At 62.5% G+C, this 55,565-nt stretch carries 52 protein-coding genes (1 of these 52 only partly in view); 29 read left to right on the top strand and 23 right to left on the bottom strand.

Features of this window, described 5'->3' with window-relative positions; translation table 11 throughout:
• On the bottom strand, nt 1-646 hold the start of the coding sequence (locus tag ACIOAU_RS14360; RefSeq protein ID WP_401182751.1) for a hypothetical protein. 671 nt of this gene lie to the left of the window's left edge; 646 of the gene's 1,317 nt are visible here — the first part of the coding sequence; the start codon lies at nt 644-646; its stop codon lies beyond the left edge, outside the window.
• A 200-nt stretch (nt 647-846) separates the two neighbouring features.
• Here ACIOAU_RS14360 and ACIOAU_RS14355 point away from each other — a divergent pair, with 200 nt between their 5' ends.
• Nucleotides 847-2,049, top strand: a complete 1,203-nt coding sequence (locus ACIOAU_RS14355; RefSeq protein ID WP_150572425.1) for a sugar transporter — start codon at nt 847-849, stop codon at nt 2,047-2,049.
• 8 nt (nt 2,050-2,057) lie between these two features.
• Here ACIOAU_RS14355 and ACIOAU_RS14350 read toward each other — a convergent pair whose 3' ends face one another.
• Nucleotides 2,058-2,642: a LysE family translocator gene (locus tag ACIOAU_RS14350; RefSeq protein ID WP_101319955.1), complete on the bottom strand. Its 585-nt coding sequence runs from the start codon at nt 2,640-2,642 to the stop codon at nt 2,058-2,060.
• A gap of 50 nt (nt 2,643-2,692) precedes the next feature.
• Nucleotides 2,693-3,523, bottom strand: a complete 831-nt coding sequence (locus ACIOAU_RS14345; protein WP_101319953.1) for an AraC family transcriptional regulator — start codon at nt 3,521-3,523, stop codon at nt 2,693-2,695.
• 191 nt (nt 3,524-3,714) lie between these two features.
• On the opposite strand from ACIOAU_RS14345, the gene nfsB reads away from it, so the two are divergent.
• Nucleotides 3,715-4,365: an oxygen-insensitive NAD(P)H nitroreductase gene (gene nfsB, locus ACIOAU_RS14340; protein ID WP_101319950.1), complete on the top strand. Its 651-nt coding sequence runs from the start codon at nt 3,715-3,717 to the stop codon at nt 4,363-4,365.
• On the opposite strand, the gene ACIOAU_RS14335 is transcribed toward nfsB, so the two are convergent.
• The gene (locus tag ACIOAU_RS14335) at nt 4,352-5,287 is read right to left on the bottom strand and encodes a LysR family transcriptional regulator (protein WP_401182746.1); all 936 of its coding nucleotides are present in this window, start codon (nt 5,285-5,287) and stop codon (nt 4,352-4,354) included. The two genes, nfsB and ACIOAU_RS14335, sit on opposite strands and share 14 nt — an antisense overlap.
• Nucleotides 5,288-5,400: 113 nt before the next feature.
• On the opposite strand from ACIOAU_RS14335, the gene ACIOAU_RS14330 reads away from it, so the two are divergent.
• Entirely contained in the window at nt 5,401-6,600 is a 1,200-nt protein-coding gene (locus ACIOAU_RS14330; protein WP_101319945.1) for an MFS transporter, read from the top strand.
• A gap of 15 nt (nt 6,601-6,615) precedes the next feature.
• On the opposite strand, the gene ACIOAU_RS14325 is transcribed toward ACIOAU_RS14330, so the two are convergent.
• Complete coding sequence (locus ACIOAU_RS14325; RefSeq protein ID WP_401182742.1) at nt 6,616-7,770, bottom strand: cysteine desulfurase family protein; 1,155 nt, start codon at nt 7,768-7,770, stop codon at nt 6,616-6,618.
• A 132-nt stretch (nt 7,771-7,902) separates the two neighbouring features.
• Nucleotides 7,903-8,829 carry a LysR family transcriptional regulator gene (locus ACIOAU_RS14320; RefSeq protein ID WP_401182739.1) on the bottom strand — a complete coding sequence of 309 codons (927 nt, stop codon included), beginning with the start codon at nt 8,827-8,829 and terminating at the stop codon, nt 7,903-7,905.
• 139 nt (nt 8,830-8,968) lie between these two features.
• Between ACIOAU_RS14320 and ACIOAU_RS14315 the strand changes: the two genes are divergently transcribed.
• Entirely contained in the window at nt 8,969-10,198 is a 1,230-nt protein-coding gene (locus ACIOAU_RS14315; RefSeq protein ID WP_101319938.1) for an acyl-CoA dehydrogenase, read from the top strand.
• A 39-nt stretch (nt 10,199-10,237) separates the two neighbouring features.
• Here ACIOAU_RS14315 and ACIOAU_RS14310 read toward each other — a convergent pair whose 3' ends face one another.
• Both ACIOAU_RS14310 and ACIOAU_RS14305 read right to left on the bottom strand, forming a co-directional pair.
• A complete protein-coding gene (locus ACIOAU_RS14310) occupies nt 10,238-11,329 on the bottom strand; it encodes a TerC family protein (RefSeq protein WP_401182736.1) in 1,092 nt (363 codons plus the stop codon).
• 164 nt (nt 11,330-11,493) lie between these two features.
• The gene (locus ACIOAU_RS14305) at nt 11,494-12,801 is read right to left on the bottom strand and encodes a substrate-binding domain-containing protein (RefSeq protein ID WP_401182733.1); all 1,308 of its coding nucleotides are present in this window, start codon (nt 12,799-12,801) and stop codon (nt 11,494-11,496) included.
• A 193-nt stretch (nt 12,802-12,994) separates the two neighbouring features.
• Between ACIOAU_RS14305 and ACIOAU_RS14300 the strand changes: the two genes are divergently transcribed.
• The 4 genes from ACIOAU_RS14300 to ACIOAU_RS14285 all read left to right on the top strand — a co-directional run bounded on the left by ACIOAU_RS14300 (nt 12,995) and on the right by ACIOAU_RS14285 (nt 15,056).
• Nucleotides 12,995-13,879, top strand: a complete 885-nt coding sequence (locus ACIOAU_RS14300) for an EamA family transporter (RefSeq protein WP_101319933.1) — start codon at nt 12,995-12,997, stop codon at nt 13,877-13,879.
• A 53-nt stretch (nt 13,880-13,932) separates the two neighbouring features.
• Nucleotides 13,933-14,253 carry a YbjQ family protein gene (locus ACIOAU_RS14295; RefSeq protein ID WP_101319930.1) on the top strand — a complete coding sequence of 107 codons (321 nt, stop codon included), beginning with the start codon at nt 13,933-13,935 and terminating at the stop codon, nt 14,251-14,253.
• A gap of 138 nt (nt 14,254-14,391) precedes the next feature.
• On the top strand, nt 14,392-14,580 hold the full coding sequence (locus tag ACIOAU_RS14290; RefSeq protein ID WP_101319928.1) for a hypothetical protein: 189 nt from the start codon (nt 14,392-14,394) through the stop codon (nt 14,578-14,580).
• A gap of 182 nt (nt 14,581-14,762) precedes the next feature.
• The gene (locus ACIOAU_RS14285; RefSeq protein ID WP_101319926.1) at nt 14,763-15,056 is read left to right on the top strand and encodes a hypothetical protein; all 294 of its coding nucleotides are present in this window, start codon (nt 14,763-14,765) and stop codon (nt 15,054-15,056) included.
• 47 nt (nt 15,057-15,103) lie between these two features.
• On the opposite strand, the gene ACIOAU_RS14280 is transcribed toward ACIOAU_RS14285, so the two are convergent.
• Both ACIOAU_RS14280 and ampC read right to left on the bottom strand, forming a co-directional pair.
• Nucleotides 15,104-15,433, bottom strand: a complete 330-nt coding sequence (locus tag ACIOAU_RS14280; protein ID WP_101319924.1) for a hypothetical protein — start codon at nt 15,431-15,433, stop codon at nt 15,104-15,106.
• Nucleotides 15,434-15,729: 296 nt separating this feature from the next.
• On the bottom strand, nt 15,730-16,869 hold the full coding sequence (ampC, locus tag ACIOAU_RS14275) for a class C beta-lactamase (RefSeq protein ID WP_101319922.1): 1,140 nt from the start codon (nt 16,867-16,869) through the stop codon (nt 15,730-15,732).
• Nucleotides 16,870-16,992: 123 nt separating this feature from the next.
• On the opposite strand from ampC, the gene ACIOAU_RS14270 reads away from it, so the two are divergent.
• Nucleotides 16,993-17,991 carry a bile acid:sodium symporter family protein gene (locus ACIOAU_RS14270; RefSeq protein ID WP_401182728.1) on the top strand — a complete coding sequence of 333 codons (999 nt, stop codon included), beginning with the start codon at nt 16,993-16,995 and terminating at the stop codon, nt 17,989-17,991.
• A gap of 34 nt (nt 17,992-18,025) precedes the next feature.
• On the opposite strand, the gene yghU is transcribed toward ACIOAU_RS14270, so the two are convergent.
• Nucleotides 18,026-18,865, bottom strand: coding sequence for a glutathione-dependent disulfide-bond oxidoreductase (gene yghU, locus ACIOAU_RS14265; RefSeq protein WP_401182725.1), 840 nt, complete (start codon nt 18,863-18,865; stop codon nt 18,026-18,028).
• Between the two features lie 261 nt (nt 18,866-19,126).
• Here yghU and ACIOAU_RS14260 point away from each other — a divergent pair, with 261 nt between their 5' ends.
• The 6 genes from ACIOAU_RS14260 to ACIOAU_RS14235 are packed head-to-tail and all read left to right on the top strand — an operon-like array spanning nt 19,127 to nt 24,559.
• Nucleotides 19,127-19,978: an STAS domain-containing protein gene (locus ACIOAU_RS14260; protein ID WP_150572415.1), complete on the top strand. Its 852-nt coding sequence runs from the start codon at nt 19,127-19,129 to the stop codon at nt 19,976-19,978.
• 3 nt (nt 19,979-19,981) lie between these two features.
• On the top strand, nt 19,982-20,344 hold the full coding sequence (locus ACIOAU_RS14255; RefSeq protein WP_101319914.1) for an STAS domain-containing protein: 363 nt from the start codon (nt 19,982-19,984) through the stop codon (nt 20,342-20,344).
• Complete coding sequence (locus ACIOAU_RS14250; protein ID WP_188036106.1) at nt 20,341-20,745, top strand: anti-sigma regulatory factor; 405 nt, start codon at nt 20,341-20,343, stop codon at nt 20,743-20,745. The genes ACIOAU_RS14255 and ACIOAU_RS14250 overlap by 4 nt, the downstream gene beginning before the upstream one ends.
• The gene (locus ACIOAU_RS14245) at nt 20,736-21,752 is read left to right on the top strand and encodes an ATP-binding protein (RefSeq protein ID WP_401182720.1); all 1,017 of its coding nucleotides are present in this window, start codon (nt 20,736-20,738) and stop codon (nt 21,750-21,752) included. Before ACIOAU_RS14250 ends, ACIOAU_RS14245 begins: the two co-directional genes overlap by 10 nt.
• A complete protein-coding gene (locus tag ACIOAU_RS14240) occupies nt 21,745-22,617 on the top strand; it encodes a sensor histidine kinase KdpD (RefSeq protein WP_150572414.1) in 873 nt (290 codons plus the stop codon). The genes ACIOAU_RS14245 and ACIOAU_RS14240 overlap by 8 nt, the downstream gene beginning before the upstream one ends.
• Nucleotides 22,607-24,559 carry a response regulator gene (locus ACIOAU_RS14235; RefSeq protein WP_401182717.1) on the top strand — a complete coding sequence of 651 codons (1,953 nt, stop codon included), beginning with the start codon at nt 22,607-22,609 and terminating at the stop codon, nt 24,557-24,559. Before ACIOAU_RS14240 ends, ACIOAU_RS14235 begins: the two co-directional genes overlap by 11 nt.
• Before the next feature lie 33 nt (nt 24,560-24,592).
• Here ACIOAU_RS14235 and ACIOAU_RS14230 read toward each other — a convergent pair whose 3' ends face one another.
• The 4 genes from ACIOAU_RS14230 to ACIOAU_RS14215 all read right to left on the bottom strand — a co-directional run bounded on the left by ACIOAU_RS14230 (nt 24,593) and on the right by ACIOAU_RS14215 (nt 30,817).
• Nucleotides 24,593-25,696 (bottom strand): sigma-54-dependent Fis family transcriptional regulator, encoded by a 1,104-nt coding sequence (locus tag ACIOAU_RS14230; protein ID WP_101319906.1) that lies wholly within the window; start codon nt 25,694-25,696, stop codon nt 24,593-24,595.
• A gap of 10 nt (nt 25,697-25,706) precedes the next feature.
• Entirely contained in the window at nt 25,707-26,924 is a 1,218-nt protein-coding gene (locus ACIOAU_RS14225) for an acyl-CoA dehydrogenase family protein (RefSeq protein ID WP_401182714.1), read from the bottom strand.
• 225 nt (nt 26,925-27,149) lie between these two features.
• Nucleotides 27,150-29,036: a penicillin-binding protein 2 gene (gene mrdA / locus ACIOAU_RS14220; RefSeq protein WP_101319902.1), complete on the bottom strand. Its 1,887-nt coding sequence runs from the start codon at nt 29,034-29,036 to the stop codon at nt 27,150-27,152.
• Between the two features lie 284 nt (nt 29,037-29,320).
• Complete coding sequence (locus tag ACIOAU_RS14215; RefSeq protein WP_401182711.1) at nt 29,321-30,817, bottom strand: PLP-dependent aminotransferase family protein; 1,497 nt, start codon at nt 30,815-30,817, stop codon at nt 29,321-29,323.
• Between the two features lie 92 nt (nt 30,818-30,909).
• On the opposite strand from ACIOAU_RS14215, the gene ACIOAU_RS14210 reads away from it, so the two are divergent.
• A complete protein-coding gene (locus tag ACIOAU_RS14210) occupies nt 30,910-32,139 on the top strand; it encodes a benzoate/H(+) symporter BenE family transporter (protein WP_401182708.1) in 1,230 nt (409 codons plus the stop codon).
• 49 nt (nt 32,140-32,188) lie between these two features.
• On the opposite strand, the gene ACIOAU_RS14205 is transcribed toward ACIOAU_RS14210, so the two are convergent.
• Together ACIOAU_RS14205 and ACIOAU_RS14200 are read right to left on the bottom strand one after the other, a co-directional pair.
• Nucleotides 32,189-33,556: an APC family permease gene (locus tag ACIOAU_RS14205; protein WP_401182705.1), complete on the bottom strand. Its 1,368-nt coding sequence runs from the start codon at nt 33,554-33,556 to the stop codon at nt 32,189-32,191.
• Between the two features lie 153 nt (nt 33,557-33,709).
• The gene (locus tag ACIOAU_RS14200; RefSeq protein ID WP_401182702.1) at nt 33,710-35,092 is read right to left on the bottom strand and encodes an aspartate aminotransferase family protein; all 1,383 of its coding nucleotides are present in this window, start codon (nt 35,090-35,092) and stop codon (nt 33,710-33,712) included.
• A gap of 241 nt (nt 35,093-35,333) precedes the next feature.
• On the opposite strand from ACIOAU_RS14200, the gene ACIOAU_RS14195 reads away from it, so the two are divergent.
• Entirely contained in the window at nt 35,334-36,824 is a 1,491-nt protein-coding gene (locus ACIOAU_RS14195; RefSeq protein ID WP_401182699.1) for an aldehyde dehydrogenase, read from the top strand.
• 33 nt (nt 36,825-36,857) lie between these two features.
• Complete coding sequence (locus ACIOAU_RS14190) at nt 36,858-37,709, top strand: response regulator transcription factor (protein WP_401182696.1); 852 nt, start codon at nt 36,858-36,860, stop codon at nt 37,707-37,709.
• A 9-nt stretch (nt 37,710-37,718) separates the two neighbouring features.
• Here ACIOAU_RS14190 and ACIOAU_RS14185 read toward each other — a convergent pair whose 3' ends face one another.
• The 3 genes from ACIOAU_RS14185 to ACIOAU_RS14175 are packed head-to-tail and all read right to left on the bottom strand — an operon-like array spanning nt 37,719 to nt 40,766.
• Nucleotides 37,719-38,210 carry a DUF1543 domain-containing protein gene (locus ACIOAU_RS14185; RefSeq protein ID WP_181089205.1) on the bottom strand — a complete coding sequence of 164 codons (492 nt, stop codon included), beginning with the start codon at nt 38,208-38,210 and terminating at the stop codon, nt 37,719-37,721.
• A gap of 44 nt (nt 38,211-38,254) precedes the next feature.
• On the bottom strand, nt 38,255-39,508 hold the full coding sequence (locus ACIOAU_RS14180; RefSeq protein ID WP_188036097.1) for an arsenic transporter: 1,254 nt from the start codon (nt 39,506-39,508) through the stop codon (nt 38,255-38,257).
• A 7-nt stretch (nt 39,509-39,515) separates the two neighbouring features.
• Nucleotides 39,516-40,766 (bottom strand): MFS transporter, encoded by a 1,251-nt coding sequence (locus tag ACIOAU_RS14175; protein ID WP_181107498.1) that lies wholly within the window; start codon nt 40,764-40,766, stop codon nt 39,516-39,518.
• A gap of 383 nt (nt 40,767-41,149) precedes the next feature.
• On the opposite strand from ACIOAU_RS14175, the gene pstS reads away from it, so the two are divergent.
• The 11 genes from pstS to ACIOAU_RS14120 all read left to right on the top strand — a co-directional run bounded on the left by pstS (nt 41,150) and on the right by ACIOAU_RS14120 (nt 51,906).
• Complete coding sequence (pstS, locus tag ACIOAU_RS14170) at nt 41,150-42,181, top strand: phosphate ABC transporter substrate-binding protein PstS (RefSeq protein ID WP_150569102.1); 1,032 nt, start codon at nt 41,150-41,152, stop codon at nt 42,179-42,181.
• A 67-nt stretch (nt 42,182-42,248) separates the two neighbouring features.
• On the top strand, nt 42,249-43,214 hold the full coding sequence (gene pstC / locus ACIOAU_RS14165; protein ID WP_101319855.1) for a phosphate ABC transporter permease subunit PstC: 966 nt from the start codon (nt 42,249-42,251) through the stop codon (nt 43,212-43,214).
• Complete coding sequence (gene pstA / locus ACIOAU_RS14160; RefSeq protein ID WP_101319853.1) at nt 43,214-44,107, top strand: phosphate ABC transporter permease PstA; 894 nt, start codon at nt 43,214-43,216, stop codon at nt 44,105-44,107. The genes pstC and pstA overlap by 1 nt, the downstream gene beginning before the upstream one ends.
• A gap of 74 nt (nt 44,108-44,181) precedes the next feature.
• Nucleotides 44,182-44,943: a phosphate ABC transporter ATP-binding protein PstB gene (gene pstB / locus ACIOAU_RS14155; protein ID WP_217862385.1), complete on the top strand. Its 762-nt coding sequence runs from the start codon at nt 44,182-44,184 to the stop codon at nt 44,941-44,943.
• Between the two features lie 54 nt (nt 44,944-44,997).
• Nucleotides 44,998-45,699, top strand: coding sequence for a hypothetical protein (locus tag ACIOAU_RS14150; protein WP_101319849.1), 702 nt, complete (start codon nt 44,998-45,000; stop codon nt 45,697-45,699).
• The gene (locus ACIOAU_RS14145; protein WP_312386511.1) at nt 45,696-46,337 is read left to right on the top strand and encodes a hypothetical protein; all 642 of its coding nucleotides are present in this window, start codon (nt 45,696-45,698) and stop codon (nt 46,335-46,337) included. The genes ACIOAU_RS14150 and ACIOAU_RS14145 overlap by 4 nt, the downstream gene beginning before the upstream one ends.
• A 112-nt stretch (nt 46,338-46,449) precedes the next feature.
• The gene (locus ACIOAU_RS14140; RefSeq protein ID WP_181089283.1) at nt 46,450-46,623 is read left to right on the top strand and encodes a hypothetical protein; all 174 of its coding nucleotides are present in this window, start codon (nt 46,450-46,452) and stop codon (nt 46,621-46,623) included.
• A gap of 57 nt (nt 46,624-46,680) precedes the next feature.
• Nucleotides 46,681-47,778, top strand: coding sequence for a catalase family protein (locus ACIOAU_RS14135; RefSeq protein WP_401182688.1), 1,098 nt, complete (start codon nt 46,681-46,683; stop codon nt 47,776-47,778).
• A 174-nt stretch (nt 47,779-47,952) separates the two neighbouring features.
• On the top strand, nt 47,953-48,462 hold the full coding sequence (locus ACIOAU_RS14130) for a sigma-70 family RNA polymerase sigma factor (RefSeq protein ID WP_181107512.1): 510 nt from the start codon (nt 47,953-47,955) through the stop codon (nt 48,460-48,462).
• Nucleotides 48,462-49,409 (top strand): FecR domain-containing protein, encoded by a 948-nt coding sequence (locus ACIOAU_RS14125; protein ID WP_401182685.1) that lies wholly within the window; start codon nt 48,462-48,464, stop codon nt 49,407-49,409. Before ACIOAU_RS14130 ends, ACIOAU_RS14125 begins: the two co-directional genes overlap by 1 nt.
• 85 nt (nt 49,410-49,494) lie before the next feature.
• The gene (locus ACIOAU_RS14120; RefSeq protein WP_401182682.1) at nt 49,495-51,906 is read left to right on the top strand and encodes a TonB-dependent siderophore receptor; all 2,412 of its coding nucleotides are present in this window, start codon (nt 49,495-49,497) and stop codon (nt 51,904-51,906) included.
• A gap of 94 nt (nt 51,907-52,000) precedes the next feature.
• Here ACIOAU_RS14120 and ACIOAU_RS14115 read toward each other — a convergent pair whose 3' ends face one another.
• The 3 genes from ACIOAU_RS14115 to ACIOAU_RS14105 form a co-directional block, all read right to left on the bottom strand.
• On the bottom strand, nt 52,001-52,360 hold the full coding sequence (locus ACIOAU_RS14115; protein ID WP_101319833.1) for a cupin domain-containing protein: 360 nt from the start codon (nt 52,358-52,360) through the stop codon (nt 52,001-52,003).
• A complete protein-coding gene (locus ACIOAU_RS14110; RefSeq protein ID WP_312386496.1) occupies nt 52,357-52,950 on the bottom strand; it encodes a GNAT family N-acetyltransferase in 594 nt (197 codons plus the stop codon). The genes ACIOAU_RS14115 and ACIOAU_RS14110 overlap by 4 nt, the downstream gene beginning before the upstream one ends.
• Nucleotides 52,951-53,207: 257 nt before the next feature.
• A complete protein-coding gene (locus tag ACIOAU_RS14105; RefSeq protein ID WP_401183342.1) occupies nt 53,208-55,331 on the bottom strand; it encodes a TonB-dependent siderophore receptor in 2,124 nt (707 codons plus the stop codon).
• Nucleotides 55,332-55,565 lie beyond the last annotated feature (234 nt).

The raw sequence follows: 55,565 nt of genomic DNA, 5'->3' as shown, positions 1-55,565 counted from the left end.
GTTCGCCGGTGAGCACAAATATCCCTTCGCCGCTGACCAGCAATACCCGCTGCCCATCCGGGAAGGGGATCAGCGCGCTCGGTGTGGGCGGCAAATCGAACGGTTCGAACGGATAGCCTCTGGGCAAACCTTCAAGGCCATGAGGCCAGGCCATCCGCGCCACCTGCGGGCCACCCCAGCCGTCAGTGACGCGGATACCCTCGGCGTTGGCCAGGGCGAAATAACGCCGCTGCGGGCAGCGGCCAAAGTGCTCGACGCCGATCACCGGGGTCACCGTGCGCCCATCGATGCGTACCACCTGGCCTTTTTCGTGAGGCATGCCAATCCGTGCCAGCAGGCTGCCGTCATCGAGCATGAGCACGCTGGCGATGCCTTGGCCGTGCTGCTCCAGCAGCGGTACCAGCGGCAGGTGGGCGGGCGGCCAGTCGCTGCGAAATGCGCGGCGTTGCTGCTCATCGACATAGGGCTGATTGATCGCCTGCAGCGCCGCCTGCCAGGCCGGCAGCAGGTGCTCGGTGGCAGGCGCGACCGGCTCCTCGAGGTTGTCCCAGCCCTGCGTGCGGCCTTGCGCGACGTAGTGGTTGATGGCCTTGGCATAGGCGATTACGGCCTGCTGCCATTGTTGCTGGGCGTGCTGCTTGTCCATGAACGGATCGGACTCCTTGTTCCGCGGTCTGTCTCTAGAGTGCACATGTTACTCCGCCTGCACTGCGGTTGTGAGGCCCTGGCTTGGCGCGTACCATGGCCGCCATCCTTGATACATATCTATCCGCACCTGCCGCATGCTTTCGCAGCGGGCTGGGTTGCGTGCTTGTCGTCTTTTTTCAGGAGCTGTAATTCCCATCCATGAATGGTCCGATCCCTACATCCATGCCCGCACCAGTGGGCGGCGGCAGTTGGCTCAGCGTCATTGCGTTGGCCCTGGCTGCGTTTATCTTCAATACCACCGAGTTCGTACCGGTGGCGCTGCTCAGTGACATCGGCCGCAGTTTCGACATGAGCACTGCGCAGGTCGGCCTGATGTTGACCATCTATGCCTGGATAGTCGCGCTGGCGTCGCTGCCGATGATGTTGCTGACGCGCAATATCGAGCGGCGCCGCCTGCTGCTGTGGGTGTTTCTGGTGTTCATCGTCAGCCACTTGCTGTCTTGGCTCGCGCAAAGTTTCACCATGCTGGTGCTCAGCCGTATCGGCATTGCCCTGTCGCATGCGGTGTTCTGGGCAATTACCGCTTCGCTGGCCGTGCGGGTGGCGCCAGCGGGCAAGCAGGCCAAGGCATTGGGCCTGCTCGCGACCGGTACCACCCTGGCGATGGTCCTGGGCATTCCGCTTGGCCGGGTGGTGGGCGAGGCGCTGGGCTGGCGGGTGACGTTCCTGAGCATCGCCGGCGTGGCGCTGGTGACCATGCTCTGCCTGATGAAGTCGCTGCCGTTGCTGCCGAGCCAGAACTCCGGCTCGCTGCGCAGCTTGCCGGTGTTGTTCAAGCGGCCGGCCTTGGTGATTACCTACCTGCTGGTGACCTTGCTGATCACCGCACAGTTCACCGCCTACAGCTATATCGAACCATTTGCCTTGCATGTCGCGCAGATCGGCGGCGATCGCACCACCTTGTTGTTGCTGCTGTTTGGCGGTGCCGGGGTGATTGGTTCGGTGCTGTTCAGCCGCTACAGCGAGCGTTTCCCGCAGCTGTTCCTGCTCGGTTCGATGGGGTGCCTGGCCGCTTGCCTGCTGCTGCTCTGGCCACTCTCGGGCAACTTCACTGTATTCGCCGTATTGAGCATGTTCTGGGGGGTGGCGATCCTTAGCTTCAGTCTGGCGTTGCAGTCCAAGACCCTCAAGCTGGCCTCGGACGCCACCGATGTGGCCATGGCGTTGTTCTCTGGCATCTACAACATCGGGATCGGCGGCGGCGCGTTGCTTGGCAGCATCGTCAGCGGCCAGTTGGGCGTGGCTTACATCGGCCTGGCTGGTGGTTCGGTGGCTTTGCTCGGCCTGATCCTGGCGCTGGTCAGCCTCAAGCGCTTGCGCGAGGCGCCTGCGCTCGGCTGAGCCGGCCGCTACAGCAGCAGCGCCGACCAGGCCGAGGCAATCAGCAAGCACGCCAGCAGCTGATTGAACCGGCGCAGGCGCTGCGGCGACTGCAACCAGCGGGCGCTACCAGCACCGAGCAGGGCCCAACTGGTCATGCTCGGCAGGGCCACCAGCAGCAGCACCAGCGCCAGCTGCCAGACCGGCTGGCCCGGCGCTGTATACACGCCGATCACCGCCACGGCCAGCAACCAGACCTTGGGGTTGATCAGTTGCAGCGACGCGGCACTGAGCGCGCCGAAGGGCTGTTGTTCGGCACTCTGGATCGGCTCGCCGGCACTGCGCAGCAACTGCCAGCCCAGCCACGTCAGCCAGATCACGCCGAGCCAGCTCATTACTTGCTGCGCCAGCGGATAGCGCAGCAGCACTTCGCCCAGGCCCAGGCCAACCGCCCAGACGATCGCCGCCGCAGCCGTGGAGGCCGCCACAATCGGCGCCACGCTGGCACGCAGCCCGGCACGGGCGCTATGGGCGAGGATCAGCACGTTGGTCGGCCCGGGGCTGATGCTGGTGACCAGCGCAAACAAGGTAAAGGGCAACAGGGACTGCAGCATCAACGGTAACTCCAGAGGGATGGAGCACCATGGTCGCTGCCGCCGCCGGGTCAGTCTGGAAGCTTTGAGCAGCGCCGCTGGTAGGCTGCTGGGGTCAGGCGATACGCCCGGCGGAACCAGCGGCCGAGGTGGCTTTGGTCGGCAAAGCCAAGCGCCGTGGCCACTGCAGCGGGGCTCTCGCCCAAGGCCAGCAGGCGCCGCGCCCGAGCCAGGCGCAGCTGAATCAGGTAGGCGTGCGGGGCCAGGCCGAAGGCCGCCTTGAACGCGCGACTCAGACGAAAACGATCGACCCCGCAGGCCTGGGCCAGCTCGACCAGGCCGATATCCTGATCGATATGCGCGTGCAGGTAGTCCCGCGCGCGCTGCGCAGTCAACGGCAGGCGTGGGTCGGGATTGAGCCGCTTGCGCCAGTGCAGGTGCTGGGTCAGGCAGGCGAGCATGTCGTCCATGGCCGTCTGGCGCACGATGCGCAGGTCCTGACTGTGCACGGCATCGAAGGCGCGCATGATCGCCCCGCTCAAGCGCACATCGTTGCACTGGGTATCGGCAAAACTGGGCAGGCTATTGGCCGGCGCTTGTTCGAACAAGCTCGGCAGCTCGGCCTGCAGCCAGTCTGGCTCCAGGTACAAGGTGAAGTAGGTGAAGCCGTCGGCAGTCGGCGCCAGGCCATCGTGGATCTCGCCAGGTTCGAGCAGAAATACCTGGCCGGGCGTACTCACATGGCGGGCGCGGCGGCAGTTGAACTGCTGCACGCCTTGCTCGGTGGCGCCGACCAGGTAGCTGTCATGCCAGTGCGGGTCGTAGGCGTGCCCGGTGAAATGCGCGCGCACCGACTCGATGCCGGTATCGGCGTCCTGGCTCAGATCAATCCAGTTGGTCATGGGCGGCAGCTGCTGGTGAGTGGGCCCACTACCTTAACCCACAAGGGCTGGTCAGGTTTAGAACGGATGTGCAGCAGGTTGCGCAGCATTTTCGTCATTGGCATGAAAGTGTTGCTGTATTTTCAGCGGTTTCTATTGGCTGCAACAGCGCTAAGATGCGCGTCGAATCCGCACACCTCAGGAGCTTTTCGATGGACACCGTTACCCTGGCCAAGCGCCGTTACACCACCAAAGCCTACGACGCCAGCCGCAGAATCCCGCAAGCGACCATCGATACCTTGCTCGAGCAATTGCGCCACAGCCCGTCTTCGGTCAATACCCAGCCTTGGCACTTTATCGTTGCCGACAGCGCTGAAGGCAAGGCGCGGATAGCCAAGAGCACCGAAGCGTTTGCCTACAACACCGCAAAGATTCGCGATGCCTCGCATGTGCTGGTATTTGCCGCGCGCACCGAAATGCCTGAAGCGCATCTGCAGGCCCTGCTGGAGCAGGAAGCCCGTGACGGCCGTTTTCACACCGAGCAGGCCAAGGCCGGCCAGGACCTGACCCGGCGCAGCTATGTCGACCTGCACCGCTTCGATCAGAAAGACCTGCAGCACTGGATGGAAAAACAAACCTACCTTGCCCTCGGCACTGCGCTGTTGGGCGCTGCCGCGCTGGAGCTGGATGCCACGCCGATCGAAGGTTTCGACAGCAAACTATTGGACGCCGAGCTTGGCCTGCGCGAGCGCGGCTTCACCAGTGTGGTGCTGCTCAGTCTGGGCTACCGCAGTGCCGACGACTTCAACGCTGGGCTGGGCAAGTCGCGCTTGCCGGCATCGAGTGTATTCACCTTCCTTTGACCTGCGGGTCCAGCACCGGTATCAGCTGTGCGCTGAGCGCTTCGACCAATGCGCTGACCTTGGGCAAATGGCGCCGATTACGGCGCCAGGCCAGGTGAATCGGCAGGCCCTCGCTGGCGAACTCTGGCAGCACTTCGACCAGGCTGCCCTCATCCAATTGGCGCTGAACCAGCCAGGTCGGTAACTGGGCGATGCCGTGGCCGGCCATGATCGCTAGCGCCTGGCCTTCGGCGTCACCGATGGCCAGGCGGCCGCTGATGCTTTTCAGTTGCGTCGCGCCTTGCCGGCCACTGGCGAAATGCAAGGGCGGCGTGCTGCCATCGGCGCAGGCGTACAGCACGCAACCAAGTGCCTGCAAGTCGCGCTCATCACGCGGCGTGCCGTGCTCGGCGAGGTAGCTGGGGGCGGCGCAGAACACCGTGCGCTGGCTGCCCAGATAGCGATGCTCGACACCAGCCGGCCACACCTGCGGGCCGCCAATGCGAACGATGACGTCGATGGCGTCCTCGAGCATGTCGACAAAGCGATCGGACAAAGTGATGTGCGGCTGCAGGCGCGGATGGCGCCGGGCGAAGTCGAGCACGGCGGGCAGCGCATGCAGGCGGCCGAAGCTTGCGGGCAGATCGACCCGCAGCGGCCCGCATGGCTCGTTCAGTTCATCATGCAGGGCCATCTCGGCTTCGGCGATCTCGGCCAGCACTCGGCTGCAGGTTCGCAAGTATGCAGCGCCGCTGTCGCTGAGCAGCAGGCGCCGGGTAGTGCGCTCGAACAGCCTGACCTGCAAGCGTTTCTCCAGGCGCGCCACACCCTTGCTGACGGCTGAGCTGGTCAGATTCATGCGCTCGGCGGCGGCGATGAAGCTACCTGCGTTGGCGACATTGACGAAGAAGTCGATGTCCTTGAGATGCTCGGCGACAGGCATGAAGGAGGGCCTTGATTGGTGAAAATGGTTCAGTAAATTACGGAAAATCTACCCGTAATAGGCGTGTAATTCCATATTAAGCTTCGCGGCTGAAAGTTTCCGAGCGATAGACGATGCAAAATTCTTCCCTGACTGCTCCTGCAGTCGCCGACTCCGGGCAGCGCACCGGGCTGTCCATTCTGTTGTTCGCGGTCGGCGGCTTTGCCCTGCTGACCACTGAATTCATCATCCTTGGTTTGCTGCCGGGGCTGGCCCGCGACTTGGGCCTGTCGATTGCAGCAGCGGGCCAGTTGGTGACCCTGTTTGCGGTGACTGTCATGCTGTTCGGGCCGTTTCTCACCGCCTGGTTGTCAGCCTATCCGCGCAAGACCCTGTTCATTGCCATCGTGCTGGTGTTTGCCGCCTCCAACGCACTCGCCGCAGTGGCGCCAAACGTCTGGGTGCTGGCGCTGGCACGGGTCGTCGGCGCACTGGCGTTGCCGGTGTATTGGGGTACCGCGAGCGAGAGTGCAGGGCAGTTGGCAGGGCCCGGCCGTGAGGGCTGGGCAGTGGCCAAGGTCTACCTGGGCATCACTGCGGCGTTTGTCTTCGGCATTCCGCTGGGCACCGTCGCCGCCGGGCTGGTCGGCTGGCGTGGCAGCTTCTGGCTGCTGGCCGGGTTGTGCCTGCTGGTCGCGCTGCTGATGTGGGCCTGGTTGCCGAAGTTGCCGCCCGCGCCGCAGCGGGCGCAAGGCGAACGGCAGACAGTGATCTTGCGTGACCGGCGCTTTATTGCCCATGTGCTGTTGTCGGTGCTGGTGTTTACCGCGATGTTCACCGCCTACACTTATCTGGCAGAAATCCTCGAACAGGTGGCGGGCGTGCCTGCGGCTCAGGTCGGTTGGTGGCTGATGGGCTTTGGTGTGGTCGGCATGCTTGGCAACAGCCTGGCCGGGCGCATCGTTGACCGTAGCCCGCTCGGGGCGACGGTACTGTTGCTTGTCATTCTCGCGACTGGCATGGGCGCGGTTGCTCCCGTGGTCGGCAATCCAGCGCTGCTGCTGATCGCCCTGGCGCTGTGGGGCGTTGCCTACACGGCGTTGTTCCCGGTGTGTCAGGTGCGCGTCATGCAAGCCGGCGCCAAGGCTCAGGCCCTGGCCGGCACATTGAACGTGTCTGCTGCAAACGGTGGCATCGCGGTCGGCGCTGCGCTGGGCGGGCTGGTGATTCAATGGTACGGCACTGCAGCGCTGGGCTACGTTGCCAGCGCGGTGGCTGGCTTGGCCGTATTGGCCACGCTGCTGTTGATGGCAGGCGCGAGGCCGCGCGCCTGAACATGTCGCGTGTGGTTACCAGAAGGTCGGCGCAGCGGTCGCCAGCACGCGGGTAAACACCTTGATTGCAGCATCCACATCAGTCTCTGTGGTGTAACGGCCTAGGCTGATGCGCACACTGCTGCGAGCTTGTTGATCGGTAAGGCCCAGCGCCAGCAGCACATGTGACGCAGCATTGCTGGCGGAGTTACAGGCTGAAGTCGTCGACAACGCCAACTCGCTGGCCAGCGCTGCGCTGTTGAAGCCTGGGGTGGCGATGCGCAGGTTCAGGGTGTTGGCGATGCGTTGCCGCGGGCAGCCATTGAGTGCGACACCCGGCAGCGCCAGCAGGCCGTTGAGCAGGCGTTCGCTGAGTTGATGGATGCGCTGTTGCTCGGCCTCGGCAGGTTCGCCTGCCAAGGCGAAGGCGCTGCCCATGCCGGCGATCTGGTGGGTCGCGAGGGTGCCCGAGCGCAGGCCGCCTTCATGGCCGCCACCATGCATCTGGGCACGCATCAGTGGCCGCGCTCGCGGGCCGACATACAGTGCACCGATGCCCTTCGGGCCGTAGACCTTGTGCGCTGAGAAGGACATCAGATCAACGGCCTGCTCGCGCAGATCGAGCGCGACCTTGCCGACTGCCTGGGCAGCGTCTACGTGCAGTATCGCGCCATGGGCACGAACGATCTCGCCAATCGCGGCATAGTCGGTGACGGTGCCCAGTTCGTTGTTGACCGCCATCAGCGACACCAGCCGCGTGTCGTCGTGCAGCGCCTGGCGAACCGCATCGGGCTGAATCAACCCGGCCTGATCGGGCATCAGGCGGGTCACTGCCCAGCCTTGACGCTCAAGCTCGGCCACCGTGTCGAGCACTGCCTTGTGTTCCAGCGCGCTGGTAAGCAGGTGCCCAGGCTTGTCGGCGCCATCGGCAATGCCTTTCAGGGCGAGGTTGTTGGACTCGGTGGCGCCTGAGGTCCAGACCAGCTCCTCTGGCTGCGCGCCAACCCGCTCGGCGACCTGCCGGCGGGCCTGCTCGACCACGGCACGTGCCGCCTGACCATAGGTGTGACCGCTGGAGGCAGGGTTGCCGAAGTTGGCGTGGTGGCCGAGGCAGGCGAGCATGGTTTCGATAACCCGCTCATCGACGGGGGTTGTGGCGGCGTAGTCAAAGTACAGTGGGGCGCTGGGCATGATGGACTGATCCGGGCATGTCGCCTGATGGTGGCGAACGTTTGCGACATGCTATCGGTCTACAGCCAAAAGCTTTTTCCCTTGTTTTCCCGCTAATCCCGGTCTGGTAGGAGAAAATTCTCCTAAAGCCTCTCAAAAAGGATCAAACATTTTTTCCTCTTCCACCACAACCCGCTCACACAGCTCGATGATCTGTTCGCGCATCCAGCGATTGGCTGGGTCCTGATCGGTGCTTTCATGCCAGTACAGGTGAGTTTCCAACGGCGGTACGTCAACCGGCAGTGGCAAGTGGCGCAGTTGATGACGGCGGGCGAAACGCTCTGGCACGGTCATTACCATGTCAGTCTGCTGCAACACCTGCGAGGCCATCAGGTAGTGTTGCGAGCGCAGCGCAACCTTGCGTTGCAGGCCCATCTTGCCCAGCGCCAGGTCGACATAACCCAGGCCGTTACGCCGGCTGGAGATATGGATGTGGCTCATGCCCAAGTACTGCTCCAGCGTCAGCTTGGCCTCGGCCAGTGGGTGGCCCTGACGCATTGCGCAGACGAAGCGGTCCTGCATCAGTTTGACGTGGCGCACCTGTGGGTCGGTGTTGAGCGGCGCATCGACGGCGAAATCGAGGCGGCCAGCGGCCAGCTCCTTGGTGGTTTCGCGGCGTTTGCACAGGAAGCTTTCGATCATCACCGCCGGTGCCAGCCGGCGCAGACGCTGGAACAGCGGCGGCAGCACTACCGCTTCGGTCAGGTCGGTCATGCTGATGCGGAAGGTCTTATTGGCTTGCTGCGGGTTGAAGATGCGGCTTTCCTGCACCGAAACCCGCAGCAGCGCCAGCGCGTTGCGTACCGGGCCGATGATGTTCTGCGCCATCGGCGTCGGCACCATGCCTTGGGCGGTGCGCACGAACAGCGGATCGTTGAAGGTCTCGCGCAGCCGCGACAATGCGTTGGACACCGCCGGCTGGGTAATGCCGACGATCTGCCCGGCGCGGGTCAGGTTGGCTTCGGTGTAGATCGCATCGAAGACGATGAACAGATTGAGGTCAACCTTGCTGAGATTCATTGGGCGCCGCTCGACGTAATGTTATGGTTGGATCATATATCGGTTATGAATGTTTATACACGCTGAAAATAGGCTAGGTGGATTGGCGCGCTTGTTCTAGGCTCAGGCCCATGTTCTTCATCCTGTGAAGGTAAGCCCGATGGATTTCGCCTATTCGCCCAAGGTTCAGGCCCTGCGAGAGCGCGTCACTGCGTTCATGGACCAGCATGTTTATCCTGCCGAAGCAGTGTTCGACCGCCAGGTTGCCGAGGGTGACCGCTGGCAGCCGACGGCGGTGATGGAAGAGCTCAAGGCCAAGGCTCGCGCCGAAGGCCTGTGGAACCTGTTTCTGCCCGACTCGGAATACGGCGCCGGCCTGAGCAACCTTGAATACGCACCTTTGGCGGAAATCATGGGACGCTCGCTGCTGGGGCCGGAGCCGTTCAACTGCTCGGCGCCCGATACCGGCAACATGGAAGTGCTGGTGCGCTACGCCAGCGAGGCGCAGAAACGTCAGTGGCTGGAGCCGCTGCTGCGCGGCGAGATTCGCTCGGCGTTCGCCATGACTGAGCCGGATGTTGCCTCATCCGACGCCACCAACATGGCGGCCACGGCCGTGCGTGATGGTGATCAGTGGCTCATCAACGGGCGCAAGTGGTGGACCTCCGGCGCCTGCGACCCGCGCTGCAAGGTGATGATCTTCATGGGCCTGTCCAACCCGGATGGCCAGCGCCATGAACAGCACTCGATGATTCTGGTACCCACCGACACGCCCGGGCTGAAGATCGTCCGGCCATTGCCGGTGTTCGGCTACGACGACGCCCCCCATGGCCACGCCGAAGTGCTGTTCGACAATGTGCGCGTGCCCTATGAAAACGTCCTGCTGGGCGAAGGCCGCGGCTTCGAGATTGCCCAGGGGCGGCTGGGGCCGGGGCGGATTCACCACTGCATGCGTTCGGTGGGCATGGCCGAGCGCGCGCTGGAATTGATGTGCCGGCGCTCGGTCGAGCGCACGGCTTTTGGCCGGCCCCTGGCGCGGCTTGGCGGCAACATCGACAAGATCGCCGACTCGCGTATGGAAATCGACATGGCCCGCCTGCTGACGCTGAAGGCGGCCTACATGATGGACACCGTTGGCAACAAGGTCGCCCGCAGCGAGATCGCGCAGATCAAGGTGGTCGCGCCCAATGTCGCGCTGAAAGTCATCGACCGGGCAATCCAGATCCATGGCGGGGCAGGGGTCAGCGCTGATTTCCCGCTGGCCTATATGTACGCCATGCAGCGCACCCTGCGCCTGGCGGACGGGCCGGACGAGGTGCATCGGGCCGCCATCGGCAAATATGAAATCGGCAAGTACGTGCCGGCGGAGTTACTGCGCATGGGCCGCTGAGGGTGGCGCGCTTGGGCAGCGCGCCGAACTTGCACTTGGCTAGCGGTTCCCCAGCGAGTCAGGATCTTCAGTGATCGTTCCCTCCTGAGTTGGGCGTGGTGTTGGCCGGTGATGAGCCACGGGGTCTGGTCCATGACCAGACTGGCCACCCGCTGTCGCGTCATTACGAGTCTTGAGCAGCGACAGTACGACCCCGCCCAGCAACAGTGCAAAGGTCACCCCCAGCGAGAGCAGCGCCGGCACCTTGCCGATCAGGCCGTGATAGAAAATCTTGCAGCCGATGAAGATCAACACCAGTGCCAGCGCGTACTTCAGATAGACGAACCGATGCATCAGGGCGGACAGCGCGAAGTACAGTGAGCGCAAGCCAAGGATGGCGAAGATGTTCGAGGTGTAGACAATGAACGGGTCTTGAGTAATGGCAAAGATCGCCGGCACGCTGTCGACGGCAAACACCAGGTCGGCCAGTTCGATCAACACCAGCGCCAGAAACAGCGGTGTGGCGTAACGCAGCGCTTTGCTTTCACCGGGCGGCGTCAGCCGGACAAAGAATTTTGCCCCGTGCACGTCGTCAGTGACGCGCATATGCCGGCGTACAAACCTCAGCACCGGGTTGTTGGCCAGGTCCGGTTGGCTATCCTCCTTGGACAAAGCCATTTTCACCCCGGTAAACAGCAGGAACGCGCCGAACAGGTAGAGCACCCAGGCAACGTTCTGCACCAGCGCAGCGCCAACGCCGATCATGATCGCGCGCAGCACCACCACCCCGAGGATGCCCCAGAACAATACGCGGTGCTGGTAGCGGCGTGGGATGGCGAAGTAGCTGAAGATCATCGCCATGACGAACACGTTGTCCATCGACAGCGATTGCTCGACCAGGAAGCCGGTGTAGAACTCCAGCGCCGACTGCGCGCCCAACTCGAACCAGACCCAGGCGCCGAACAGTACGCCCACGCTGAAATAGCCTGAATACAGCAGCAGGCTTTCACGCATTTCGATTTCGCGTTCTTTGCGGTGCAGGACGCCAAGGTCAAGCACCAGCAGCCCAACCACGATGACGACGAAAACCAGCCACAGCCAGGCGCTGGTACCGAGTACGGGAGTAGTGAGGTAGGTCTGTAGAGCTGTCATGAGCCCCTCCTTGATTGTCGACGTTGCATGGCAACAGTGATCCGACATGGCGGCGCGGCAGCCGTCAGAGGGGCCCGGTATCACATGGGTTAGAGCCTAGACCCAGATGCCGGAGCTGCCGAGTGGCAGCCTGTTACATTTCTTTGCGTGGCCATCTGCATTCCTCAATACACCCACACCTCGACCCGGCGATTGCGGTGGCGGCCTTGCTCTTGCTCGTTGCCCGCTACCGGCAGCTCGGCGCCCATACCCAGCACGTCGATGTTCTGCACGCCTTCATGGGCCAGTTCGCGGCGCACTGCCATGGCCCGCAGGCGCGAGAGCAAGGCGGCCCTGCCCGGTGTTTCCTTGGGATCGCCGAAGCCGACCAATAGCGTCCTGGTTTGCTCGTGGCCGGCCTGCTGCAGGAAGTCTGCGACGCGGTGTACGTCGCGCAGCGCTTTGCTGTCAAGGCTCGCACTGCCTTCCTGGAAGCGAAAGTTCACCGTCAGCCGACGCCCTTCCAGAGCAAGGCTGCGGTAGCGCGGCGGCATGTCTGTCTGGGGAGGGATCGGCAAAGCTTTGACTTGCTGATTGACGAAGCCTTGTTCAGCAACGATGACCTGGCCGGCCGGGCTTTGGGCAAAATCAGCCAGCGCCTGGGCCAGCGGCTGCGGACTGGCCGGCAGGTAGAAGTACAAGCGCCGCGACAGCGGATAATCTTCACTGGCAACCAGCGCGCGGCTGGGCGGCAGGGCCGGCGCATCGCCGGCAGCAATGGCCAGGACCTTGGCATCATGCACGGCCGCAAGGCTGCTGAAGCCAATCGCTTGGCGGTCGCTCTGGACTTGCTCGACCAGCGCGTCGCTGGACTCGAAGCGCCGGGCCTCGCCACTCAGTGCGCTACGTACAGGGTCGAGGACCAATGCCTTGAAGGTCTCGAAGGTGCCGGAGCGGTCGTCACGCGCATACAGTCGGATAGCACCGCCCGCTACGCCCAGTTGCTCCCAGCGGGTTACCTGGCCGGCAAACACCTGGGCCAGCTGCGCTGTGGTGAGGCTGGTCAGTGGATTGTCTGGATGGACGATCACGGCGACACCGTCGAGGCCGATGACCTGCTCGGAACGGCCGCTGCGCAAGTCGCCGAACGCCTGCAACTGATCTACCTCGACGTCACTGATCGGTCGCGAGGAGGCAACCAGGTCTGCCGCGCCACTGCCCAGTGCAGCGAAACCGGTACTGCTGCCGTGAGCTGCGATCAGCACGCTGAGGAGTTCGCCATCGCGACCCTGCGCCGTAATGGCGATCTCGTTGGGCACAGCCCCTGCGGAATGCTCGATCGCCGTCGCGCCCTTGCTGCGCAGCATCCCCTGAACCAGCGCAGGCCCAAGCGCAGTGCCGATCGTGTTGGAGCCCTGAATGCGCAGTTGCACCGGCTCAGCCAGGCAGAGCAGTGGCAGCGACAACAGCAGGAGTGAGAGCAGACGCGGCATGCCGGAGACCTGGGGCACAGTGATGCGCCGCAGATTACGACAGTTGCATGACTGGCAGATGACGGTGCTGGCTCAGCCGTGCTGCGCCAGACTGTAGCGCAACCCTGGCCTGCAACTGTGCGGGTCACGAGCGGCGAAAAACCCTTATGCTGTTACGAAATATGTCTATAACAGTTTGGATAAGGACCTGATGATGCCGCTCAAGGACCTGTTGATCGCTCTGGTGGTGATCATCATCTGGGGAGTCAATTTCGTGGTGATCAAGGTAGGCCTCGATGGCTTGCCGCCGATGCTGTTGGGCGCCTTGCGCTTCTTGCTGGTGGCGTTCCCGGCGGTACTGCTGGTGAAGCGACCGAACCTGCCGTGGCGCTGGTTGATCGCCTATGGCGCGACGATCTCCCTGGGCCAGTTTGCCTTCTTGTTCCAGGCCATGCACAGCGGCATGCCGCCTGGGCTGGCGTCGCTGATCCTGCAGTCGCAGGCGTTCTTCACCCTGGGCTTTGCCGCGCTGTTTCTCGGCGAGCGCTTGCGCCCGGCCAGTGTCCTTGGCTTGCTAGTAGCGGCAGGCGGGCTTGTATTGATCGGCAGTGAGCACAGCAGCCATGTGCCGCTGATTGCGCTGTTGCTGACGCTATGTGGCGGTGCGATGTGGGGCATGGGCAACATCATCACGCGGCGCTTTGGCTCGGTGAATCTGGTGGCGCTGGTGGTGTGGGGCGGGCTGATTCCGCCGCTGCCGTTTCTGGCCTTGTCGTGGATGCTTGAGGGCCCCGAGCGAATCAGTCAGGCGTTGACCCATATCAGCTGGAGTTCAGTGGGCGCGCTGCTGTTTCTGGCGTATGCGGCAACCATGCTTGGCTACACCCTGTGGAGCACGCTGCTGTCGCGCCATCCAGCCGGCAAGGTTGCGCCGTTTTCATTGTTAGTGCCGGTAATTGGCCTGAGCTCATCGGCGTGGTTGCTGGGTGAGCGGCTCAGCGCTATTCAGGGCTGGGGCGCGCTGCTGGTAATGGTCGGCTTGTTGATCAATGTGTTTGGCAGTCGGCTGAGCCAGCGCCTGCGCGCGGCGCTTTGCTAAGATCGCTTCTTTTGCCCCGGCCATGCAGGCCGGGCAGCAGCAGGAGTATGTGCATGATCATCTCTACCACCAGCCAACTCGATGGCCGTCCGATTGGTGAATACCTGGGCTTGGTCAGCGCCGAATCGGTGCAGGGGATCAACTTCGTCCGCGATTTCTTTGCGCGCTTTCGGGATTTCTTCGGGGGGCGTTCGCAGACCCTTGAAAGTGCATTGAAGCAAGCCCGCGAGCAGGCTACCGCTGAGTTGATCGCCCGCGCGCGGCAGATGAATGCCGATGCAGTGGTCGGCGTGGACTTCGAAATCAGCATGCCCTCGGTGCAGGGTGGCATGGTGGTGGTGTTCGCCACGGGTACTGCAGTCAGGCTCAGATAAGGCCAAGTGCCACTGGTCAGTTATGGGCTTTTCGCCCGAGCAGTCCGAGAATGACCGGCTAGTCTCAGTTCAACAGCCGGGCTTTATCGGGCAAGCGAGGGGCTTGCCGGCGCGGTTAACTGTGCAGGGAGTTGGGCGATGAGCGAAGCTTTTGTCGAAGACCTTAACGACGTGTTTCCGATCAACAATCAGGTGCGCTGCGGGCAAGCGGCGTTTCGCCTGGGTTTTGCCCACATGACCCTGGATGACTCCGAGCAGATGCAGCCGGTGGCGTTGCAGCGCTGCAAGAAAGGGCGTTTCACCCCGCGGATTCCGGCGCGCAAGTAAAACAGTGTCATTGGCACCGTGCAGCGGTCCCAAGCCAGGAAGGCCCACAGGATTTACGCCCAACGGCACGCTTATGATGAGCTTTGTTGATTCTGCGCAAGTTAACAGTGAGTTGCACTCGCAGATGTAACAATGCTGTGGTCTGCTTGCGCTGCACTTTCACAAAAGGAGGATTGACTGCAATGCGCATCAGGGAAGAAGCCTACCGGCATTGGGCCCAGTCACCGCTGCCCAGCCGCAGCCATGAAGAACAACTCAGCGACGGTATTACCATTGACGTGCAGGTCCGCCTGTCACGGCTTGGCGCCACGCAGATGTTCATCGGCATGTACAGCGACAACGGCACAGCATTGCTGGAAGAGTACTATCCGACACGGCCCGGCGAGACGACTACGCGGGCGATGGTGTGGGGTGTCAATCGGGCGCGGGCCATGAGCCTTGACGCTGCGCCGCAGCCGCAGCGGCTACGCGCATGAAAAAGCCCGGCCTTTGCAGGCCGGGCTCAACACCACAGTGAGGCCGCTCAGTTCAGTGGCTCGATCACCTTGGCTGCTTGCCGCTCACGGGCGGCAGGCCATTCCTGTTGCAGCGTTTCCAGCACGCGGCCAACGAACTCGGTGTCGGCTGCAGCCTTTTTGCCAACAAAGCCCTGGCCGCGGCGGTAGACCCTGAAGCTGGCGCAGGTGCTGGGCAGGTGCGCTGCAAATTCGTCTTCAAGGCTGTTCGGCGGCAGACGATCAAGGCGAACCTCGCCAGTCTGGCTGATCCACAGCAGGTGATCGTCAAGGCTGTCCTTGCGTGCAGCGAACAGCTCGGCCAATTGGTCAACAGTCGGTTTGTCGTTCAAATTCATGTTCATCATAAAGCCCCTATTACCCGTCGTTTAGTGATTTCACACTTGGCGCTCTACAGATGTAGCGCGCTTCCAAGGCTGCTACCGCAGCATTGCAACAGGGGCTTTTCACATGCTGCCTTTTGGACAGTTCCCTCTCCACGAACGACTTGCGTTACCGCGCAAGCCGTCTGGAATACCCTTGCCACCGCTCCCGATCAGGGAGACGGCTTAATCATGCCCAACGCCGATCAACGGCGTCAACAGTTTTGTAGTGAATATTTTTCCTCACTACATAATGTCCGACAATCCATCAGTCACTGCCCGGAAAGGATCTGGTAGGCCGCTTCGACACGGGCTTCATTGGGGTAATTGCGGTTGGCAAGCAGGGCGATACCCAGGCCTTTGCTGGGGATAAATGCAACGTAGGCACCGAAGCCATTGGTTGACCCCGTCTTGTTGTACCAAGCGCTAGCGTCGGCGGGGCTGGCCGGGCTCAAGCGGGTTACAGCCTGCGGCTCGCGGACCATACCGGCACCGTTGCCCGCGAGTAGTGTGGGCAGAGTCACGGGATGAGGGTAGCGCTCCCAACCAAGGCCCTGAGTCATGCGGCCCACCTGAAAGTAACCTTGGTGGGTGAGGGCGATGGCTTGCTTGAGTGGTGCAGTCAATTGCTCGGGCTGTACCTGCACGCGCACATAGCGCAGCGCGTCGACGATCGTCGTCTTGATGCCGTAGGCCTCATCAGCGAAGGCGCCGGGCGTGACCCGTACTGGCCGCTGCTGCGCGTCATAACCCTGGGCGTACTGGCTTTGTGCGCTGGCAGGCACCTGCAGGTAGGTGTGGTTGAGGCCAAGCTTTGGCAGCAGCGACTCTTCCATCAACTTCGCGAAGGGCAGCTTCTGCGCGCGCGCTGCCAGGTCGCCAAACAAGCCGAGGCTGGGGTTGGAATAGCAGCGCTGCGTGCCTGGCGCAGCCTTGCGTTGCCATTGCTGGAGGAACACCAGCGCCTGGGCGTCGCTCTCGACGTCATCCGGGAACTGTAATGGCAGGCAGTCGGCGCTATACGCGCCCAGCTCCAGCAGGGTGGCCTGGCCCAAGGCCGTGTTGCTCAGCGCAGGTTGATAGCGGCTGGCTGGCGCGGCCAGATCGACTTTACCCTCGGCACTGGCCAGCGCCACCAGTGTCGCTGTGTAAGTCTTGCTCAACGACCCGACTTCAAACAGGGTCTCGCGGCTTACCGGCTGGTGGTCGACCTTGTTAGCTTCGCCATAGGTAAAGATATGTTCTCGGCCATCGGCGAACACAGCAACTGCCATGCCTGGGATCGCGTGTTTTTCCATCAACGGTTTGACCACGGCATCGACCCGAGATTGCAGATCATCAGCAAGGCTGTGCGTACTGGCCAGCGAGCAGGTGAGGCCAAGCAGGGTGAGAAGTGTGCGGGAAGTGAGCATGGGATTCCTGTCTTCAGTGTATGCGGTGTCCGTTGCGCGACATTGGCGGGCGTTCCAGCGTTAGCGCAGATAAGCCGCAGACCTTATCGTCGTGCGCTGCACGATGACAACAAGGAATGAGTAATGAAGTACCTCCGCATGCTGTTCGACAACTTCACCCTGGCCCTGCTCGGCGTGGTGCTGATCGCTACGCTGCTGCCGTGCTCGGGCCAGGGTGCAGTGGTGTTCGGCTGGTTGACCAACCTGGCTATTGGCCTGCTGTTCTTCCTGCATGGGGCCAAGCTGTCGCGCGAGGCAATCATCAAGGGTGCTGGCCACTGGCGTCTGCACCTGCTGGTGTTCTCCTGCACCTTCGTCCTGTTTCCGCTGCTGGGGCTGGCGTTCAAGCCGCTGTTCGTGCCGTTGGTAGGCAACGAGCTGTACCTGGGCGTGCTCTATTTGTGTGCCTTGCCGGCCACGGTGCAATCGGCAATCGCCTTTACCTCGCTGGCGCGCGGCAACGTCCCGGCAGCGATCTGCAGCGCAGCGGCTTCGAGCTTGTTGGGGATCTTCCTCACCCCGCTGCTGGTGATGCTGCTGTTGGGTGCCGACGGCAATACTGGCTCGGGCCTGGACGCGGTGCTGAAAATCATCCTGCAGTTGTTGGTGCCATTCGTGGCCGGCCAGATCGCCCGGCGCTGGATCGGCGACTGGGTCAAGCGCAACGCGCGCTGGCTGAAGATCGTCGATCAGGGCTCGATTCTGCTGGTGGTCTACACCGCGTTCAGTGAAGCGGTTGTCACCGGGCTCTGGCACACCGTGTCGCCGCAACATCTGGCCGGCCTGTTCGCCGTGTGCGGGATACTGCTGGCGGTAGTGCTGTTGGGCGTGCGGGTGCTCGGCCGAGCGCTCGGCTTCAGTGTCGAAGACCGCATCACCATTTTGTTTGCTGGCTCGAAGAAAAGCCTGGCTACCGGTGTGCCCATGGCGCAGGTGCTGTTCGTCGGTAGCGGGATCGGCGCGATGATCCTGCCGTTGATGCTGTTCCATCAAATTCAATTGATGGTCTGTGCAGTGCTGGCCCAGCGTTATGCCAGCCGCAAGGAAGAGGTCGAGGGCGAAGCAGCTTCGTCCTCAACGTAACTGGCCGGGGCGCAGCCCCGGCACGGGTTACTGGTTAATCCAGGTCTTGCGCAGAGTGACGCTCTGCAACCTGCGTGGCCTCATCGCCCCAGGTGCGGTTGACCCGCGTGCCGCGTTGTACTGCCGGGCGCTGGGCAATTTCTTCGGCCCAGCGTTGCACGTTGGGGTATTCCTCGACGGCGAGGAACTGCGCCGCGTCATACAGGTTGCCGCGCACCAACTGGCCGTACCAGGGCCATACGGCGATGTCGGCGATACTGTACTCGTCACCGCCCAGATAAGGGCTTTCGGCCAGGCGCCGCTCAAGGACATCCAGCTGGCGCTTGGCTTCCATGGTGAAGCGGTTGATGGCGTACTCGATCTTCTCCGGCGCATACACATAGAAGTGGCCGAAGCCGCCGCCCAAGTAGGGTGCTGCGCCCATCTGCCAGAACAGCCAGTTGAGTGTCTCGGTTCGTGCGGCTGGGGCGCTCGGCAGCAGCGCACCGAACTTCTCTGCTAGATACAGCAGGATCGAGCCCGATTCAAACACCCGCACCGGTGGCTGTTGGCTGCAGTCAAGCAGTGCCGGGATCTTCGAGTTGGGGTTGACCGCCACAAAACCGCTGGAAAATTGCTCGCCCTCGCCAATGCGGATCAGCCAGGCGTCGTACTCGGCGCCGCTATGGCCGAGCGCCAATAATTCTTCAAGGAGAATGGTCACCTTGACGCCGTTGGGCGTCGCCAGCGAGTACAGCTGCAGCGGCTGTTTGCCCTGTGGCAAGGCCTGCTCGTGGGTGGCGCCTGCCACCGGACGGTTGGTGCTGGAGAACTTGCCGGCCTTGGCCGGCTCGTTGCGCCAGACCTTCGGCGGTACGTACTGTGAGTCGCTCACAAAGAACTCTCCTAGAATGCGCGGTTTCTGTTAAAAAGCTCACCTATAGATCTATGCCACGGCGGTGTCGTTCAGGGCAAGTGCCTTGTCGGCATGGCGTGCTGGCCCATGAATGGCAAACATGGCCTAGAGTTAGCTGCAGCGCAGCGGGCATGCGAGCGATTTATTGCAGTTTTTCTCAACTATTCATATCCGCGGATGTCATTCAATGCGAAGTGAATGATCGATGGCATCTCAGCAAGTTTTCGGAGTTAACCGCATATGGCAGCACTGCAAGGCAGCACCCTGGAAGCGATCGTCGGCAATCAGCCTCAGTTGCTCAATGATTGGCAGGCAGCGCTTGACGCCAGCGGCGCTTCGCGCAACGTCAAAGAGCACGACCTGCGTCAGCAAAGCCGTGAGTTTCTGCAACTGATCGTAGATGGCTTGCGCCATGAGGGCAGTGACAACCCAGCGGCTGCGGGCTGGGAAGAAACCCGCCGCTTCCTCGACAAACTCTCCGCCAGCCGTGCCCAGCTCGGCCAGGAGTCGCATCAGACTGCCTCGTTCATCTTTTCGCTGAAAGGCCCGCTGTTTGCGCTGCTGCAAACCCAGTACCGCGATCAGCCAGCCGAGCTCGCCGAACAGCTGTGGCAAATTTCCGAGCTGTTCGATGCGTTTGGCCTGCACACCATCCGCACCTATCAAAAGACCCGTGAAGGAGTGATCAAGCGCCAGCAGGAAGAGCTGCTCGAGCTGTCCACTCCAGTAGTCAAACTATGGGAAGGCGTGCTCGCGCTGCCATTGATCGGCACACTCGACTCGCACCGCAGCCAGACCGTCATGGAGTCGCTGCTGCAGCGCATTGTCGATACCGGTTCGGAAATCGCCATCATCGACATCACCGGCGTGCCGACCGTGGACACCCTGGTTGCTCAGCACCTGCTCAAGACCGTCACCGCAATCCGTCTGATGGGCGCTGATTGCATCATCAGTGGCGTGCGCCCGCAGATCGCCCAGACCATCGTGCACCTGGGCCTGGACCTGGGCACCCTGACCACCAAGTCAAACCTGGCCGATGCACTGAAACTCGCGCTCAAGCGCCTGGGCACCGACATCGGCGAGCGGGCGTAAACGATGGAGCGTATCCCGATCCTGCAGATGGGCCAGTTTTTACTGGTGACTATCCAGGTAGACATGCATGACGAACTGGCGCTGCGCCTGCAGGATGACCTGACCAGCCGCATCGACCAGACCAACGCCCGCGGCGTGCTGATCGACATCTCGGCGCTGGACATGGTCGATTCGTTCATCGGCCGCATGATCGCCACCATTTCCGGCCTGTCGCGCATTCTTGATGCCGAGACGGTGCTGGTGGGCATGCAGCCTGCGGTGGCTATCACCCTGGTTGAACTGGGGCTGACTTTGCCCGGTGTCAGTACGGCACTGAACGTTGATCGCGGCATGCACCTGCTGCGCCAGCGGGTAGGCCAGTCATGAACGTCCGCGATAGCGGCAGTCATCCGGTACGCATCGAGCAGGATGTGGTGCTTGCGCGTCAACTGGCGCGCAAGCTGGCCAGCGAATGCGGCATGCGCCTGGTCGACCTGACCAAGATGGTCACCGCCGTCAGCGAGCTGGCGCGTAACACCGTGGTGTATGGCGGTGGCGGCGACATGGACTGGGAGATCATCGACGGCCTTGGCCGGGTGGGTCTGCGTCTGGTGTTTCGTGACGAAGGCCCGGGTATCCCCGATACCAAGCTGGCCCTGACCGACGGCTGGACCTCTGGCAACGGCATGGGCCTGGGCCTGACGGGGGCGCGCCGGTTGGTCGACGAGTTCGAGTTGGATACCGCCCCAGGGCAAGGCACTCGGGTGACCATAACTCGATGGACATGACTTTTGCCGCCAGCCTGACCCAGGTGTTGACGCTCGATGACAGCAGCCAGGTGGGTCATGCCCGGCGTACCGTGCAAAAGCTTGCCGAAGACCACGGTTTTGATCAGGCCGACGCAGGCCGTGCGGCGCTGGTTGCCACCGAGCTTGCCAGCAATGTGCTCAAACATGCCGAACGCGGCGAACTGCACCTGCGTGTTTTGCCGCATGGCGCGGCACATGCACTCGAGATCTTGGCTATCGACCGAGGCCCTGGCTTTGACGTGCATGCCTGCCTGACGGACAGGTATTCCACAGCCGGTACCCAAGGCATCGGTCTGGGCGCGGTCAGCCGCCAGGCGCAGGTGTTCGATGTGTATGCGGACGAGCGCGGCGCGGCAGTGCTGGCGCGTTTGCATCGTCGCGATGTCAAGGGCGCCGACGTACGCATCGGCGTCAGTCAGCATTCATTGCATAACGATCCAGCCTGTGGCGACACCTGGTATGTCGCCCGCGATCAGCAGCGCCTGAGTGCCCTGGTGGTCGATGGCCTCGGTCATGGCAGCGAGGCTGCCTCTGCCGCCCTGGCGGGCGCTACGGAATTTGCTCGGACCCCATTCAGCGAGCCCGAACAGTTGCTCGCCGAAATGCACAACGCCATGGGCGGCACCCGCGGCGGCGCGGCGGCGATTGCCCAGTATGACGCTGCAGCGGACAACCTGGCCTTTATCGGTATCGGCAACATCGGTGCGACGCTGGTAGGCGGCGAACGTCCGCGCGGGCTGACCTCCTATCCCGGCATCGTCGGCGGTCAATACCGCAAGGGTCAGGTGTTTAACTACGCTCAGGTACAGGGAAATCTGTTGATCATGTACAGCGACGGGCTGCAATCGCGTTGGAACCTGCAAGCCTATCCGGGCCTGGCCCCGCGCCACCCGGCGATCATCGCTGGGGTTCTGCACCGGGATTTTTGCCGCGGTCGTGATGATGTCACCGTATTGGTCATTGACCTGGAGGCTGCTTATGCCTGAACAGATTCCCGGTTCGGCCGAGCAGGCCGCCCTCATCAGCCGCTTGCAAGCCGACAACGAAGCGTTGCGCGATGAGCTTGAAGAGACCAATCAGGGCGTGCTCGCACTGTATGCCGAGCTGGACGTGCAGGCTGAGCAATTGCGCCAGGCATCCGACCTCAAGAGCCGCTTCCTGGCCTACATGAGCCACGAATTCCGCACGCCGCTGGGCTCGATCCTGAGCATCACCAGCCTGCTCGCTGACGAAATCGACGGGCCGCTGAGCAAAGAACAGCAGTTGCAGGTGGGATTTATCAGCTCGGCAACCCGCGAGCTCAGCGACATGGTCGACGACTTGCTCGACCTGGCCAAGATCGAGGCCGGGCGGATCAATATCTCGCCAGCCTGGTTCGATATGCTCGACCTGTTCGCCGCCTTGCGCGGGATGTTCCGGCCGATCGTCGACATGGGCGCGGTCGACCTGATTTTCGAGGAGCCGCAAGGCTTGCCGCAGCTGTATACCGATGACAAGAAGCTGGCGCAGATCCTTCGCAACTTCATTGCCAACGCCCTGAAATTCACCTTGCGTGGCGAGATCCGCGTGTCGGCCCGTCTGCACGGTACTGACCGCGTACGCTTTGCCGTCAGTGATTCGGGTATCGGTATTGCCCCGGAACTGCTCGGCGCCCTGTTCGAAGATTTCGCCCAGGTCGACTCGCCTTTGCAGAAACGCCTGCGCGGCACTGGCTTGGGCCTGTCCTTGTGTAAACGCTTCGCTGCGCTGTTGGGCGGAGAAGTGGGCGTAGAAAGTGAACCCGGGGTTGGCTCGACGTTCTTTGTAATCATCCCGCTTGCCATCGCCCAGGAGAGCGCCGATGAGCTCTGAGATCCGCCTGCTGATCGTCGACGACAACGCCACCACGCGCTACGCGCTGCGTCGGCGGCTGGCCCTGCACGGCTATCAGGTACTCGAGGCAGGCACTGGCGGCGACGGCCTGGAGATGATCCGCAATGAACAGATCGATGCGCTGATCCTGGATGTGAACCTGCCGGACATGAGCGGTTTCGATGTCGTACGCCTGTTGCGCGCCGATCCCGAGACAGCGCTGCTGCCGGTGATCCATGTCTCGGCTGCGTCGATCCTGACCGGCGACATCATTACCGGTCTTGAGGCCGGAGCCGATGCCTACCTGGTGCACCCGGTCGACCCGGATGTGCTGCAGGCGACTCTGCGCACCTTGCTGCGGGTGCGTGACACCGAGCGTGCACTGCGTGACAGCGAGGCGCGTTTTCGCGAGATCTTCAGCAACGTGTCGGCGCCGATTGCGGTGCTGGATGCCCAGTTCAAAGTGCATGAGTGCAACCATGCATTCGCTCAGCTGATTCAGGATAATCAGCAGCCTGAAGTGCTGCTGGAATGCTTCACCCCGGGCCAGGAACTGGCCCTGGCTGCCTTGCGTCAGCACCTGGCAGACGGCGAGCGCTGGCGCGGTACCTTGGGCATGACGGTGAAAGGCCAGTTGCGCGACACCGACTGGCAGTTGTCGCCATACCGCACGCCGGGCCTGTGCCTGGTATTTGTCGAAGACGTTACCGAGCATCGCCATCGTGAGCGCTCGCACCTGGCCAAGCTCGACGATGCCAACATTCAGCTGGCCCGCGAGATGGCCCAGCGCGCGCGCACCGAGGCGCAGCTGCTGCAGTTGCAGAAAATGGACGCCCTGGGCAGCCTGACTGGCGGTATCGCCCACGACTTCAACAACCTGCTCACCGGGATCATCACCAGCCTGGAGTTGATCCGTAAACGCGTCGGCGAGAACCACCTCGAGAAAGTCCCCCATTATGCCGATGCCGCGCTGAGCTCGGCGATGAGCGCGGCCTCGCTGACTCATCGTCTGCTGGCCTTCGCGCGGCAGCAGCCGCTGGATACCCACCCGGTCGATGTCAACGAGCGCGTACGTTCGCTGCAAGAGCTGCTGACCCGCACCATCGGTGAACGCATCGATCTGCAGTTGCAACTGAGCGAGTGCCCGTCGATTGCGCTGGTCGATCCGGTGCAACTGGAAAGCGCCGTGCTCAACCTGGTGATCAACGCCCGCGATGCGTTGATCAAAGGCGGGCATATCTGGGTCACTACTTCAGCAGTCGTGGCCCGCGCCGACCCCAACCTTCAGGATGGCGCTTACATCGCCGTGACGGTGCGCGATGACGGCAGTGGCATCGCCCCGGACGTGCTGGAGAAGGTCTTCGATCCGTTCTTCACCACCAAACCGCTGGGCCAGGGCACCGGCCTTGGCCTGTCGACCATCTACGGCTTCGCTCGTCAGTCTGGTGGGCATGTCGCCCTGCGCAGCGTGCAGGGACAGGGCACAGAAGTGACCCTGCTGCTGCCTGCCAGCAATCGCGAAGCGGTCAGCGAGGCGCTGGTGGCCCACGTCGATCAAAGAGGCGCGGGTGAGCATGTGCTGATCGTCGAAGACATGGCTTCGGTGCGCCTGTCGGTAGCTGAGGTGATGGCCGATGCCGGCTACCGCTACACGCTGGCGGAAACCATCGAGGAGGCGCTGGACCATCTGCGCAACGACAGCAGTATCGAACTGCTGCTCACCGATGTCGGACTGCCAGGCATCAGCGGTCGCGAGCTGGCTGATATGGCCCGGGTTTACCGGCCCGGCTTACCGGTGCTGTTCATGACCGGCTACGCCGAGACCGCACTGGATCGGCAGGCGTTTCTCGGCTCGGGCATGGATATGCTGATCAAGCCGTTCCAGATTGGCGAGCTGCTGGCCAAGGTCTGTCGTTCACTCGGGCGGGTCAGCCCAGACTGACCCTGGCTGCAGCCTGGCGAGCCGGGCTGCAGGTCAGATGGACAAACCCACCACACGGCTATGCACGCTTTCCTCCTGATTGCGGCGCTTGTTCACCACCAGTTCGCCAATCGCGATCAAGCGGGTGCGCGTGACATTGCGCGACAGCCCCAGCAACTGCGCGGTATGCACCTGGTTGTAGTGACAGAAGTGATACGCCGAACGCAGCAGGGCGTTCTCGACTTTCTCGAACAACTCACCGGAGTGCTCCTCAAACAGCCGGCTGAACGCCTGCTCCAGCAGCTCTTCTGCCGAACCACCATGGCTGGCGGCGGCATCCTCCTGGCGCTCCAGGCGCAGGTTGGACATGCGCAGATCCTGCGCCTGGATTTCACCGTTGCCGCAGGTCAGCAGGCTGTGATGGATGACGTTTTCCAGCTCGCGAATATTGCCCGGCCAGCTGTATTCGACCAGCTTGGCCTGCGCGCGTGGGCTGAGCTCGACCGGGCCATAACCCAAGCGCTCGCTGTAGCGGCGGATGAAATGGCGCACCAGCGGCATGATATCGCCGGGGCGATCACGTAGCGGGTGCAGCGACAGCGTCACTACGCTCAGGCGGTAGTACAGGTCTTCGCGAAAATGCCCGGCATTGATGGCTTTTTCCAGCTGCACGTTGGTCGCTGCCAGCACCCGCACATTGATCGGGATGCTCTTGCGCGAGCCTAGCCTGACCACCTCGCGCTCCTGCAACACGCGCAGCAGCTTGACCTGAATCGGCAAGGGCAGGTCGCCTATCTCGTCGAGAAACAGCGTGCCGCCGTTGGCTTCCTCAAACCAGCCGGCCTTGGCGGCGAGCGCGCCGGTAAAGGCGCCTTTCTCGTGGCCGAACAACTCGGCCTCGACCAGCGACTCGGAAAACGCCCCGCAGTTGACCGCGATGAACGGCCCGTTGCGGCGCCCGCTGAGGTCGTGGATATGGCGCGCCACCAGCTCCTTGCCCGTGCCGGTCTCGCCGATGATCAGCACGCTGGCCTCACTTGGCGCAACCTGTTGCAAGTGGGCCAGCAGCGCCTGCGAACGGGGGTCTTCGAAGACCTGCGCGGTCGCCCGGATCGAGGTGGCCAGTGACGGTGACGGGGGGAGGGTGAGCAATTGCATGGGCGTGCCTTTAGGAATAGAAGGACGGGACAGGGCGCTTGCCGTTGAGGGCCCACTCGCCGAGCTCGTGGATGCGGTAATCCACGGGGTCGTGCAGGGTTTGCGTGCGCAGGTTGCGCCAATGCCGGTCGAAGCGCAGTGAGGCATGGGTGGCGCGGGCACCGGTGACTTCGAACAGGCGGTTGCAGATATCCAGGCCGTGGCGGGTTGCCGCGACCTTGGCCGTGCCGATGGCCAGGGCGAGGTCGCTGCGTTGCTCTGCACTCAACGCATGCTCCTGCTGCCAGGCAGCATCGAGCTGGTCGGCGGCGCGCTCGATCAGCAAACGCACGCTTTCCAGGCCCACCCAGAACTCGCCGTAATGGCGCAGCACATAAGGGTCTTCGCTGACCTGTGCCGCGCTGGAGCGGAACCAGGGGCGGCTTTCCTTGAGGCTGTACTGGCGGGCTTCGGCAAAGGCGCCTTCGGCGATGCCGAGGAACAGGTTGGCGAAGTGCAACTGAGCGATCAGCGGGCGCAAGGCGGCGAATGGCGTGCTCAGCGGGCCTGGATCGAGCAGTAGTTCGTCCTGCTCGACCCGCACCCGTTCGAAGGTGGCGCTGCCGCTGTCGGTCTGGCGTTGGCCAATGTTGTTCCAGTCGTTGTGCAGGCTGATGCCGGTGCGGGCGCTGGGGATGGCCGCGATCAATAGCTTGCCGCCGGCACGTTCGTCCACGGCCGAGGCGATCAGCATCTCTGAATCGCTGGCGCCGGAGCAGAAGCTCTTTTGCCCGGAGAACTCGCACCAGCCGTCGAACTGCTTGACCACGGTGCGGGTGTCCAGAGGGTTGAGGGCGTTACCCCAGAACCAATGCTTGCGCGCCGTCTGCTCGAACCATGGTTGCCATTGCTCGGACCGCGAGAACAGGCGCACGGTGGCCAGCATCAAGTGATGAAAACCGAACACATGGGCAATCGAGCTATCGACCCGGGCGAATTCGCGCACCACTTCGAGCGTTTCGCGCCAGTTGGCGCCCTGGCCGCCATAGGCGGTGGGGATGGTCAGCGCGAGCAGGCCACTGCTGCGCAGGGCGTCACGCTCGCGCTTGGGCGTGCCGCCGCGTTCGTCGCGCTCGACTGCGGTTTGAGCAAACTGCTCAGCCAGCTCGCGGGCAATGCCAAGGGCCGAGGAGCGAGCGGGGCGGGCAATACCGCCGGCCAGGGCAGCGTTGTCGAGCGGGTTGCTCATGGGCGAGTCTCCAGGTCAATTGAGCGGGGGACTTTGCTTGAGCAATCGTCGAGGCTGTTGGGGCTTGCTGTTGATGGGGTGCTGCGCTGCAGACAGTTGGCCAGCTGTTGGCGGCTGTACAGTGCAGACAGTTATAGAAGAACTGGGGTTATTTAAAAAGGAATAAGAAAGAATACTCTTATTCCTTTATAGGGTTTCTGTATGCGTGGCCGTCTGCGCAGCGAGTCAGGAATGCGGCGAAGCGTGCTCGCCACCGGCATATTCGGGCTTCAGATGGCCCTGGCTGTCCAGCAGCCAGGCATCCATCACCTCGCGCACCACCGGACCGGCGACGCGGCCGCCGGCTTCGCCGTTTTCGATCATCACCGCCACCACAATCGAGGGATGCTCGGCAGGGGCGAAACCGACGAACAAGGCATTGTCGCGGTGCCGCTCCAGGGTCTTGTTGCGGTCGTAGCGCTCGCCCTGACGAATCGCCACTACCTGCGCGGTACCGCTCTTGCCGGCAATTCGGTACTGGGCGCCAGCCGCCGAGGCGCGGGCGATGCCACGCGGGTCGTGCATGACCATCTGCATGCCCTGGCTGACCTGGTCCCACGCGCGCTTGTCGTGCAGGACGATATCCGGCATCGGGTGCGGATCCTGCGGCGGCTCGCCACCAATGCTCCGGGCCAGGTGCGGGCGGTGCCACACGCCTTTGCTGGCGAGCAGGCTGGTGGCTTGGGCCAGCTGCAACGGGGTGACCTGCATGTAGCCCTGGCCAATCCCCAGGATCAGCGTTTCACCGGGGAACCACGCCTGACGGCGAGTCGCGCGCTTCCATTGCTGCGACGGCATCAGCCCGGCGGCTTCCTCGAACATGTCCAACGAGACCTTCTGGCCGAGGCCGAACTCGGCCATGTAGTCATGCAGGCGGTCGATGCCCAGCTTGTGCGCGAGGTCATAGAAGTAGGTGTCGTTGGAGCGCATGATCGCGGTGTACATGTCTACCCAGCCATCGCCGCTGCGGTTCCAGTTGCGGTACTTGTGGTCGTAGTTGGGCAGCTCGTAGTAGCCGGGGTCGAACACCCGGTTGGCGGGCGTCATTACGCCGCTGTCGAGGCCGGCGATGGCCACCTCCGGCTTGATCGTCGAACCCGGCGCATACAAACCGCGCAGCACCCGGTTGAACAGCGGCCGGTCGATCGAATCGCGCAGCGCGGCGTATTGCTTGAAGCTGATGCCTTTGACGAACAGGTTGGGATCAAAGCTTGGGTTGCTGACCATCGCCAGCACATCGCCGGTGGCGGGGTCGAGCGCCACCACCGAGCCACGGCGATCGCCCAGGGCCTTTTCGGCGGCCTGTTGCAGCTGCACGTCAAGGCTGAGGATGATGTCCTTGCCCGGGATCGGGTCCTGATGGCGGAGCACGCGCATGACCCGGCCCTGGGCGTTGGTCTCGACCTCTTCGTAGCCGACATGACCGTGCAACTGATCCTCGTAGAAGCGCTCGACGCCAGTCTTGCCGATCGACTGGGTACCGCGGTACTCGGTGCTGTCGAGGGTCTTGGCTTCCTTCTCGTTGATCCGGCCGACATAGCCCACCGAGTGCGCAAAGTGCTCATTGAGCGGGTACTCACGGATAAACTGCGGCTCTACATCAAGCCCCGGCAGGCGGAACTGATTGACGGCGATCAGGGCGATCTGTTCTTCGCTCAGGCCCACCATCAAGGTCACCGGTTCGAACGGTTTACGCCCACGGCGCAGATCCTTGTTGAACTGCTGACGGTCGTCGTCGGCCAGGCCGAGGATCTGCGTCAGGCTGTCGAGCACCTTGGCTGAATCGCCAGCGCGCTCGCGGGTCATGGTCAGGTTGAAGCTGGGCTTGTTGTCGGCCAGCACGACGCCGTTGCGGTCGTAGATCAGGCCGCGCTCAGGCGCGATCGGCAGCACGTGCACGCGGTTGTTTTCGGAAACGGCGCTCTGCTGGTCGTGCTGCAGCACCTGCAGCACGTACAGGCGAGCGATCAGCACCGCAACGAGGCTGCAGGTCAGCACGGCGCAGACCAACAGGCGGCGGTTGACCAGCTGCTTTTCCTGTTCGTGATCCTTGAGGGGGATGGGTTGGGGCATGCGCGTTCTTCGGGGTGGAGAGGTCACCGGGTCGGCGATGCTACGCAAGCACCCGCTGCTGCTCAAGCAAGCCGCCCCCGGCGAGCCTGCCCGGATGGCCCGTCAGCCCCGGCAGCACTGAGCCGCAGCCTTGCATGAATATTCATTCATGTGACTCATCAGGGCACGGCTTACTGCACTGCTACTGCATGGCGTGCTCGTCTGATCAAGGCCTCTTGCAGCAGGGTAATCACCCCGTATCGGACTTCTGCCCCAGGTGGCGACAGCGCACTGGGTCAGCCACCTTACTTCAACGCCATGGCCAAACGCGACATGGCCGTCTCGATTTCATGCTCGGTCAGGGACGAGTAGCCCAGCAGCCAGCCTTGCTGCTTGTGCTCGCCCGCGTAGAGCCGGCTCAGGCCAGGCAACTGCACGCCGGCGCTGGCCGCTACGCGGATGGTGTCCTGCTCGCTCCAGCCCGCCTCGAGCAGGCAAGGAATCTGCAGTCCGCCTTGCGGGTGCAGGGCGGTGGCAATGCCTGGCAGGTGCCTGGCAATGGCATCCAGCATGTACAGGCGGCGCCGGCTGTAAAGTTTGCGCATGGCGCGCACGTGGGCGTTGTAATGGCCGTCTTCCATGAAGCGCGCCAGGGTCAGTTGCAGGATCTGCGGGGTATGCCCGTCGATGATGCTGCGGGCGCAGGCAAACGGCTGCACCAGTTGTTCGGGCAGGATCATGTAGCCCATGCGCAGGCCGGGAAACAGGGTCTTGCTGAAGGTGCCGAGGTAGATCGTGCGCTGGTAGCGGTCCAGCCCCTGCATGCAGGCGGTGGGCAGCCCGTCGTAGTGAAACTCGCTGTCGTAGTCGTCCTCGATGATCCATTTGCCGTGCTCGGCCGCCCAGCCGAGCAGCTCCAGCCGGCGCGCCAGCGGCAGGGTGGCGCCGGTGGGGTATTGATGCGACGGCGTCACGTACAGGCAATTGGCACCGCTGCGATCGGCACGCAGCAGGTCGATGCGCACGCCTTGTTCATCGACGTCGATCGGCACGACCTTGGCCTCGGCCGCTTCGAAAGCTTTTTTCGCGCCAAAATAGCCGGGGTTTTCCAGCAGGATGGGTTTGCCCGCGTCTACCAGCAACTGCGCGCACAGGAACAACGCTTGGCGGGTACTGCTCAGCACCAGAATTTGCTCGGGCTTGCAGTTGGCGCCGCGCTCGAGGTTGAGGTACGTGGCGATGGCCTTGCGCAGCGGCTCGGCACCCTGCGGGTCACCATGCAGCAAGACGTTGCCGCGGTAGTCCTTCATGACCTGGCGTTGCAGGCGCTCCCAGGCCTCAGTGGGGAAGCTGCGGGTTTCCGGCAGGCCTGTAGCGAAGGCCTTGATCGCCTGCTGGTCATGAATGCCGCCGCTGGCGAGGATCTGCTGGCCGCGCTGGCTCAGCCCGGCCGCTTGCGTGGCGGCTTGAGCACGGCGTGCGTCGCGTTGTTGCATGCGCCGGCGAGCGGCGCCATGCAACTCGCTGCCCAGGGTTTGCGCGACGTAGCTGCCGGCGCCTCCGCGGCGGTTGATGTAGCCATCGCGCTGCAACTGCACATAGGCGTTTTCGACGGTGTCGCGGGCCACGCCGAGCGAGCGCGCCAGCACTCGCGTGGCGGGCAGCTTCAGGCCGGCACTCAGCGAGCCTTCGAGAATCAGTGCACGCAGTGAACGCTGGATTCGCTGGTGCAGATCGAGGCTGGCAAATTCGCTGTCGGCCAAGCGCATCTGCAGGGTTTCAAGTTCGAACGTTTTTGCCATGTGGTCTGCCCTGACTGCATGAATTGGCCTGAAGCGGCAGGCCAGTCTATCCGTAGACTCTGCGCCTCGCCACTGCCTGGAGCTTGTTCACCATGTCACTCAATGCCTCTCGCTCGTCACTGCGCCCGAGCGATCTGCTGCACCCGATCATTGCCGGTCTGGTATCGGTCATCGTCAACTATGGCGGCACCTTCATCCTGGTGTTCCAGGCGGCCAAGGTGGCCGGCCTGAGCCCTGAGCTGACGGCCTCGTGGGTCTGGTCGGTGTCCATTGGCGTGGGCGTTACCGGGATGTACCTGAGCTGGCACTATCGCGCACCGATCATCACCGCCTGGTCGACGCCGGCTGCGGCGTTTCTGGTCGTCGCGCTGGCAACTACGCCTTATGCCGAAGCGGTAGGCGCCTACATGGCCTGTGCCGCGGCGTTCGTGCTGCTGGGCTGTTCCGGCTGGTTCGACAAGGTCATTGCGCTGATTCCGCCAGGGGTAGCGGCAGGGCTGCTGGCCGGCATTCTGCTGCAGTTTGGCATTGGTGCGTTCAGCAGCGTCAGCCTCGATCCGCTGCTGGCCGGGCTGCTGATTGCCTGCTACCTGCTGCTCAAGCGCTTCACTGCGCGCTATGCGGTGGCCGGCATTCTGCTGCTGGGGTTAAGCTTTTTGCTGGTGCAGGGCCGGCTTGACCTGTCCGGCCTGCACTGGCAACTGACCGAGCCGGTGTTCACCGTGCCGCAGTTCTCGCTCAATGCGCTGCTGAGCGTGGCTTTGCCGCTGTTTTTGATCACCCTGACCGGGCAGTACATGCCGGGCATGCTGGTGTTGCGCAACGATGGCTACGACACCAGCGCCAGTCCCATCGTGACGGTGACCGGGCTGGGTTCGCTGTTGATGGCGCCGTTCGGCTCGCATGCGTTCAACCTGGCAGCGATCACCGCGGCCATCTGCACCGGCAAGGAAGCCCACGAACAGCCGTCCAAGCGCTGGATCGCCGGCATCGCCGCTGGCTTGCTATATGTGTTGGTAGGGATGTTCGGGGCGACCCTGGCGGCGCTGTTCATGGCCTTGCCGGCAAGCTTCATCACCACCCTGGCCGGGCTGGCCTTGCTGGGCACCATCGGCGCCAGCCTGGCCAGCGCTACCGCCAGTGCGAAAACCCGTGAAGCGGCGTTGATCACCTTTCTGGCCGCTGCCGCCAACATTACCTTGCTGGGTATTGGCGGTGCGTTCTGGGGCTTGCTGATTGGTCTTGCTGCGCATGCGCTGCTCAATGGGTTCAACACCACCGGGGCGCGCGCCGTGGGGAGCAAGGCTGCGGTCACTCGCTGACGGCTTTGCCGTAGGCCGACCTGGACAGCGCTGCCGCGCTGTTCGTTGGTCACTCAGCCAGCTGCAACTCCGGCAGCTTGACCTGGAACGCCCGAGTCAGCCCAAGCAGGCACAGCAAGCCCAACCCCATCCAGCTTAAGCCGATCGCGAATGACATGCTCGACAGGCTGCTCCACAGCCACAAGGTGCTGAGAAAACCCAGTGCCGGAATGACCCCATACAGCAGGTAATTGCGCGGTCCGCGCAGTTGCTGGTCGACCAGGTAGTGTTTGACCACCGCCAGGTTCACCGCAGAGAAGGCAAACAGCGCGCCGAAGCTGATCATGTTGGCCACCGTGTCCAAGGTCAGCACCAGTGCCAGCAGAGACATCACACTGACCAGCATGATAGCGCTGGCCGGCACCCGCTTTTTTGTCCGCAACCGGCCGAACACCCGCGGCAGCGCGCCGTCGCGGCCCATGGCGAACAGCACCCGCGACACGCTGGCCTGGGACACCATCGCCGAGGCAAAGCAGCCGGCGACATAGGTGGCAGTGAAGGCGCTGACCAGCAGCTCGCCGCCGACCCGGCGCATGACATCCACCGAGGCCGAGTCGGGGTCGGCAAAGCTGGCCCAGTCGGGGAACACTTGCTGGGCAAAATACGACACCAGCAAGAACAGCAAGCCGCCGACCAGCGAAACTACCATGATCGCCAGCGGGATGCGGTACTGCGGGTTGCTGGTTTCCTCAGCCATGGTTGAAACCGCATCGAAGCCGAGGAATGACAGGCACAGCACGGCCGCGCCGGTCATCACCAGCGGCACACTGAAACCGTCGTGGTAGAACGGCTTGAGCAGCGACACTGGCTCGCCCTGGCCACTCAGGCTGCTGACCGACAGCGCCACGAAGACCACGATGAACACCAACTGCACCACTACCAGAATCCAGTTGACCCGAGTGATCGACTCGATGCCGATCAGGTTGAGAAAGGTCACTAGGCTGATCGAGCCGAGCACCCAGACCCAGGCCGGCACCGCCGGGAAGTACTCGGACATGTAGATGCCGATCAGCAGGTAGCTGAGCAGCGGCAGGAAGATGTAGTCGAGCAGCAAGGTCCAGCCGGCGATGAAGCCGAAGTAGCTGCCGAAGGCTTTACGGGTGTAGCTGTACACCGAGCCAGAATAGGGATGGGCCTGGACCATGCGGCCGTAGCTGTAGGCGGTCAGCAGCATCGCGCCGAGGGTCAGCAGATAGGCCGTGGGCAAGTGCCCTTTGGTCATCTGGGTGACCAGGCCATAGGTGGTGAACACGGCTAGCGGGACCATGTAGGCCAGGCCGAACAGCACCAGCGCGGGCAGGCCCATGGATTGGCGAAAGCGGCGAGACGCCGGGGCTTGCGCACAGTGAGTGTCGGCTGAGCTTGTTGTTATAGTCATTGCGAACTCCTGGAAGGCGAATACAGGACGCTGCAGTAGCCGAGGTGTACTCGCTACCGTTAATGAAGCCGTGTCGAGAAGGGGGCGCAGCGCTGATGCGGGCGCGCTGCACGCCAGGCGCCCAGCCTGATCGGGCTGGGCGTTGCGCTCGGGTCAGAGGCGGCCGATGCTGCGCGCGGTGCGGTCGACGGCCAGGCGGGTTTTTTCGACCAGCTCATCAAGCTCGCTGCGGCTGGCGATCAGCGCCGGGGCCATGATCATGCGGCCCAGCGTCGAGCGGATGATCACGCCTTCCTCAAAGCCATAGGTGCGGCACTGCCAGGCCAGGTCGTTTTCATTGGCGAAGCGTTTGCGGGTTGGTTTGTCCTCGGCGAACTGCAACGCCGCCAGCAGGCCAGTGCCCTGAATCTCGCCAATCAGGGGGTGCTCGGCAAACGACTCACGCAGGAGTTGCTGCAGATAAGGACCGGTGTCGTCCTTGACCTGGCGCACGATGCCGTCGTCACGCAAGGCCTTGAGGTTGGCCACCGCTACCGCTGCGGCAACCGGGTGGCCGGAGTAAGTCAGGCCGTGGGCAAATACACCGCCGCGCTCGACCAGCGCCTCGGCGATGCGCTTGCTCAACACCAGCCCGCCCATGGGGATATAGCCGCTGGTCAGCCCCTTGGCGATGGACAGGGTGTCGGGCTCGAAGCCGAAGTGCTGGTGGGCGAACCATTCGCCGGTACGGCCAAAGCCGCCGATCACCTCATCGGCGCACAGCAGCACGTCGTACTGGCGGCAGATGCGCTGGATCTCGGGCCAGTAGCTTTCAGGCGGGAAGATCATGCCGCCGGCGCCCTGGAACGGCTCGGCGATGAAACCAGCGACGTTGTCCACGCCCAGTTCGAGGATTTTTTCTTCAAGCTGCAGCGCGCAGCGTCGGCCGAATTCGGCGGGTGTCAGCTCGCCGCCGTTGGCGTACCAGTACGGCTCGTCGATGTGGGCGATGTCGGGGATCATCCCGCCCATCTCATGCATGAACTTCATCCCGCCCAGCGCGGTGGCGGCCAGGGTCGAGCCGTGGTAACCGTTCCAGCGGCCGATCATGACCTTCTTCTGCGGCTTGCCCAGCACCTGCCAGTAACGGCGCACGGTGCGGATCAGCACCTCGTTGGCCTCGGAGCCGGAGTTAGTGTAGATCGCGTGGCTGTAATGGCCCGGCAGCAGGCTGAAGAGCAGTTCGGACAGCTCGATTACCGCCGGGTGGGTGGTGTGGAAGAACATGTTGTAGTACGCCAACTGATCCATCTGCGCGGCAGCGGCGCTGGTCAGGTCCTTGCGGCCGTAGCCCAGTTGCGTGCACCACAAGCCGGACATGCCATCCAGATAACGGTTGCCGTCGTTGTCCCACAAATTCAAACGCTCGCCGCGGACCATCACCCGTGGCCCTTCGGCGTTGAGGGCCTTTTGATCGAGAAACGCATGGATGTGGTGGGCCGCGTCGGCCTTTTGATAGTCCTGGGTGTTTCGTTGCGGGATGAAGGGTGCGTTCATGACGTTTGTTCTCTTTTTTGGGAGTCGCGCAGGGCGGATGCAACTGAAGTCTCGGAAATGCTCCCACACCTCGAAAACCACCGAAATCACCCTTTGGGGTGAGCTGCGAGCTGGTGTGGCTGCAGAGCTTTTTCATGGGTCCGGACCACATTTTTGCGAATTTGCCTGCCGCCGCGAGTGGCGCACGATTGTCTCCAGTCAATAACAATGGACCGGCAAACGGTCGCAAGAGGAGTGCAGCGTGTTCGACCTCAACCACTGGCAACAGCAGGCCCAGCGCCAAACCTTCATCGACACCGCGCTCATCGGCGGCCGGGCGGTGCAGTCGTCTACAGGTGCGACTTTTACCGCTATCAACCCCGCAACCAATCAGGTGTTGGCGCAGGTTGCAGCCTGCGGTGAGCGTGAAGTGGACCTGGCAGTGCGTTCTGCGCGCCAGGCCTTCGACCAGGGGCCGTGGGCACGCATGGCGCCAGGTGAGCGCAAGAAGATCCTGCTGAAACTGGCCGAGCTGCTGCTGGTGCACCGTGAGGAGTTGGCCTTGCTCGACTCGCTGAACATGGGCAAGCCGGTGATGGACGCCTACAACATTGATGTGCCGGGCGCAGCCGGGGTTTTCGCCTGGTATGGCGAGGCGCTGGACAAACTCTACGATCAGGTCGCGCCGACGGCTGCCAACACGCTGGCCACCATCACCCGCGAGCCACTGGGCGTGATCGCTGCGGTGGTGCCGTGGAACTTCCCCCTGGACATGGCGGCCTGGAAGCTCGCGCCGGCTCTGGCTGCCGGGAACAGCGTGGTGTTGAAGCCTGCCGAGCAGTCGCCGTTTTCCGCCTTGCGCCTGGGCCAGTTGGCTTTGGAAGCGGGCATTCCAGAAGGGGTACTCAACGTTGTCCCGGGCCTCGGCGAGCAAGCCGGCAAAGCCTTGGGGCTGCACCCGGATGTCGATTGCCTGGTGTTCACCGGCTCGACTCAGGTGGGCAAGTACTTCATGCAGTACTCGGCCCAGTCCAACCTCAAGCAGGTTTGGCTGGAGTGCGGTGGCAAAAGCCCGAATCTGGTGTTTGCCGACTGCCAGAATCTCGATCTGGCAGCTGAAAAAGCTGCGTTCGGGATCTTCTTCAATCAAGGCGAAGTGTGCTCGGCCAATTCACGGTTGTACGTGCAGCGAGCTATCCACGACGAGTTCGTCGAGCGGGTGATGGCCAAGGCGCAGGCGTGGCTGCCGGGTGATCCGCTCAACCCGGCGAGTGCCGCCGGGGCCATTGTCGACAGCGAGCAAACCGCGCGGATCATGCGTGCTATCGGGCAAGCGCAGGAGGAGGGCGCGCAGTTGCGTTGCGGAGGCGAGCAACTGACGTTCAATGGCTCATCCAACTTTATCCAGCCCACTGTATTTACCGAGGTAAAACCGGGCAGCAAGCTGGTCCGTGAAGAGATTTTCGGCCCGGTGCTGGCCGTCACCGCCTTTGACGATGAGGCGCAGGCGGTAGCGCTGGCCAATGACAGTGTCTACGGCCTGGCGGCCTCGGTGTGGAGCGACGACCTCAACCGCGCGCACCGGGTTGCCAAGGCGCTGAAGGCTGGTACGGTGTCGGTCAACACCATGGACGCGCTGGATGTCAGCGTGCCGTTCGGTGGCGGCAAGCAGTCCGGCTTTGGCCGTGACCTGTCGCTGCATTCATTCGACAAGTACACCCACCTGAAAACCACCTGGTTCCAGCTGCGTTAAGCGCTGGCCCAAGGCGCACACGAGACGCCCGTGATGAGTACAGACCGGCTTGGATCCGAACAGTGGTTTCAGCACATGGCACAGGTGACCGATTGCATCGGCACCTCGGCCTTTGTCGAGTCGCTGTATTCGGCGCTGAACCTGCTGGCGCCGGCCAATGCCATCACGGTGTTTCTGTTTCCCCATGAAGGCCTGCCGTCGACGCTGTTCGAGCGCGACGATGAGGGGCCGTGGATGCCTGAGGGCAACGTGCGCAAGTATCTGGAAGGCTTCTATCTGCTGTGCCCGTTCTACCGCGCGAGCCTGGAGGGCATTGCGCCCGGCTGCTATCGCCTCAGCGATGTCGCGCCGGACCACTTCAAGCGCAGTGAGTACTACCTGTCGTTCTATCAGCATGCGCGGCTGGAGGAAGAGATCAATTACCTGGTGCCACTCGGGCCGAAGCTGACCATCGCCGTTGCGCTGTCCAGCACCTCGCGATTGAGCAGGCAGCAAGTTGCCGAACTCAAGCGCATCGCACCGTGGGTGTTGGCGGTGGTGCGTCGGCATTGGGGCGACCTGGATGCGCACATGCTTGGCGGGCGTTTCGAGAGTGCGCTGGGGCGGCAGATCAATGCAGCGTTGGTGAAGTTTGGCTCGTCGTTGCTGACCGAGCGCGAATGCCTGGTCGCGCAGTACATGCTGCGTGGGCACTCGATACGCTCATTGGCAGAGCGACTGGGTATCAGCGAGGATACGGTCAAGACCCATCGCAAACACTTGTACGCCAAGCTCGACATCGGCAAGCAGTCCGAGCTGTTCTCGCTGTTTATCGCCTCGGTCGCGCAGGCGCAGGAAGGGTTGAGCAAAGACCCGCTGGAAAGCTATCTGCGCCGCCGGCCCTGAGCGGGTGGCTTAGATAAGGATGTAGTCGCTGCGCTGGCGAATGCCCTGATGCTCGCCCTCGACCAGATGCACATAGCGCCCAGCCAACAGGTCGATCGGCAGGCAATCATCAACGTCGAGTATTGCGTCGGTATGCGGCTTCAACCAGCCAGCGGCCATGCGCCGTTTACCCAACTGCTTGGCCTCGGCTTTGTCCCTGGCAGCCACCAGCAGATAACGGTGCGCTTCGCCGAATACCTGCCGCTCGTAACCGCCCAGATTGAGGAAGAACAAGCGCAGTGCGCCGGGTTGCGGCGCTGCCTGGCTGAACTCGACGCGGTAATTGTCGATGCCATGCACCTCCAGCCAGGAGTCGACGTGCAGCCCTTTCAGGCTGCCGAACCAGGCATTGCGTAGCTCAGGGTAGAGCTGCTCGAGCGAGTCGCCCTGAGCAAAGACTACATCGTGAACTTCGATGCTGGCGCGCGGATGGCGCCCGCCGAGCATGACAACGTAAAGCATGAATTATCCTCGTGCTGGGCGCTGCGCCTTTCGCCAGCGCCCGCTCAAAACGTCACGGCCCACAGCGCAGCCGCCAATGCCGGCGGCATGACCAGCAAGCCCAGCCGCAGGAAGCGCCAGGCGCTGACATTCTCCCCCTCACGGCGGATGGCTACCAGCCACAGCAGGGTCGCCAGCGAACCGGTGATCGACAGGTTGGGGCCCAGGTCGACGCCAATCAGCAGCGCCGCCGTGGTTTGCCCAGGCAACTGCACCATGTGCCCCATCGAGCCTGCGATCAGCCCGCTGGGCAGGTTGTTCATCAGGTTACTGGCAATCGCCACAGCGACCCCGGCAGCCCAGCTGGCTTGCGCTGGCGACTGTTCGGCGAGTGCCGCCAGGGCATGCGCCAGATGATCGATGACGCCGGTCTGGGCCACGGCTTCGACCAGCACGAACAACCCGGCCACCAAAGGCAGTACGCCCCACGCGACATGGCGCAGCACCGGCATCGGGCTGCGGCGCTGGCTCAGGTGAATCAAGGCGGTGGTGGTCAGGCCAGCGCAAAAGGTTGGCAGGCCCAGCGCAGTGTCCAGCGCCGAGGCGGTCAGCAGCAGTGCCCCGGTCAGGACAATGCCCAGCGCGCACAGCTTGGCCCCGGGAGTCAGCGGCTGCGAGTCGACGGTCAGGGCCAGTGGCTGCATGATCTGTTTACGCTGGGTCAGGCGCAGCACTATGTAGGTCAGGCTGATGGCTGCCAGCGAAGGCAGGCTGAACTGCCTCAGCCACTCCAGCAGCGGCGGCATCTGGCTGCCGAAGACCACCAGGTTGGCCGGGTTGGAAATCGGCAGAACGAAGCTTGCGGCGTTGGCGATGAATGCGCAGATGAACAGATAGGGCAGGGGCTCGGCCTTGGCCGCCTTGCACGCCGCATACACCGCCGGGGTCAACACCACGGCGGTGGCATCGTTGGAGAGGAATACGGTGACTAGGGTGCCGACCAGAAACACCAGGTCGAACAAGCGCTGCCCGGAGCCGCGGGCGTGGCTTACGGCATAGCGCGCCAGCCAATCGAACAAGCCTTCCTGACGCGCCAGTTCGGCCAGCACCATCATGCCGATCAGAAACAGGTATACATCGCCGCCTTCGGCCATCGCAGCCAAGGCTTTTTGTGGCGCAATCAGGCCGAGCACGGTGAGCAGCAGCGCGCCGCCCATGGCCCAGACGTATTCGGGGATGCGCCAGGGACGCAGGATGACGCCACAGGTGGCGAGGGCCGCCACCAACCAGATGATCAGCGCAGTATCAACAACGGGCATGGTGGATTCAGCTTCCTGCCACAGTAGGGACGACCGTCGGCGCCTCGGCCGAGCGGGAGGAGGTTTCCGGCAGCGCGACCAGTACCAGCACGAACGCCGCAGCGGCGATGCCAGCCAGGGTCAGGAAGGCTGCGTCATAACCGGCCGACTGTACCACCAAACCAGCGATGCCCGGGCTTAGTGCAGCGCCGAGGCTGAACACCGCGGTCAGTGCGCCGAGGCTGACATTGAAGCGCCCGGTACCCTCGGTCAGGTCCTTGACCACGATCGGGAACAGCGCGCCGAAGATCCCCGCGCCGATGCCGTCGAGCAGCTGCACGCCGACCAGCCAGAAGGGATTGTCCGAGAGGACGTACAGCGCGCCTCGTAGAGGCAGGATCAAGAATCCCACCAGCAGAAACGGCTTGCGCCCCCACTGCTCGGCCTTGGCGCCAACCAGCAGTGCCATCGGCACCATCACCAGTTGCGCCGCGACAATGCAGGCCGAGGTCAGCGGTGTGGCCAGGCGCAGGTCCACCTGGGCCAGCTTCTGGCTTACCAGCGGCAGCATTGCTGCGTTGGCCAGGTGGAAAAGCGCGCAGCACACGGCGAACAGCAGCAGTGTGCGGTTGTGCAGCAGCAGGCTCAGTCCGGCTGGCTGGGTGTCGCCGGTTGGCGTGTGGGACAGGCCACGGGCCAGTTGGTGGTCGATGGCCGCTGCTGGCACCCGTTTGACGGCGATAATGCTGGCGATCGTCAGCGCGGCCATCAGGTAGAACACCACGACTGGTCCATAGAGGTAGGCCAGGCCGCCGGCGAGCAACGCCGAGCAGGCGTTGCCGGCATGGTTGAAGGTTTCGTTGCGCCCCACGCGTCGGGTGAAAGCCTTCGGGCCGGTGATACCCAGGGTAATGGCGGCAATTGCCGGGGCGAACACGGAGCCTGCGATCGCGCTGATGGTCTGGGTCAAGGCCACCAGCCCGAACGATGAGATCAGCGGCAGCAGCAAACAGCTCCCGGTAACCAGCAGTGCCGCAATCGCCACCACGGCGCGCTTGGCGGGCGTGCGGTCGATCAATGCACCCGCCGGTGTCTGCGCCAGCAGCGCGGTGACCCCGGCGATGGTCATGACCAAACCGATGCTTGCCGGCTGCCATTGATGCACCGCGAGCAGATAGATCGCCAGATACGGCCCCAGGCCATCGCGAACATCAGCCAGAAAGAAGTTCAGCCAGTCGAGCGCACGATCATGAGAGTCGGTTTGCCGGAGGTTGTCCAAGGTTTGAGTCTCGCAGGGGGGGTGTGGGGATGAAGCGTTATCGACACCCGTCAGATCACACCTCACTTGAGCAGAATGACTGGTGTAACGAGCAATAGGTTCCAGACCCACAGCGCCTGTAGGAGCGGCCTTGTGTCGCGAAAGGGCTGCGCAGCGGCCACAGATCTCAGCTTCGCCGCCGAAATCTCCGGGCCCGCTCTGCGGGCCTTTCGCGACACAAGGCCGCTCCTACACAGTTCTGCGTGATGGCGCGAGTCTCGGCCGACCCCAGCACCTCTGAAACGCCTGTTTCAGCGGTAAACACTTCGTATGCCACTCAACCGTCACAAAGCTGTAACAAGAGTGCTGCAATGTGTGCGGGCCATCACACGGAGCGCTTTTCCATGATACGCCTGATGAAGTCTGCTGCACTTGCCGTTGCGGTATCTCTTAGCGCCACTTCGGCAACCTTCGCCGCAGAAAACGTGCGCCTGACCGGTTCCGGCGCCAGTTTCCCAGCACCGATCTACCTGACCTGGTTCAAGGATTTCAGCAAGAACACTGCTGGCGTCACCGTTGACTACCAATCCAAGGGGAGCGGGGCAGGGGTTCAGGACTTCCTGAACAAGACCGTCGACTTCGCCGCCAGTGACTCGGCGATGAAAGACGAAGACATCGCCAAGGTCGGCGAAGGCGTACAAATGCTGCCAATGACCGCCGGCGAAATCGTTCTGGCCTACAACCTGCCAGGCAATCCCAAGGGGCTGAAACTGTCGCGTGAAGTGTATTCGAACATCTTCCTCGGCAAGGTCACCCAGTGGAACGACCCACAGATCGTTGCCGCCAACCCGGATCTGAAGCTGCCTGCCACGCCGATCACCGTAGTTGTTCGTGCTGACTCCAGCGGTACCACCGCGGTGTTCACCAAACACCTGTCGGCAATCAACCCTGCGTTCAAAGAAGCACTGGGTGAAGGCAACACCGTCAACTGGCCAGCCACTGACAAGTTCATCAAGTCGCCGAAAAACGACGGCGTAACCGCTACTGTTCGTCAGACCCCAGGCGCCATTGGCTACATCGAATACGGCTTCGCCAAACTGGCCAAGGTCGACTTCGCCCAGCTGGAAAACAAAGCCGGCAAATACGTCGTGCCAAACGCCGAGAGCGGTGCCGAAGCGTTGGCTGCGGTGAAAATGCCGGAAAGCCTGGTCGCTTGGCTGCCGGATCCGGACGGTGCCAAGTCGTACCCGATCACTTCCTACACCTGGATGCTGTTCCGCAAGGACAACGGCAACCCGGCCAAGGCCAAGGCGATGCGTGAAATGGTCGAGTACAGCCTGACCAAGGGTCAGGAGATTGCTGACTCGATGGGCTACATCCCGCTGCCGCCGTCGGTTGTAGAGCAAGTACGCAAAGCTTCCGCAAACATCCAGTAACACTGCCAGGTCGCTGCGGACTGAGCGTTCAGCCCGCAGCGTTTGCTCCCTGTCCCGGAACTCGCCAATGAACACACCTTTTGCCATACCGGATAACCCCGACTCAGCGTGCCGGCCACCGTCCACCAAGGACTTTCTGGTTGACCGCGCCTTCCGTGCGCTCGCCCGCATCGGCGTGGTGCTGATCCTGGCGCTGGTGGTTGCGCTGGTTTTCGAAGTCGGCCGCAAGGCACTGCCCGGCATGGAGAAGCACGGTTTCGACGTGCTGTTCGGCACCGTCTGGGATGTCAACCAAGGCAAGTACGGCATTCTTCCCGCTATTTGGGGCACGCTTTACAGCGCCCTGATCGCCTTGCTGATCGCAGGCTTTTTCGGCGTCAGCATGGCCATTTTCCTGACCCAGGACTTCCTCCCTGCAAAGCTTGCAGCGGTGTTTCGTACCATCGTCGAGCTGCTCGCCGCGATCCCCAGCGTCGTCTACGGCCTGTGGGGCATCTACGTGGTGATCCCGGCGATCCGTCCGTTGACCGCGTGGCTGAACAGCGAACTGGGCTGGATCCCCTTTTTCGGCTCGTCCCTGAGCGGCCCAGGCTTGCTGCCTGCGGCGCTGGTACTGGCCATCATGATTCTGCCGACCATTGCCGCTGTGTCCCAGGACGCCCTGACCAGCGTGCCGATGAAAACCAAGCAGGCCGCCTACGGCATGGGTACCACCCACTGGGAGGCCATCCTCAAGGTGATGGTGCCAGCCGCTGCAACCGGCATCTTTGGCTCGCTGGTGCTTGGTCTGGGCCGCGCCCTGGGTGAAACCATGGCTTTGGCGATGTTGGTGGGCAACGCCAACACCATCACCCTGTCGCTGTTCGCCCCGGCCAACACCCTGGCCGCCTTGCTCGCGCTGAACTTCCCGGAAGCCGGGCCGAACGAGGTCGAGGTGCTGATGTACGCCGCACTGGTGCTGATGTTCATCACCCTGCTGGTGAACGTGCTCGGCTCGATGATCATGCTCTACGCGCAACGGGGTAACAAATAATGACTGACCTCTCGTCGCCAACAGCTGCAGTGCCAAGTCTGCAGCGCCGGTTCGAAGGGCGCGCCCTGCGCAGCTTGAGCCTGACCACGCTGGTCTGGTGCACAGCGTTTCTGGCCAGCGTGCCGCTGATTTCCGTGCTGTACATGCTGATCATGCGTGGCGGTGCTCGCCTGAATCTTGAAGTGTTCACCGAGCTGCCACCCACCGGTTTCGAAATGGGCGGTGGTTTCGGTAACGCCATGGCCGGTACCTTTGTCATGGTCGGCATCGCCGCAGCCATCGCAGTGCCAGTGGGCATCATCGCCGCTGTGTTTCTCGCCGAGCTTGGCCCTGAGAGCAAGTTGGCCAACGCCTCGCGCTTTGCTGCGCGGATGCTCACCGGCCTGCCGTCGATCTTGGCTGGGGTATTTGCCTATGCGCTGGTGGTCATGACCACTGGCACCTACTCGGCGCCTGCCGGTGGCGTGGCACTGGCGGTACTGATGCTGCCGATTGTGGTGCTGACCGCTGAAGAAGCCATGAAGATGGTGCCCAAGATCATGAAAGACGCCGCCTACGGCATGGGCTGCACCCGCGCCCAGGTGGTCTGGAAGATCGTCCTGCCCACCGGCCTGCCGGCGATCCTCACCGGCGTCATGCTGGCGGTTGCCCGCGCTGCCGGCGAGACCGCACCGCTGCTGTTCACGGCGCTGTTCAGCAACTACTGGATCTACCATGACGGCAGCCTGGCCGTGATGAACCCGACGGCATCGCTTGCCGTACTTATCTACAACTTCTCCGGCATGCCCTTCGACAATCAGCTCGAACTGGCATGGGCCGCCTCGTTGGTATTGGTGATGATCGTGCTGGTAGTCAATGTCGTCAGCCGTATCTTCGGCAAGCCCAAGTACTGAACTCAGGAGCAACTGAATTGAACGTATCCACTGCGCGAAAAGCCGCTCCGTTTGTCAGCCAGGCACCCGTGGTAATGGACTGCAAACTGGACAAGATTTTCTACGGCAACTTCCTCGCTGTGCGCGACAGCCACGTGCCGATCGAGAAGAACAAGATCACAGGCTTCATCGGCCCGTCTGGCTGTGGCAAGAGTACTGTGCTGCGTAGCCTCAACCGCATGAACGACCTGGTCAAAGGCTTCCGCTTCGAAGGCCACGTGCACTTCCTTGGCCAGGACGTCTATGGCAAAGGCGTCGACCCGGTGGTAGTGCGCCGTTACATCGGCATGGTGTTCCAGCAGCCCAACCCGTTCTCGATGAGCATCTTCGACAACGTTGCCTTCGGTCTGCGTTTGAATCGTTACAAGGGTGACCTCGGCGATCGCGTCAAGCACGCGCTGCAGGGCGCTGCGCTGTGGGACGAGGTCAAGGACAAGCTAAAGGCCAGCGGCCTGTCGCTGTCCGGTGGCCAGCAACAACGGCTGTGCATTGCCCGTGCCATTGCCACCGAGCCCGAAGTGCTGCTGCTGGATGAACCGTGCTCGGCGCTGGACCCGATTGCAACCCGCCGGGTGGAAGAGTTGATGGTCGAGCTGAAGAAGGACTACACCATTGCCCTGGTGACCCATAACATGCAGCAGGCGATCCGTGTGGCTGATACCACGGCGTTCTTCTCGGTGGACATTTCCCAAGGCACACGCACTGGTTATCTGGTCGAGATGGGGCCGACCACGCAGATCTTCGAAAGCCCGCGTGAGCAGCTGACCAATGACTACATCAGCGGCAAGTTCAGTTGATTCGAGCCAGTCTCAGCGCTGTCGCCTTTGTTAAATTGTTTCTCGGGATTGCCAATGTCTGCAACACGTCGTCTTGATCTACGCGCTATAGAGCGCGCACTGCGGGAGGTGCAGAGCCGCTTCGGCGAGCTCAGCCAGCACTTCACCGAGCAGCGCGATCCGTTCACCGACGAGGTGCTGCAGAATGTGCTGGAAGGCTATGCCCTGGTAGACGATTATGTTGCCCGCGGCATCGACCTGTTCGACCTGCAGCAGCTGAACCTGATGCTCGAGATCAACGCCACCGTGCTTTGTGGCAGTGACCCGGCACGGCGGGTGGAGTTCGCTCAGCACCTGGCTGCAACTGAAGAACACTTCTTCAACAACGTCGAAGGCGGCATCAAGGATTTGTACAACTGGTACTGCTCGTACCACAGCGATTCGGTGTGGAAGCGCGCAGCCGGCGTGTATGTGCGCATCCTCAGCAAGCCGCAACTGTTTATCGAAGGTAACAACCGCACGGGCTCGCTCCTGGTCAGTTACCTGTTGATGCGCGAAGGGCTGCCGCCGTTTGTGCTGACGCTGGACAACGCCGAGGGTTATTTCAACCCGTCCTCGGTCATCCGCAACTCCGCCAAACACGGTGTCAAAGCCTTGTACGAATTGCCCAAGATCAAAAAGAAGTACGCCGCCTTCCTCGAAGCCAAAGCACCGGCCGCTACGGTGTTCTTCCTCAACACGCCGCCTGCGCGCCGTTATCAGGGGACTCACCGATGAGCCGCTCGCCAGTGCTGCAACAGTGCCAGGCCGGCATCGCTCGTGGCTGGCAAGCGGCAACACGCCTGCTGGGCCGCCCACAGGTTCGTATTTCGTTTGATATCGACGACACCTTGGCCTGCCACCACCACAATTGCCCAGCCGAGAGCAGCAAGCTGCCAGGGTTCATGCATGACTGGCTGGGTGAACCACTGCGCGCTGGTACTCGTGAGCTGATTCGCGATCTGCGCCGGCAGAATTGCAGCGTGTGGATCTATACCTCGTCTGGCCGCACCCCGGCCTACATCAAGCGCTGGCTGTTGCTGTATGGCATCCGCGTCGACGGCGTGGTCAACAATGACCGGCATTTGCATGTGATGGCCGAGCATGGGCTGTCACGGCCACCGTCCAAGCATCCGGGCCTGTTCGACATCGATCTGCATGTGGATGATTCTGACGGAGTTCGGGCTGAGGGTATCGATCACGGTTTCCGCGTCGTGGTCGTCTCTCCGCAGGATGACAACTGGACGCAGAAGGTCCTGGAGGCCACTGCCAAGGTGCATGCGCAGCTGGCTTGGCATCAACCGCAGCGCTACGGCCAGCTGACTCGCCAAAGTGTGGAGCCGCAGTGGTCTGCGAATCAGTCGCTTGGGCAGTAGATCGAGCAGCATCCATTCGTCTGAGTCAACTTCGGATAATTGAACGTCATTCCCGCTTATGGCCCTGAGGTTAGTAGAGGAGAACATTTTCGCCTCAACCTCGGAGGTCACCATGCAGAACAAGCTTTTGCTGGCTGCAGCTCAGTCCAGTACGAATACGCCTTCCTACCAGAAATACGCCGATGGCGTGACACACGAGTTTTTCGGCACCGCTGCAGTGGTGAAAAAAGCCGCCGAGGCGCAGGCCTATGCTGGGCAGCGGTTGAAGGCTGATCTGGGCAAGTAAACTTTTGGCTCTATGAAAATGCCAGGTTTCAGCCGTGAGCTTGGCCGGAGAATTGTGATGAGTGATCAATCCAAAGTAACTGTCGCCACTGCGCCGCTCATGTTCCAGCCCTCGTTCGAGCAGATCCCCGACGACGAGGCGCAGACCAGCAAGGAACTGGCGCAGACGCTTCACGACATCATGGAAAAAACCTTCGCCGATGAGGGCCACGCCAACCGCAGTGTCCACGCCAAGGCCCATGGCTTGCTGCGCGGGCGTGTGGTCGTAATTGGCGACTTACCGCCTGCCTTGGCTCAAGGCGCATTCGCTCGCGCTGGCAGTTATTCTGCCTATCTGCGGTTCTCGACCAACCCCGGCGATATCCTCGACGACAAGGTGTCCACTCCCAGGGGGTTGGCGCTGAAGATTGTCGGCGTTGATGGACCTCGTTTGCCTGGCAGTGAGGGCGAGGTGACTCAGGATTTCGTGATGCAGAACGCCAAGGCTTTCACTGCGGCTGACCCAAAGGCGTTTCTCAAGACGCTGAAACTTCTGGCCAAGACTACTGACCGAGCGCCAGGCATGAAGAAAGCGCTTTCAGCGGTTTTGCGCGGCGTCGAGTCGGTAGTCGAGGCCATGGGCGGGGAGAGCGGCACACTAAAGAGCCTTGGCGGCCATCCGCAGACTCATGTCCTCGGTGAGACCTTCACCACTGTGGTGCCGGTGCTGTACGGTCCTTATTATGCCAAGCTTGCCATAGTGCCTATTTCGCCCGAGTTGACGGCATTGACCGATCTGAAGGTAGATCTGGACGACAACCCTGACGGCCTGCGTGCGGCTGTTGCCGAGCACTTCAATACACACGGCGGGGTCTGGGAGATCCGTGTCCAACTGGCGACCGATCTGGATAAAATGCCCATCGAGGACGCTTCGGTTGAATGGCCTGAGGATCTCAGCCCGTATCTCACGGTCGCTCGACTGGAGGTCGAAGCGCAGCCTTCGTGGGATGACGCCAAGGTTCATGAAATCGACGATGGCATGGCTTTCAGTCCTTGGCATGGTCTGGCTGCCCATCGTCCGCTCGGGGGCGTAATGCGAGTGCGCAAGCCTTCGTACGAGATGTCGTCGGAGTTCAGGGGTAGCCATAACGGCTGTCCTATTCACGAACCCCGTTAGAAGTGCTGTACGCGCTGGTAGCACTGCATCAGTGCGGGCTACCAGCGAGCAGCGCATGAGCATCCGGCTTACCGCCCTGGTTGAGTAGCTGACCCGGTGGAGGAAATGATCTGGTAACCGACTCTATTGTTAAATAGAATCAATACCATTCATTGAAGTGCAGAGCCTCACCCCATGGTTGACGCCGTTACGCCACCCGATCAGCGCCTGAGCGTCCTGTACCGCGAGCATCGCAGCTGGCTGGAGAACTGGTTGCGCCACCGCGTCGGCAATAGCTGGGATGCGGCCGATCTGAGTCAGGATACCTTCCTGCGGGTGCTCTCCAGCGCGCAAAAGCTCGAGGAGTTACGCGAGCCACGGGCCTATCTGCTGACCGTGGGCAAGCGTCTGCTGAGCAACTTCTACAGCCGGCGTAGCCTGGAGGCGGCCTACCTCGAAGCGCTGGCGCAACTGCCTGAGGAGTGCGTGCCGTCTCCAGAACAGCGCTGGCTGCTGCTGGAAACGCTACAGGCGCTGGACGAACTGCTGGATGGCCTGCCACGGCTGGTGCGCCGCGCATTTCTCTGGAGCCAATTGCACGGCCTGGGCTATCGCGAGATCGCCGAGCGGCTGGACGTGTCGGAGCGCACGGTCAAGCGCTATATGGCGCAAGCCTACGAACACTGCTTGCTGGTGCAGCTTTGATGCGCACGGCGCCCACCAGCGAGATGCAAGAGGTTGCCCGCGCAGCGGCGCGCTGGTTGGCGTTGCTGGAGTCAGGCACGGCCACCGAAGCAGATCACATCCGCCTCCAGCACTGGCGCAACAGCAGCGCCAACCATGAACACATCTGGCAGAAAGCGCAGCAACTGCGCCAGCGATTTGAAGCGCTGCCGCCGGCCTTGGCCATGGCTTCACTGGATCGTCCCGACCTTGCGCGCCGTGCCGCAATCAAGCGCGCATTGGGTATTGCCGCAGTCTTGCCAACCACTTGGTTGATCGCCCGTCAGGTGCCCGTGCAGGTTTGGCTGGCCGATGTGCACACCGCCATCGGCGAACAGAAAACCCTGCAACTGGCCGACGGCAGCCTGCTGCAGTTGAACACAGACAGCGCGGTCAACGTCGACCTGAGTAAGCGTGAGCTGACCTTGGTGCGCGGTGAGATGGCACTTAGGGTGAATGACAGCGCTGGGCTGACCATTCACTTGCCGTACGGTCGGGTTGTGGTTGGCCGCAGTGATGTGTGCGTGCGCCTCAATGACCGCGACTGCCAGATCAAAGTCGCCAGCGGTGCAGCCCAATTACACCCGTTGCAGGGGCCGGCGCTGTTCTTGCGTGAAGGTGAGGAGGTCAGGTTGCGGCCTGGCGGGGCGGGTGAGGTCGGTCGCTTCGATGCTTCGCTGCCCGGATGGCGCGAGGGTGTGCTGATTGCCCAGAACCAGCCGCTGGGCGATTTTCTGCGCGAGCTGCGGCGCTTCCGCCCGGGGTTGTTGCGTTGGGCGCCTGAACTGGAAAGCCTGCGGGTGATCGGCAGTTTTCGCCTGGACGATACCAACCGTGTGCTGTCTCTGCTGGCGGCGAGCCTGCCGCTCGAGGTGCAGTCACGCACCCGCTATTGGGTCACCTTGATGCCCCTCAACGCTCATGTGTAACAAAACTCAGGCGTAACCCATGTCCCTTTTTTTCGCCCCACCGGTCATTCCAGGTAAGTGAACTGAAAACGAGAGCTTGCCCCCTATGTCCGTCGTGATGCCTGGCCGTTCAGGCCGTGAGTCTTTGTTGCGCGTAAGCCTTGTGCTGAGCCTGAGTGCTACACCACTTTTCGTCCCGGTCAGTTGGGCTGATGACGTTGACCGGCGCAGTTACGCAGTGTCAGCTGGTAGCCTGGGTGTCGCGCTGACCCGTTTTGCCACGCAATCAGGGGTGAGCCTGTCGGTGAGCCCTGAGTTGGTCAATGGGCGCTCCAGTGCCGGGCTTTCGGGCAGCTACAGCGTCGAGGAAGGCTTCGCCCAATTGCTGCAAGGCAGCGGAATGCGGCTGCAGTCGACAGGCGCTGATGCGTACACCGTGGTGCCAGTAACGCAAGATGCCAGTACCCTGGAAATTGCGCCGACCACGATCAGCAGTGGGCACGTGGCCGATGACGGCGTGCCCTACGCCGGTGGCCAGGTCGCTCGCCGCAACTCGCAGGGCCTGCTTGGCTCGCGTGACTTCATGGACACGCCGTTCAGCATGACCACCTACACCAGCCAGACGGTGAAGAACCTGCAGGCGCGCACCCTCAACGATCTGGTCGCCAGTGACCCCTCCGTGCGCGCGACCAACCCTGCAGGTGGCCGCTTCGAGCAGTTCACCATCCGTGGCCTGAGCCTGTTCAACAGCGATGTTTCCTACAACGGCTTGTACGGTGTATTGCCAACGTATTCCATCGACATGGAAATGGCCGACCGCGTCGATATCCTCAAAGGCCCCAGCCAACTGATCAATGGCATTTCGCCGCGTGGCAGCGTCGGCGGGGGCATCAACGTCGTACCCAAGCGGGCAGGGGACAAACCGCTCACCGAGTTTACCGGCAGCTACGCCTCGGACAGCCAGGCGGGCGGCGCCGTGGATATCGCCCGACGCTTTGGTGAGGGTGATCAGTTCGGCTTGCGCTTCAACGCGGTCAAGCAGTCCGGTGACACCACCTGGGATCACCAGAGCGTCAACCGTGAAATGGCCGTGCTGGGCCTGGATTTTCGCGGTGAGCGGCTGCGCCTGTCCACCGACCTCGGCCACACCCAGCGCGACACCGACGCCCCGCAGGAGCGAGTGCTGATCGGTGCCGACGCCAAGGTGCCAGACGCCAGGGATGTACACCGCAACTACGCCCAGGCCTGGACCAAGGCGCGTACCGAGGACACCTTCGGCACGGTGAACGGCGAATATGACTTGAGCGATTCGCTGATGGCCTACGCCGCGTTCGGCGCGCGCGAGAGCAACCACGATTTTTTGCGCCACAACGTGCCGGTCAGCAATGACGCCGGCGATTTCAGTGTGCTGCCGCGCGATTTTACCCGCGACGAATCGGTGCGCACTGCAATGGCCGGACTGCGCAACTGGTTCACTACCGGCCCTGTCAGCCATGAGCTGAACCTGTCAGCCAGCTACTTCTACATGGACTTCACCAACGGCGGCGCACGCTACGCCGCAAGCCCCAGCAACCTGTACAACCCGGGCGCCATCCCAACACCCGGCACCCCGACCCGTCCTGATGCCGAGGTGTACACCGAAAACCGGTTCACCGGCATAGCCCTGGCCGATACGCTAGGCTTTTTCGACGACCGTGTATTGCTGACCCTGGGCGCACGCTGGCAGCGGGTCAAAGTCGACGACTGGCGCAATGGCGCGAAGGGCCTCACCGGCTACGACGAGGAAAAGCTTTCGCCGTCGGGTGGTGTGGTGTTCAAGCTCAGCGAGCAGTTGTCGCTTTACGCCAGCTACATGGAAGGCCTGAGCCAGGGCAAGATCGCCCCCTCGACCTCGCGCAATTCTGACGACATCTTCGCGCCCTTCATCAGCCGCCAGATCGAGGTAGGCGCAAAGTACGACCTCGGTACCTTCGGCCTGACCGCCAGCGCCTTTCGCATCAAGCAACCTGCCTACGAAACCAACGCTGCCACGCGCGTGTTTGGCCCCAACGGCAAGCGTGAAAACAAGGGCATCGAGCTGAGTGTGTTCGGCGAGCCGCTCCAGGGCGTCCGCCTGCTCGGTGGCGTGATGTTCATCGACAGCGAGCTGACCGGCACGATAGGCGGCGTTGCCGACGGCAACCGCGCCCCGGCCACGCCTGAATACAACGTCAGCCTGGGCGCCGAATGGGACGTACCCGCGCTGCAAGGATTGACCCTGACCACGCGCGGCATTCACTCCAGCTCACAGTTCCTCGATCAGGCCAACAGCAAGAAAATCGACGGCTGGGAGCGCTTCGACCTCGGTGCGCGCTACGCCTTCAAGGTTTCGGACAAGGATGTGACGGTGCGAGCCAGCGTCGAGAACGTGCTGGATGATCGCTACTGGGTTTCGGCCGGGGCGTCGGATGACAGTGAGCCTGGGTTGAGCTTGTCGACGCCGCGCACGTATCTGGTTTCGGCGACTGTTGGGTTTTGATCGATAGGCTTGAAGGGCTGGCCCGGCGCGAGAGTGTGGCGCCGGGCGGGTGTCCGTGACCGCGTCGTGGTCAGGTTTGGTTTTCGTGCAGAATCTAGCCCGCCGGCACCAGAATCACGAAGTTCTTCTTCATGTCTTCCAGCACAGTCCACTTGCCCTTGGCGCCCGGTTCGATAATGAACGTGTCGCCCGCGGCCAATGTGACCGGGGCGCAGCCCTCAAGCTCGATGACGCAGCGGCCGCTCAGGACGTGGCAGAACTCCCAGACTTTGTAGTCGATGCGCCAAGCGCCGATGCTGGCTTGCCATTCCCCGCAAATGCGACCTTGCTGTTCATCGTGGTAGTACTTGGACGTCAACGTGTGCGGGGTGCCTTCCAGGACTTCTTCGAAAAAGGGCAGGTCGCGTACCGGTTGGATATCCAGTTCGCGGAATACGGTGAGACTCTTGTTCATTGATTGTTCTCGGGCACGTTGTGGGTAGGGCGATACATCAAATGGGCTTCACCGCTCACGCGCAGCATCGGGTGCGCAACGATCTGGCAGGTTTTGACGATTTGAAAACCGTGACGTTCGTAAAAGCGGCGGGCACCGTGGTTTTCTGCATAGTCGATCAGGCATAGCCCATCCAGCCCAGCGTCGTCGGCGCGCTGCTGCGCGTGGCGGAGAAACTCGACGCCCAGCCCCTGGCTGCGCCACGCCTCATCCAGCGCCAGGCTGGAGATGTACAAGGTGTCGGGTATTTCCATGTCGGCATAAGGCGCGAGGACCGGGTCGGTCTCGGCAGGCGCGTCAGGGCTCGCGCGCAACGCATAGCTATGCATCATGCCGATGACGCGCCCGTCGGACGTGGCCATCAGGCAGTTCTTGTAGGAGAAGTCGCCTTGCTCCCGGGCATAGCGTGCCGCACCGACACTCAGCAACGCTTCCCCTGGTGCGCCGAGCTTGCTCCAGATGTAGTCGGCCATGCCCTCCGAAGTCAGTTGAAAGAAGCGCGCGATGTCGTGCGCGTCCGAGGCGTGAGCAGGTCTGAAGTCGATAGACATGTGGGGTGCTTCCATGGGCTCGGGTGGTTAGTTTTGAAGGATTGCGCCTTTAGCAGCGGGCAGGGTAGGCGAGTTGGACGCTACCCATCATGCTCTGGGCGAACACCGTCAGCACGACCTGCGACGTTGCGCTCATGCTCATGGTTATCTGAGGAGTCGCTGTGCCTGGCTATTCTTGATCGGTCGCGCTGCCTTGCATTAGGCAGGTAAGGCCGCGCGCCGCAGCAAGTTGCTTGCTCAGCGCACGGCGCTGCAGATCACCAGGTGAAGTTCACCGAGGTCAGCAGGGTGCGCTCGTCACCGTAGCTGCAGGAGGTGAAGCTGCACTGTACGTAACGCTTGTCGGTCAGGTTGTTGGCGTTGACGGTCACGGCCCAGTTGTCGTCGATCCGGTAGCGTGCCATGGCGTCGAACAGGGTATAGGCTGGGGTGGCCGAATCGACGCCCGAGGCCTGTGTTGTACCCATGTAACGGGCGCCGGCCCCCACAGTCAGTTGCGCAATGCCCCAGTTGACGAAGTCATAGCTGGTCCACAGGGCTGCCTGGTGGTAGGGGGTCTCGTCGGTACGTTGACCCACTTCGGCGGCAATAGCGCTCTTGGTGGTGCGTGCATCGGTATAGGCGTAGGTAGCGATCATGCTGAGTGCCGAGGTGATATCCGCCTTGGCTTCCAGCTCCAGGCCGCGTGAGCGCACTTCGCCGGTCTGGCGGTACTCTTCGGTGGCTGGATCCTGCTTGAGTACATTGGTCTGGGTCAGCTCATAGACTGCTGCGCTCAGCAGCAGATTGCTGTCCTTGGGCTGATAGCGCACACCCACTTCGTACTGTTTGCCTTCGGTGGGATCAAATCTCTGGCCAGTGACTTCCGCAACGGAAACCGGGAAGAACGACTCGCTATAGCTAATGTAGGGCGCCAGGCCATTGTCCGCCAGGTAAACCAGGCCGGCTCGCCAAGTGGTGGCCTCGTCGCTCTGGCTGGCTTTGGCGTCATTGCGGTGCGCCTTCTGCTGCTGGTCGGCCCAGTCGTGGCGGCCACCCAACTGCAAGACCCACTTGTCGTCGAACTTGATCTGATCCTGGAAATAGACACCTTTTTGCAGCGTATCGAGCTGCGAGCCACGGTCTGTGGCGGGGTTTCTGTTGACCACTACGGGTTGACCATAGTTGTAGCGGCTCAAGTCCAGGCTGGGGGCTGCCCCTCGGAAGTTATGCGAGTCGTAAGAGATATCGTAGCCGTCGAAACCGACCAGAGCAGTGTGCTCGACGCTGCCGAGCTGCCACTTGGGTACGATGTTGGTATCGGTGGCCAAGGTTCGCGCACGCTCATGGCGATCGCTGTATTGCCGTGCAAGGATGCCGGTATTGGCGGCATTGCGGATAGCAGCCGCGGACGTCTGCGCTTGCAGGTATCTCCACTTCACATCGGACTCGGAATAACGCAGCTTGTGATTGACCGTGAAGTGCTCGTTGAAGTTGTGGCTGAACTCGTAACCCAGGGCCGACATCTCGCCGTTCATGTCGTCGTAGTCCGGCTCGCCGATAAAGTCGTGGCGACCGATAGTGAAAGCACCTTTGCCCACACCTTCGACCAACTGATAGGCCAGAGGCGCGGGGAAACGCGTATCGGTCTTCTGGTAGAAGGACAGCAGCGTAAGCGATGTGTCTTCGTCAGGGCGCCAGGTCAGCGCCGGGGCGATGTAGAACCTGTCGTCGTTCAGATGATCCTGCTGGGTGTCGCTGTTGCGGCTGAGCAGGGTAAGGCGATAGCTGAGGGTGTCGCTACCGGCCAGTGGGCCGCTGAAATCGGCGGAGAGCTGCTTGCGGTCATTGGAGCCCGCCTGCAGATTCAGCTCATGCAGCGGCGCCTCGGTTGGGCGCTTGCTGACGCCGTTTACCATGCCACCGGGCGAGAGCTGGCCGTAGAGCACCGAGGCAGCGCCGCGAATGACCTCGACGCGCTCCAGGCCGTACGGTTCCTGAATGCCGTCGTAGGAGTTGGTCTGCAGACGCAGGCCGTCGCGCAGCGAGCCGCCGGTGGCGGATTCGACCGAGAAGCCGCGGATGCGGAAGCGGTCAGCAGTCCGGTTGAAAGCGGTCGAGCTGGCCGTGAACCCTGGGGTGTAGCTCAGCGCCTGGGCCATCGTTTCTGCCTGGCGGTCACGGATCTCGTCGCTCGTGACTACCGACAGCGACTGGGGCGTCTCGATGATCGGCGTGTCGGTCTTGGTCGCGCTCATGTTGCGTTTGGCGACGTAACCGAGCACATGCTCGGTGGGCCGTTCGAGGCTTTGCCCGGTAACATTGGTGGCGTCAATCTCCACGGGCGCGGGTACCGGATTGGCCTCAGCGGCCTGCAGGCTGCCTGAGCCGAGGCTGGCCATGGTCAGTGCCAGTGCGCTAAGGCTGAAGGCTGGGCGTCGGGCGAAATGTTCGGGGCTTGGGTGGGTAACCTGGCGCATGGCGAAGGAACATCCTTTGGTCTTCTCATTATGTTCGCGCGAGGCGGAGGACGCTTTGTGGCCCTTCACGGCAGTGCGCGGTGGCAGTCAGCAACAGCGCGCGAACTTTACATGTAAATAAGAAGGATTTGCACTTGCTCTATGATAATAGTTATT

It is taken from the genome of Pseudomonas sp. NPDC088322 (genome assembly GCF_044740745.1).
Classification (GTDB): domain Bacteria; phylum Pseudomonadota; class Gammaproteobacteria; order Pseudomonadales; family Pseudomonadaceae; genus Aquipseudomonas; species Aquipseudomonas shirazensis.
Note: the sequence above shows the minus strand (reverse complement) of the source record. Positions and strands in the feature narration are given on the sequence as shown.

Coding starts and splice junctions, on each gene's coding strand:
- ACIOAU_RS14355 (WP_150572425.1), top strand. CDS start 847: ATGAATGGTCCGATCCCTACATCCATGCCCGCACCAGTGGGCGGCGGC.
- ACIOAU_RS14350 (WP_101319955.1), bottom strand. CDS start 2,642: ATGCTGCAGTCCCTGTTGCCCTTTACCTTGTTTGCGCTGGTCACCAGC.
- ACIOAU_RS14345 (WP_101319953.1), bottom strand. CDS start 3,523: ATGACCAACTGGATTGATCTGAGCCAGGACGCCGATACCGGCATCGAG.
- nfsB (WP_101319950.1), top strand. CDS start 3,715: ATGGACACCGTTACCCTGGCCAAGCGCCGTTACACCACCAAAGCCTAC.
- ACIOAU_RS14335 (WP_401182746.1), bottom strand. CDS start 5,287: ATGCCTGTCGCCGAGCATCTCAAGGACATCGACTTCTTCGTCAATGTC.
- ACIOAU_RS14330 (WP_101319945.1), top strand. CDS start 5,401: ATGCAAAATTCTTCCCTGACTGCTCCTGCAGTCGCCGACTCCGGGCAG.
- ACIOAU_RS14325 (WP_401182742.1), bottom strand. CDS start 7,770: ATGCCCAGCGCCCCACTGTACTTTGACTACGCCGCCACAACCCCCGTC.
- ACIOAU_RS14320 (WP_401182739.1), bottom strand. CDS start 8,829: ATGAATCTCAGCAAGGTTGACCTCAATCTGTTCATCGTCTTCGATGCG.
- ACIOAU_RS14315 (WP_101319938.1), top strand. CDS start 8,969: ATGGATTTCGCCTATTCGCCCAAGGTTCAGGCCCTGCGAGAGCGCGTC.
- ACIOAU_RS14310 (WP_401182736.1), bottom strand. CDS start 11,329: ATGACAGCTCTACAGACCTACCTCACTACTCCCGTACTCGGTACCAGC.
- ACIOAU_RS14305 (WP_401182733.1), bottom strand. CDS start 12,801: ATGCCGCGTCTGCTCTCACTCCTGCTGTTGTCGCTGCCACTGCTCTGC.
- ACIOAU_RS14300 (WP_101319933.1), top strand. CDS start 12,995: ATGCCGCTCAAGGACCTGTTGATCGCTCTGGTGGTGATCATCATCTGG.
- ACIOAU_RS14295 (WP_101319930.1), top strand. CDS start 13,933: ATGATCATCTCTACCACCAGCCAACTCGATGGCCGTCCGATTGGTGAA.
- ACIOAU_RS14290 (WP_101319928.1), top strand. CDS start 14,392: ATGAGCGAAGCTTTTGTCGAAGACCTTAACGACGTGTTTCCGATCAAC.
- ACIOAU_RS14285 (WP_101319926.1), top strand. CDS start 14,763: ATGCGCATCAGGGAAGAAGCCTACCGGCATTGGGCCCAGTCACCGCTG.
- ACIOAU_RS14280 (WP_101319924.1), bottom strand. CDS start 15,433: ATGAATTTGAACGACAAACCGACTGTTGACCAATTGGCCGAGCTGTTC.
- ampC (WP_101319922.1), bottom strand. CDS start 16,869: ATGCTCACTTCCCGCACACTTCTCACCCTGCTTGGCCTCACCTGCTCG.
- ACIOAU_RS14270 (WP_401182728.1), top strand. CDS start 16,993: ATGAAGTACCTCCGCATGCTGTTCGACAACTTCACCCTGGCCCTGCTC.
- ACIOAU_RS14260 (WP_150572415.1), top strand. CDS start 19,127: ATGGCAGCACTGCAAGGCAGCACCCTGGAAGCGATCGTCGGCAATCAG.
- ACIOAU_RS14255 (WP_101319914.1), top strand. CDS start 19,982: ATGGAGCGTATCCCGATCCTGCAGATGGGCCAGTTTTTACTGGTGACT.
- ACIOAU_RS14250 (WP_188036106.1), top strand. CDS start 20,341: ATGAACGTCCGCGATAGCGGCAGTCATCCGGTACGCATCGAGCAGGAT.
- ACIOAU_RS14245 (WP_401182720.1), top strand. CDS start 20,736: ATGGACATGACTTTTGCCGCCAGCCTGACCCAGGTGTTGACGCTCGAT.
- ACIOAU_RS14240 (WP_150572414.1), top strand. CDS start 21,745: ATGCCTGAACAGATTCCCGGTTCGGCCGAGCAGGCCGCCCTCATCAGC.
- ACIOAU_RS14235 (WP_401182717.1), top strand. CDS start 22,607: ATGAGCTCTGAGATCCGCCTGCTGATCGTCGACGACAACGCCACCACG.
- ACIOAU_RS14230 (WP_101319906.1), bottom strand. CDS start 25,696: ATGCAATTGCTCACCCTCCCCCCGTCACCGTCACTGGCCACCTCGATC.
- ACIOAU_RS14225 (WP_401182714.1), bottom strand. CDS start 26,924: ATGAGCAACCCGCTCGACAACGCTGCCCTGGCCGGCGGTATTGCCCGC.
- mrdA (WP_101319902.1), bottom strand. CDS start 29,036: ATGCCCCAACCCATCCCCCTCAAGGATCACGAACAGGAAAAGCAGCTG.
- ACIOAU_RS14215 (WP_401182711.1), bottom strand. CDS start 30,817: ATGGCAAAAACGTTCGAACTTGAAACCCTGCAGATGCGCTTGGCCGAC.
- ACIOAU_RS14210 (WP_401182708.1), top strand. CDS start 30,910: ATGTCACTCAATGCCTCTCGCTCGTCACTGCGCCCGAGCGATCTGCTG.
- ACIOAU_RS14205 (WP_401182705.1), bottom strand. CDS start 33,556: ATGACTATAACAACAAGCTCAGCCGACACTCACTGTGCGCAAGCCCCG.
- ACIOAU_RS14200 (WP_401182702.1), bottom strand. CDS start 35,092: ATGAACGCACCCTTCATCCCGCAACGAAACACCCAGGACTATCAAAAG.
- ACIOAU_RS14190 (WP_401182696.1), top strand. CDS start 36,858: ATGAGTACAGACCGGCTTGGATCCGAACAGTGGTTTCAGCACATGGCA.
- ACIOAU_RS14185 (WP_181089205.1), bottom strand. CDS start 38,210: ATGCTTTACGTTGTCATGCTCGGCGGGCGCCATCCGCGCGCCAGCATC.
- ACIOAU_RS14180 (WP_188036097.1), bottom strand. CDS start 39,508: ATGCCCGTTGTTGATACTGCGCTGATCATCTGGTTGGTGGCGGCCCTC.
- pstS (WP_150569102.1), top strand. CDS start 41,150: ATGATACGCCTGATGAAGTCTGCTGCACTTGCCGTTGCGGTATCTCTT.
- pstC (WP_101319855.1), top strand. CDS start 42,249: ATGAACACACCTTTTGCCATACCGGATAACCCCGACTCAGCGTGCCGG.
- pstA (WP_101319853.1), top strand. CDS start 43,214: ATGACTGACCTCTCGTCGCCAACAGCTGCAGTGCCAAGTCTGCAGCGC.
- pstB (WP_217862385.1), top strand. CDS start 44,182: ATGGACTGCAAACTGGACAAGATTTTCTACGGCAACTTCCTCGCTGTG.
- ACIOAU_RS14150 (WP_101319849.1), top strand. CDS start 44,998: ATGTCTGCAACACGTCGTCTTGATCTACGCGCTATAGAGCGCGCACTG.
- ACIOAU_RS14145 (WP_312386511.1), top strand. CDS start 45,696: ATGAGCCGCTCGCCAGTGCTGCAACAGTGCCAGGCCGGCATCGCTCGT.
- ACIOAU_RS14140 (WP_181089283.1), top strand. CDS start 46,450: ATGCAGAACAAGCTTTTGCTGGCTGCAGCTCAGTCCAGTACGAATACG.
- ACIOAU_RS14135 (WP_401182688.1), top strand. CDS start 46,681: ATGAGTGATCAATCCAAAGTAACTGTCGCCACTGCGCCGCTCATGTTC.
- ACIOAU_RS14130 (WP_181107512.1), top strand. CDS start 47,953: ATGGTTGACGCCGTTACGCCACCCGATCAGCGCCTGAGCGTCCTGTAC.
- ACIOAU_RS14125 (WP_401182685.1), top strand. CDS start 48,462: ATGCGCACGGCGCCCACCAGCGAGATGCAAGAGGTTGCCCGCGCAGCG.
- ACIOAU_RS14120 (WP_401182682.1), top strand. CDS start 49,495: ATGTCCGTCGTGATGCCTGGCCGTTCAGGCCGTGAGTCTTTGTTGCGC.
- ACIOAU_RS14115 (WP_101319833.1), bottom strand. CDS start 52,360: ATGAACAAGAGTCTCACCGTATTCCGCGAACTGGATATCCAACCGGTA.
- ACIOAU_RS14110 (WP_312386496.1), bottom strand. CDS start 52,950: ATGTCTATCGACTTCAGACCTGCTCACGCCTCGGACGCGCACGACATC.
- ACIOAU_RS14105 (WP_401183342.1), bottom strand. CDS start 55,331: ATGGCCAGCCTCGGCTCAGGCAGCCTGCAGGCCGCTGAGGCCAATCCG.